The organism is Dermacoccus sp. PE3 (genome assembly GCF_001021715.1).
Taxonomy (GTDB): Bacteria; Actinomycetota; Actinomycetes; order Actinomycetales; family Dermatophilaceae; genus Dermacoccus; species Dermacoccus abyssi.
On the sequence record NZ_LDCM01000004.1, the window covers coordinates 114,496 to 171,161 of the forward strand.

Below are 56,666 nucleotides of genomic sequence, written 5' to 3' on the forward strand. Positions count from 1 at the left end.
CCGCGGCCTCGACGCGCGCTGGAGCCGCACCGCCGAGGTGCTCGGCGCCTCCCGCTGGTTCACGCTGCGCCACGTCCTCGTGCCGATGACGCTGCCCGGCCTCCTCGCCGGGCTGACGCTCGCGTGGGCGCGCGCGTTCGGCGAGTTCGGGGCCACGATCACGTTTGCGGGCAGTTACCCCGGGCGTACTCAGACGGGGCCGCTCGCCGTCTACCAAGCCCTCGACATCAGCCAGGACGCCGCGACGGCGCTCGCGGCGCTCATGCTCGCCCTCTGCGTTGTCCTGCTCGCCCTGCTGCGGGGTCACTGGGTGGGCGCGGGAGGTGAGCGCCGATGACCGGCCTCTCGCTTGCCGGCACCACCCGTCTCGGCAACTTCGTCCTCCACGCTGCGCTCGACGCCGCACCCGGTGAGGTCATCGGTGTTCTCGGGCCGAACGGCAGCGGCAAGACGACGCTGCTCGAGGTGCTCGCCGGACTCACGCCCCTCGCCGAGGGCGCCCTCCACGTCGGCGGCGAGCGTTGGGACGACGGCGCACGGCACCTTCCGCCACGCGCCCGCCGCGTCGGGATGATGACGGCTCGCGGTGACCTGTTCCCCCACCTCAGCGCCCTCGACAACGTCGCGTTCGGGCTGCGGGCCCGCGGGGCCTCGAAAGAGGCTGCGCGAGCGAGAGCGCGTGAAGAACTCAGCCGCGTCGGCCTTGCCGCTGACCTCGCCGGGCGACGTCCGGACGCACTCTCCTCCGGCCAAGCCCAGCGAGTCGCGCTCGCGCGTGCTCTGGCGCTCGACCCGAGCGTCCTCCTGCTCGACGAACCGCTGTCCGCCATCGACGCACGGGGCCGCGACGACCTACGGGCGCTCCTCGGCGAGCGTCTGCGCGACCAACAGGATGTCGTGACCCTTCTCGTCACGCACGACGCCGTCGAAGCGCTCACCCTCGCCGATCGCCTCGTCTTCCTCGACGGCGGTCACCTCAGCGACGGCGGCACGCCGAGCGAGGTCGTGCGCCGTCCGCGCAGCCCGTTCGCTGCGCGCCTCGTGGGGCTCAACCTGTGGCGTGGGCGCGTCGTCGACGGCGCGACGCTCGTCACCGCTGACGGTGCACGCATCACGGCCGCCGGGGGCGAGCACCCCCCGGCAGGCGATCTTGAGCACCTCGCCGCATTCGCACCGAGCTCCGTGTCTCTGTGGCCGAGCCGTCCCGAGGGTTCCCCGCGCAACACGTGGGCGGTGCGCGTCGCGCAGATCGAGCACACCGGCACCTCGGCGCGCGTGCACCTCACGGGGGACGCGGACCTCGTCGCGGACGTGACGCTCGACGCCGTCGCCGACCTCTCACTCGCACCCGGAGTACCCGTACACGCCACGGTGAAGGCCACCGAGGTGACCCTCTACCACTGAGGTTCGGGCGGGCGTGACGCAGCCCACAAAGCCGCTTCGCCAGTCGATAGGGTTCGAGGCATGAACATCACGCAGAACACCGTCGCCCTCGTCACCGGTGGCGGCTCGGGCCTCGGGGAGGCCACCGCCCGCCGCCTGCACGACGCCGGAGCGGGCGTCGTCATCGTCGACCTGCCCTCGTCGAAGGGCGAAGCACTCGCCGCAGAATTGGGCGAGCGCGCCCGCTTCGTCGCCGCCGACGTACGCGACGAGGCCCAGGTACAGGCCGCCGTCACCGCAGCCACGGAGCTCGGGGAACTCCGCATCACCGTGTCCTGCGCCGGCGTGGCCACGCCGGGCCGCATCCTCGGCCGCAAGGGCGTGCACGCACTCGAGCAGTACAAGACGGTCATCGACATCAACCTCGTCGGCACGTTCAACGTGCTTCGCCTCTCCGCCGAGGCGATGGCGACGAACGAGCCGGTCGACGGCGACCGCGGCGTCGTCGTCATGACGGCCAGCGCGGCCGCCTACGACGGGCAGATCGGCCAGGCCGCCTACGCCTCGAGCAAGGGCGGCGTCGTCGGCCTCACGCTGCCTGCAGCGCGCGACCTCGCCGATCTCGGCGTGCGCGTCATGACGATCGCTCCCGGCACGATGGAGACGCCGATGCTCGCCGGACTCCCAGAGGCTGCACGTGAGGTGCTCGGTCAGGCCGTGCCGCACCCGTCGCGTCTGGGCCGCCCGGACGAGTACGCCTCGCTCGTGGCCCACATCGTCGACAACGGGCTGCTCAACGGCGAGGTCATCCGCCTCGACGGGGCTCTGCGGATGCCGCCGAAGTAGCGACGCCGCCGGCGTCAGCTGTGACTGCTGGCGCAACGACACCAACCCGACTGTCGGCGTCGTCGCGCCAGACCCGCTCCTCGGCGCCCTTGACCACACGGACGATGACGAGGGCGATGAGGAACAGCGCGACGCCGCCGACGATGTCGAGCACGAAGTGGTTGCCCGTGGCCATGACGTTCCAGTAGGTCATGGCGGGGAACAGCCACGCGAGGCGCGCCCACGTCGGACGGGTGTGACGCCACGTCTCCCACAGCGCGTAGGCCACCCAGGTCGACCACGCGCAGTGCAGGCTGGGCATGGCCGCGTACAGGTTGGCCGAGCGTGACGGGTCGCGCGCGAGCGCGCCCCCGAGGATGTTGTAGACGGCGTTGATGTCGACGACGCCGGGCACCGCGAAGCGTGGCGGCGCCATGGGCAGGAGCCAGAAGACGAGCAGGCTGGGCAGCGTCGTCGCGATGAGAAGTCTGCGTAGCCGTCGGAAGCCCTGGGGGTTGAACCACCAGACGAGCGCCAGGGTGATGGGCACGGTGGCGAGCACCATGCCGTAGTAGTAGCCCGCGGCGATGGCGAGCGGCGGCACTGCGGCGAGGCCGGCGTTGAGCCAGAGTTCGACGTCGATGTGGAGCGTCTTCTCCAGATCGAACAGTTCGTGCGCGTGGCGCACGGACTCGATCGGGCCTCCGCGGATGTGCTCCTGCGCGTAGCTGAAGTACTGGAAGAACATCCAGAAGATGAACAGCTCGAGCAGCAGCGCAGGACGCCCACCGACGGGCTTCGCGAGGTTGCGCACCCAGCGTGGCGGTGCGGCGGCGTCCTCGCCGAGCAGTTCGTCGTCCGAGGCCCCGATGCGCTCGCAGGGGGAGGCGGATGCCTCCGACGAGGGGCGCTCGGCACTCACGTGGGCACCTCCTCGTGCCGGAGAACGGATCGCCCGAGTCTATCGGGCAGGGTCACGACGAGCCGCCAGCATCGCGTCAACAGACGCTGCGGGCGGCGCGTGCGCACGGGTATCAGCTGCGGTCGACGAGGGCGTACGACGCGGCGGCGGAGGCCGCCGCAACACCGAGGACGGACGGCCAGGCGCCAACCTTCTTGGCGAGGGGGTGCGAGGCACCGAAACCGCCGAGGTACACGGCGCCGAGGGCGGCGGCCTTGGCGGCACCGGCCTTGGCGACCCAGGTGCGTCCGGCGTAAGCACCGGCGAGGGCGAGGACCACGCCGCCGAGCGGGCGGATCTGCGTCTCGCGGGCGGTGACGTAGCCCCCGAGGAGGCCGAGCGCTGCGAGGGGTGCGGTCTGGACGTCTGCTGCGGGCTTGAGGTTCATGACGACATCGTAGGAAACGAGTCTGAACCGTGCCTTGACGCCCCCAGCTCACCAGAAGGCACGCGTCACCCGGAGGTTCTCGCGGACATCGGCACACTGCGAGCGGAATTCACAGAGCTGGAGATGGGACTCGAACCCACAACCACCTGTTTCCCTGCGGGGCTCCTCGGCTGGGTACTGCTGGGACTCGGAATCCCCGTGTTTCCAACGGTATTCGCGTGGATGCGCGGGCCGTCTCGGGCTGGATCGGCCCTTCTCGGGACCAAATAGGAGGCGTGAGTGGAGGGGCTGGCCGGATTTAGCCGCCGACCCTGTAGCGGAGCAGAGGAGCCTGCCGGAGTGGCCGGGTCAAGGTGGACGGAGTCCATCACGCAGTGACGCGGAGCGCCCTTGATGCGGTCCGGAGGTGGGCGGAGGGTCGGAGGCGTGAAGGTGACGTGCGCTCAGAGCGAGTCGTAGAAGTCCTCGTCCAGCCGGAGCAGGGTGGCGACGTAGTCCGTCTGCACGCCGACCCGGTGTTTGAGCATGAGTTCGGCGAGTTCGATGCCGTTGATGGGGATGATGCGCACCCCCACGCGGTCGGCATAGTCGAGGGCCTCACGGGTGAAGGCGCACGTGGCGATGAAGACGCCTCGGTCGGCCTGCTGGCCCTGGAGTGCTCCGACGAAAGCTTGCATGGCGGGTCGGCCCACGGTGCGGTCTCTTGCGTAGCGCTTCGCTTGGGCGTAGATGCGGTCGAGGCCGAGCGGGTCTTGGCTGATGACGCCGTCGATCCCAGCGTCCGCGCTGTCGCCGGTGGACTCGATGTGACCCGCTGTGCCGTATTGCATCGCGCCAAGGACCTTCAGAACGAGGGATTCGAAGTCCTTCGGCGAGAGCTGCGTGACGCGTTCGAGGATCTCGGAGACGAGGGCGCCGTGGACCGTGGCGACGGTGGCGTCGATGATCTCCTTGGGGGTATCCGCGTCTGCTATCACTTCGTCGGTCGTGGTGACGGCGTCGGTCTCGCCCTGGGCGCGGTTGGGCTTGCGACTGCGACGTCGGAACTCTTGGAACTCGTCGAACTGCGCGAGGTTGGCGTTGGAGATTGGCCCGGCCGTTTGGCTCAGGAGTTGGCGACCACGGGGGTGATCTCGGCGTATCCGCGTCGAGGTCGCGAGACGACTCCGGCCTGCACCATGTAGGTGATGGCCCAGCCGACTCGATTGGTCACCACCAGCTGGCCGCTGCCGATCTTTTGGGCGCGGTCGGCCTCGCTCATGTGCATGACATCGGCAACCTGGTCGGGCATGGTCCGGAACTGGGTCTCGCCATTCGCTGCGAGGATCTCCAGGACGGGACGCATCATGTCCTCGTAGGTGGGGACCGACACGGTTGGCTCCGTCCGACAGGTGGCTGTGAGGCGGCATTCTAGCAACCGTGGCGCTTAGTGAAGGACGAAAGGACAGGGCTCCTCACGCGGCTCCGCCCTCGTCTGTGCCGAGCGGGCTCGGCACGGCGGCGGGCCGAAGGCCCGCCAGCTCGCGCCGGAGGCGCGCTTGAGTCAGTGAAGAAACTCCTCACACTCGCCGGATGGAGTCGGCTAGGCGAGCGCCGCTCACCGTTTGGTCATGCTCGCGCGACCTCCGTCGAAGTCTCGAAACGGGATGGAGCACTAAGGGACACACTCGGAACCTTCGCCGCCGAGAGGGCCGAAAATCCGCGCCATTCCGGGCAGAGCTGGAGATGGGACTCGAACCCACAACCACCTGTTTACAAGACAGGTGCGCTACCAATTGCGCCACTCCAGCACGCCGCCCGTGCCGGGCGACCACGCGATCCTACCGAACCTACACGGGGCCTGCCCGCCAGGCCACGACCAGGCGCGCTCTCCAGTGCAATTCGGTGGTCCCGGTGACGAAACATCGCGGCCAGATCGACAGATCTGCATCAGGAAACGCCGACAGGCCCCGCCGCTCGAAAGCGGCGGGGCCCGTCAGCCCTGGATCAACCGATCAGTGGTTGTTCAGGTAAGCCTGCAGAGCGCGAACCGTGCGGGCGTTGAGGTAGCTGGCGCCGTCGCGCGAGATGCCGACCTTCGTCTGGAGCGCAGCAACGGTGCGCGGGCCGACGATGCCGTCGGCGTACACGCCGACCTTGCGCTGCAGGGCCTTCTTCGTCTGGACGCCGACGACACCGTCGCGGAACGTGCCGACCCAGGCCTGGAGCTCACGGGCCGTGCGCGGGCCGAGAACACCGTCGACGGCGAGCTTGCCGCCCTGCGACGCGGCCGGGGCCGAGTACTTCACGGCCGGACGGGCGGCGGCGCGCGAAACCGGGGCAGCGGCAGCAGCGCCACCGTTGGCGCGGGTCAGACCGGCGCGAACCGAGCAGTGCGGCCATGCGCCCGGGCCCTGCACGCGCAGAACCTTCTGAGCGATCGCGATCTGCTGCTCGCGGGTGGCGAGGTGAGCGGACGAGGCGTACTGACCGCCGCCGAAGCCACGCCACGTCTGCTGCGTGAACTGGAGGCCGCCGTAGAAGCCGTTACCTGTGTTGATGTGCCAGTTGCCCGTCGACTCACAGTGAGCGACGCGGTCCCAGACCGAGGCGGCGGAGGCCGAGGAGGCCTGGGTGAGACCGGCACCGACGGTGGCGGCACCGGCGAGAGCCACGCCGGCGACCTTGCGGCCGGTGGTGCTTTCGGAAGCAGCGACGTGCTTGGGGGTGTAACCCATGGAGAGTGTCCTTTCCTGACGTACGCCTGTGAGGTGAGCTGTCGGGTTCGGGCAGTCAGGTGCCCGGCCGGCGAGGACCGGCTTCACCCCGAGACGCTCACCGTGCGGCGAGCGTCGGAAGTGGGTCCCCCACCCTCGTCTTCAGCCCGCGATCTGCGGGTGAAACGGCGGTGCCAGACGAGGTTTGGCGTGTGCACCGCCCACTGAATAAGTGGTTGTGTTGAGTTCTCATGTCGCCGTGACGACACGAGAAATACATCGTGCACAGCGAAGGGAACGTTACGGGACGAGAGACCTACGTAACAATCAGGTCGCGGTAACTTCGTGACAGATCAGGCCTTTCGGGCCTGAAATGTGATGCAGATCACACAAAATCCGCGTGATGTCAGCGCCGGCGGGCTCGTCGACGGCGTACCAGCGGCTTGTCGAGCGGGGCCGAGAGCACGTCGCCGAGCACCAGTCCGGTGCTGATCGCGAGGGCCACTCCGACGGCGCCGAGCATCGTCGTCACACCCACGCCGGACTGGGCCACCTTGGTGGCGCCGATGACCGACCCGGAGACCGACTCGTACATGCCCCGGAAGATCCGCAGGCCCGGCAGCAGCGGCGAGACCGCCGGCATGACGATGACGAGGGCGGGCGCACCGAGGCGCAGCGCCACGAGCCGCGCGGAGAACCCGACGCTGACGGCAGCGACCGCCGTGGCCGTCGTCGCCCCGATCCCGACATAACGCGTCAGCAGCGCAACCCCGACGACGCCGAGGGCTCCCGCCGCAGCTGTCGGCAGGAGCATCCGCACGCGGGAGCGCATCGTGACGGCGGCACACGCCGCACCGATGGCACCGCACGCCACCTGCAGGAGCAGGACCGTGGGCGGCATGTCGAAGCGCAGGGAGCCGGGCGATTGGAGGCTGAGGTCGAGCGCCCGGTCGAGGTTCAGCGTCAGCGCCAGACCGGCACCGACGCCGACGGTGATTCCCGCGCAGTCGAGGATGACAGTGAGAACACGACCCGACGCCGTGACGGGGTAGCCGGTGACGGCGTCCTCGACCGCGGAGGCCATCTGACGACCGGGCAGGAGCGCGACGATGCCGCCCGAGATGGCATAGGCGAAGTCGGCCGTCGACATCGTGCCGGGCAGGTTGTGGGCGACGAACTCCCCCACGACGCGGCTCTGGTGCGACATGTAGGCGAACCACGCGAGGGCCGTCGAGATGAGACCGCCGGCGGCGGCGCCGTAGAAGGCGGGGACACCGGCGTTGCTCAGGCGTCGGCCCACTCGGTCGACGAGCACGGCGGAGACGAACGCGACGGCGACGGCCATCCAGCCGCCGCCGAGGATCGTTGCGACGGATGCCGCGAGACCACCGAAGGCAACCGAGACGAGCCACCGCGGGTAGAGGCGCGGCATCCTCTGGATGCGCTTCAGTTCCTTCGTCGCCTCGTCGAGATCCAGGCCACCGGACACGAGCGACTCGACGAACTGGTGCACGGCCATGAGCCGAGAGAAGTCGCGCGTCGAGGAGCGCACGACACGCAACATCGTGAGGGGCTGACGGCCGTTCGTCGACGGGCTCTGCAACAACAAGGACTGGTTCGTGATGTCGACCTCGAGGCGGCGCAGGCCCGCGGATGCCGCGACGGCGACGACGCTCGCCTCGACGTCACGCGTGCTCGCGCCACAGCGGAGGAGCAACTCGCCCACACGGGCGGCGATGTCGAGCGCCTTCTGCTGCTCGGTGTCGTCGTCCGGCCCGCCCATGACGTTCGGGTCGCGATAGGGCGTGCGCTTGAGCGCGTCGGCGATGGGCAGCGGCTCGGTGACCGGCTCGCTGCGCAGGAAGCGCATCCGTGGCGGCAACCCCGGGGTCGGCGTGCTGGACGAGTCCCTCGAGGGGTTGGGCCCCGTGCTCGACTGATCCCGTCCGTACTGCGCCATGCCTCGAAGAATAGTTCGTGGGCCTCGACCGACCGTGGGCCCGCGCTGTGGGTGGGCTGTGGAACGGGGCCCGAAGCGTCAACGGATCAGTTGCCGAGGCCGGACGCCGGCAGGTACTCCGCGAGCGGATCGGTGATGCCGCCGGTGAGCGGAACCCAGGAGATGTCGCCGCCTTGCATGAACGAGCCGACGAGCATGAACAGGCCGAGACCGGCGAGCGCGGGCGCCACGATCCTGCCAGCCGACTCCGGGACGAGCGCCCGCACGACCGAACGTGAACCCCGGCGATAGCCGACGGACCCGGCGCCGCGCCACATCGTCCACTGACCCGCCACGGCCCCCGCGACGATGGGCAGTGCCCACCACGCCCGTGCGACGCCGTCACCGCGCACCATGGCCCAGCCGATGGCCACGAGCGAACCGACGCACGCGAAGACGAGTGCGGGGAGCACGAGGGCCGCGAGCGTCGAGACGAGAGCGCGCAGCAGATGCCAGGGCGAACTGGCCACGGCGACGGCGCCGTCGCTCTTTCGTCGCCCGGCCTCGTAGCGGCGAAGGACGGTCTGCGTGATCGTCGAGTCGCTGAAACGCGCCGCGACGTTCCACACGATGAGCAGGACGAGTCCGACGACGGGCACGAGCGCCGTGAGGCCGACCCAGAGCAAGAACATCGCCTGCAGCGTGCCCGAGCGGTGTGGCAGGTTGATCCGCGGATCGTGCTCGCCGGGGCGGCTCTGCGCCTTGACCGCCGAACCCGGGCGGTAGGGGCGCGCACCGTTCTGCGGCGCGCCGCCGTACGGGCCCTGCTGCGGCGGCACGGCCGGCGCCGGTTGCGGCTGCCCGTTCGCGCCACGCGACTGACCGAACTGGCCGTAGGCAGGCGCCGCCTGGGGCGCCCCGCCCGAACGCTGCGTCGGGCCGTCGTACGCCAACTGCTGCGGTCGCGATGCGACGGGGCGCTCGCTCACGGGAGCGACACGGGTAGCGTCGACGACCGGCATGACGGAGGTGGCGGCCGGGCCTGGGGCGGCGGGCGCCGGGGCTGCGGGCTCGCGCACAGGAACCACGGTCGTCGGTTCGCCGCGGGCGTAGCGCTCCATCTGGTCGACGACCTGGCCGGCCGAGGGTCGCTCCCCCGGCACGGGGCTGAGCGCGGCCGCGAGCAGCGGCCGGAGACGCGCGTCGACGCCGGTGAGGTTGGCCTGCCCCCGCGTCACGCGGTCGAGGACGGCCGGCATCGGCCCGCGCCCGAAGGGCGGCTCCCCCTGGGCGGCGAAGGCGAGCGTTGCCGCCCACCCCCACCAGTCCGTGGACGTGGAGACCGGGGCGCCCTCGACGAGCTCCGGCGAGAGGTAGCCGGGGGTACCCATGACGAGGCCGGTCGAGGTGAGGCGCGCGTCGTCGGCGATGTGCGCGATGCCGAAGTCGATGAGCACGGGGCGTCGACCCACCATGAGCACGTTGCTCGGCTTGAGGTCGCGGTGGACGACACCTGCGGCGTGGATGGCGCGAATGGCGTCGGCGAGGCTGCGCCCGAGGTCGGCCATCTCCTCCGCGCCCAGGGGACCGCGCTCGTCGACCACCTTGTCGAGGGGGTCACCGGGTACGTACTCGGTGGCGATGTAGGGACGCTCGCCGTGCGGATCGGCGGTGATGACGGCAGCGACGTTGGGGTGGTGGACGCGCTCGAGCGTGTCGACCTCGCGCGCGAGACGCGTGCGCGCATCGGGGTCGTAGGCGATGTGCGGGCGAAGAACCTTGACGGCGACCTCACGACGACGCGGGTCGGCGGTGTCGATCGCTCGGTACACGACGCCCATGCCGCCCTCACCGATCTTCTCCGCGAGCTCGAAGCGCCCCACCATCCGGTCGTTCCCCTCCGGGCGGCGTGAACTGACGCGGGTGGCCTCGTCGTCACGATCGCGCGGCGGCGCCGCCCGCGTGGCGTCGCCATCCGCTGCTGCTCCCCACGTGGTGCGCTGGGTCGACTCGTCGGCTTCGGCGCGGCGCGGACGGGGCAGACGGTGCCCGCCGCGTCGGGCGTCACCAGCGTTGTCGAGAGGCGTCATGACCCCACCGTAGGGCGCCTCCTTGAACTTCCGCTGTATCGGCGTGCCCGTGTCACGCGGTGGCAACCCGTTCGTCACCGAGGCGCGATAACCTCGAATCACCGGTGATCGAGCGGGAGTTCGTCGCCGGGCGAGCACCAGCGAACACGGGGAGCCAGCAATCCGATGAGCCACACGTACGACTTCGTCGTCGCCGCCAACCGCCTACCCGTCGACCGCGTCACCGGCGAGGACGGAAACGAGGAGTGGCGCCGTTCGCCGGGCGGTCTCGTCACCGCCATGGACGCCGTGATGCGCGGGCGTGAAGGCGCCTGGGTCGGCTGGGCGGGTGACCCAGGCGAGGCTCCGGAGCCCTTCGACGACGCCGGCATGCACCTCCACCCCGTGCCGCTGTCGGAGCAGGAGGTCGCCGAGTACTACGAAGGGCACAGCAACGACACGCTGTGGCCCGTCTACCACGACGTCATCGTCTCGCCGACGTTCAAGCGGAGCTGGCGTTCGGCCTACCGCACGGTGAACAAGCGTTTCGCCCAGGCGTGCGCCGACGTGGCCGCCGAAGGCGCCACCGTGTGGGTGCACGACTACCAGCTCCAGCTCGTGCCGCAGATGCTGCGTGAGCTGCGCCCCGACCTGCGCATCGGGTGGTTCAACCACATCCCCTTCCCCGCCGTCGAACTGTTCGCGCAGCTGCCGGGGCGCGAGGAGATCCTCGAGGGCCTGCTCGGTGCCGACTTCCTCGGGTTCCAGCGCACCGAGGACGCGGGCAACTTCCTGCGCGCCGTGCGTCAGTACCTCGAGCTCGAGGTCACCGGTGGCGTCGTCGACCTTGGTGACCGTGCGGTGCGCGCCACGGCGGTGCCGATCTCCATCGACACCGCGGGCCTGCGCGAGGTGCTCGAGAGCGACGAGGTGCAGGCACGCGCCCGCGAGATCCGCGAACAGCTCGGCAACCCGGACAAGATCCTGCTCGGCGTCGACCGCCTCGACTACACGAAGGGCATCCGTCATCGCCTCAAGGCCTTCGGCGAGCTGCTCGCCGACGGTCAGCTCGACCCGAAGCGTCACAAGCTCATCCAGGTCGCGACGCCTAGCCGTGAGCGGGTCAAGGCGTACATGGATCTGCGCGATCAGGTCGAACTCACCGTCGGGCGCATCAACGGTGACTTCTCGAGCATCGGCGCCACGGCGCTCACCTACATGCACCAGTCGTTCGACCGCGCCGAGATGGCCGCGATGTTCGCCGCTGCCGACGTCATGCTCGTCACGCCGCTGCGCGACGGCATGAACCTCGTCGCGAAGGAGTACGTCACGTGCTGCCCCGCCGACGGCGCACTCGTGCTCTCGGAGTTCACCGGCGCGGCAACCGAACTGAGCGAGGCCTACACGTGCAACCCGCACGATCTGGCCGGCCTCAAGCAGGTCATCATGCGGGCCATCACGGCGACGGAGGAGGACCGCGAGCGCCGTATGGACGCGTTGCGTTCGACCGTGTCCACCGCCACGGTGCAGGAGTGGGCCAAGCACTACCTCGCGGCTCTCGAGGCCGCACCAGCGCGGCCCGAGGACGAGAGCGACAACTCGTGAGCGAGTCGACGCCCCCGATGAAGGATCAGCGGTCTGACGCCGGGCTGCCCGTCGACCTGCGCGCGGCGATCGAGCACTTCGCGCGAGAGCCTCGAGTGCTCGTGGCCTCGGACTTCGACGGCGTGCTCGCCCCCCTCGTCCTCGACCCGATGAGTTCGCGCCCGCAGCCGGGCACCGTCGAAGCATTACGCGCGCTGGCGGAGCTGCCCGAGGTTGACGTGGCCGTCGTCTCGGGGCGCGACCTCGCAACGCTGGGCGAGCTGACGGGGCTCGCGGCGTCTGACGGGATCGTGCTCGTCGGAAGCCACGGTGGGGAGTCGAGCGAGCCGCTCACCGACGGCTCGTCGATGCCGTCCTCCGGCCTGGGCGAGGCCGAGCAAGCGGCACTCGAGGGTGCCACCCACGCGTTGGAGGCCGTCGTCGAGCGGTTTGGCGACGCGCGCGTCGAGCACAAGCCCGCCGGCGTCGTGCTGCACACGCGCGGCATGGACGACGCCGAAGCTGCTCGCGCCACCGCCGCTGCGCTGGCCGTGCCCGAGGACGTGCCCGGCGTGCGGGCCATGCGCGGCAAGTCGGTCGTAGAACTGTCGGTGCTCGACGTGACGAAGGGCAGCGCACTGGCCGCACTGGCCCAGAAGGTGGGCGCGGACGCCGTCGCATACTTCGGTGACGACGTCACGGACGAAACGGTCTTCGAGGCACTCGACGCAGCCGAGGGCCACGTCACGGTCAAGGTGGGTGAGGGCGATACGGCCGCCGCCCACCGCGTCGAGACGTGCGAGGTCATGCCGACGCTGTTGGACACACTGCTTGCAGCCCTCAGAGCCCGCTGAGGCGCCTTGCGTCCGCGTGGCGCACTCCGGTTCGCGTGATGCGATCTGAGCTGACTCGAAGTGCGTCAGGCGCCCCCCCCTGCGTCAGGTGCTCGAGTGAACCCTCACGGCGCCCGTGTGCGGACCTGTCGAGGCGCGCACGACGAGTTCGGGAGCGAACACCACCTCGTCGTGTTCGCTCGCCTGCCCCTTGATCTGCTGCACGAGGATGTCGACGGCGCCCGCTGCCAGTGCGGCGACGTTCTGGCGCACCGTCGTCAGCGGCGGTGCGGTGTGTTCGCACATCATCGAACCGTCGTAGCCGACGACCGACAGGTCACCGGGGACGTCGAGACCCTCGAGGCGTGCCGCTCGGATGGCACCCAGCGCCATGAGGTCCGAACCGCAGATGATCGCGCTGACCCCGCGCGCGACGAGCCGACGAGTCGCCAGTTCACCGCCTTCCAGCGTGAACCACGTGTGCTCGACGAGCACCTCGAAAGTCTGGGCGGCCGCGATCTCACGGAAGGCCTGCGTCTTGCGGATCGAGGGAATGTAGCGAGCCGGCCCGACGGCCAACCCGATGCGGTCGTGGCCGAGGCGACGCAGGTGTTCGACGGCGAGATGGATCGCCGCGCCGTCGTCGGTCGAGAGCGACGGCGCCGGCAGATCCTCGCGGTGTCCGTTGATGAGCACGAGCGGCAGACCGGCCTCGAGCATCTCGCGCTGGCGCGCCACGGACGCCGTGGTGTCGGCGTGGCGCCCGCTCACCTGGACGATGCCCGCGACGCCTCGCTCGAGCAGCATCGAGAGGTACTCGTCCTCCTGCACGCCGCCCGCGCTCGTCGGGCATAGAACCGCCGTGTACCCCTCCGCGGCGAGTCGGGTCGTCACGGCCTGAGCGAGGGCCGGAAAGATCAGGTTGTCGAGCTCGGGCACGACGAGGCCGATCGCCCCAGTGCCCGCACGCTGCAGGTTCGAGGGGCGCGAGTACCCGAGCACGTCGACCGCGGTGAGGACGCTCTGTCGGGTGGCCTCGGCGACGCCCGACTTGTTGTTGAGCACTCGGCTCACGGTCGCCTGCGACACCCCAGCCGCCTCCGCGATCTCCAACAGTCGCAGCGGCGAGCCCCCCTCGCCATGCACGTTCGCCATGTCTCCCCCAGAACTCGACGCGTACGTCGACCGTACAGTTCGCGCCTCCCTCCGAAATGATGTGTCTCGACCTTCGACGGGAGACGCCACTGCCGCCGAGGCCGTGAGGCGCCCGGCGGCAGTGGCGGGTGGCGGGACACTCACTTGACGGAGCCCGAGGTGAGTCCTCCGATGAGCTGCTTCTGGAACGCGAGGTAGAGGCCCATGATGGGCAGCGAGCACAGGAGCGCGCCCGCAGCGAACTGCCCGAACAGGGCGTTGCGCTGCTGACCGAAGGTCATGCCGTACAGACCCACGCCGAGCGTCTGCTTCGACACGTCGGTGAGGAAGATGCTCGCGAGCAGGAACTCACCGAACAGGCCCACGAACGTCACCATGAAGACCGTCACGAGGATCGGTCGCACGAGCGGCAGCGTCAGGGAGAAGAAGACGCGGGCGTGTGAGGCACCGTCCACGTGCGCGGCCTCGTCGAGTTCCTTCGGCACGGTGTCGAAGTAGCCCTTGAGCAGCCACACGTTGGAACCCATCGCACCGCCCATGTAGACGAGGATGAGGCCCCACAGCGTGTTGAGGCCGAACAGCGGCAGCACCTCGCCGATCTTCGTGAAGGTGATGTAGAGGCCGACGAAGGCGAGCAGTGCCGGGAACATCTGCAGCAGCAGGAGGGCCAGCAGCATCGCACGCCGGCCCTTGAACCGCAGGCGCGAGACCGCGAAGGCCGCACAGGCGCCGATGAAGACGCACAGGGTCGACCCGACGAACGCGATGATGAGCGCGTTCTTGTACCACGTGACGAACGGGTGCGACTCGTCGGTGAACAGCGCCGTGAAGTTGTCGAGCGAGAAGCCGCTCGGCAGCAGGCCCGTCGAGCTCAGCGTGCCGGCCGGGTTGAATGCGGCCGACATGAGGAACACGATCGGGAACAGCGCGAAGGCGAGCGCCAGCAGCGCGAGGGCGTGGCGCCACCACACGTCCCGGAAGCTTCCGCGAACCACCGCCTTCTTCGCGCTCGGCATTCGACCCGAGGATCTCGCGCCGGCCGACGAAGGGCTCAAGGTCGACGTCGTCATGGTCGAGGAGCTCGGCGCCGACGCATACGTCTACGGCAAGACGCAGGCAGACGGCGAGGAGTACCAGGTCATGGCTCGCGTCGACGGCCGCCGTCCCCCGAAGAAGGGCGACACGATCTTCTTCGCGCCGAAGACCGACCACATCCACCTCTTCGACGTCGAGACGGGCGAGCGCGTCAACGACTGACCCGCACTGCACGAGGTGAGGGGCGCCGCAGCCTGCGGCGCCCCTCACGCGCGTTCGGAGCTCGGCTGGTGGACACGCGGAGCGCGCGGAACCGGCACACCTATGCCAGATGGGAGAATGACGCGGTGGCACTCGACATCAAGGCCTCACGGCCCTACCCGGCGCTGTTCAGTCTGCCGTGGAGCACCCCGCTCGAGGAGTGGCCCGCCGACCGTCTGGCTGCCCTCCCCCGCGGCATCTCGCGTCACATCGTGCGTTTCGCCCGCGTCGACGGCCGCGTGTTGGCCGTCAAGGAGATCAAGAGCGACATCGCGTTGCGCGAGTACAACATGCTCAAGCAGCTGCGCCGCCTGCATCTGCCGTGTGTGGAAGCCATCGCCGTCGTCACCGGCCGAACCGCCCCCGACGGCTCTCCCCTCGACGCCTGCCTGCTCACCCGTCACCTGCAGTTCTCCATGCCCTACCGGGCGATGATCAGCCAGACGCTGCGCCCCGACGCCGCCACACGGCTCATCGACGCCCTCGCCGTGCTGCTCGTCAAGGTGCACCTCGTCGGTTTCTGGTGGGGCGACGTCTCCTTGTCGAACGCCCTCTTCCGCCGCGACGCCGGTGAGTTCGCCGCGTACCTCGTCGACGCCGAGACCGGCGAACTGCGCGATCAGCTCTCCGACGGTCAGCGTGAGCACGACCTCGACATCGCCCGCGTCAACATCGCCGGCGAACTCATGGATCTCCAAGCCGGCGGCATGCTTCCGGAGGACATGGACCCCATCGAGGTGAGCAACACCATCGTCGAGCGCTATCACGAGCTCTGGCGGGCGATCACCGACACCGAACGCTTCGACGCCAGCGAGGCTTGGCGTGTCGAGGAACGCATCCGGGCTCTCAACGAGCTCGGCTTCGACGTCGGTGAACTCGACATCACCACCGACATCGACGGCACGACGATGCAGATCAAACCGCAGATCGTGGAAGCCGGCTACCACTCACGCCGTCTGCGCCACCTCACGGGCCTCGAGGTCGGCGAGAACCAGGCGCGTCGCCTGCTCAACGACCTCGTGAGCTTCACCGCGAGCAAGAACCGTCAGAACGACGACGAGGAGGCCGTCGCCCGCGACTGGCTGGCCACGATCTACGAGCCCGTCACGCGCTCCGTACCGCCCGAGATGCGCGGCAAACTCGAACCCGCCGAGATCTTCCACGAGGTGCTCGAGCACCGCTGGTACATGTCGGAGCGACAGCGCCACGACGTGACGATCGAACAGGCCGTCGTCGACTACGTGAAGCACATCCTTCCCACGAAGCCGGACGAGAAGAACGTCATCGCGCCCGACATGACACCGATGCAGATGGATCTCAACCCCTGATCCGTGCGTCCTAGTGCGGTACGCCTTCGGCCAAGGCCAGCCCGAACGGGCTAGCGTGTGCGCCAGGACATAACGAACCACAAGGGTGGAGGAACAGTGAGCACCAACGATCCGCACGGTCCGGGCGGCCTCGGAGACCAGTTCAACGCCAATGCGCACGGCCAGAACAACGGCGGTCAGTACGGGCAGCAGCCTTACGGCCAGCAGCCGGGACACGACGCGTACGGTCAGCAGGGCAACCAGCACTACGGGCAGCAGCCATACGGCCAGCAAGGGCACGACGCGTACGGCCAGGGCGGCCAGCAGTACGGCCAGCCCGCGTACGGCGCGCAGCCTGGCTACGGCCAGCAGCAGTTCGGTGCCATGGCCCAGGCCCCGATGCCCTACGCGCACTGGGGCAAGCGCGTCCTCGCGTACCTCCTCGACACCCTGATCATGATGCCGTTCATCATCATCGCCGCCATTGCGATGGGCACGTCGATGAGCGACCTCGAGACCTCCAACGACGTGTACGGCAACACGACCACCACGGGCAGCCCGAGCACGGGCGCCTTGGCTCTCGGGATGCTGTGCTATCTCGTGGTTTTCGCGTTCTCCATCTGGAACCTTGTGTTCCGTCAGGGCACGACGGGCCAGAGCCTCGGCAAGAAGTGGACCGGTATCACGCTCCTCTCGGAGCAGACCGGTCACCCCCTCGGCGCCGGCATGACGTTCGTGCGTGGGCTCGCACACTTCCTCGACTCGCTTCCGTGCAACATCGGCTACCTGTGGCCGCTGTGGGACACCAAGCGTCAGACCTTCGCCGACAAGATCATGAACTCGGTCGTCGTGGAGAAGCCGAACAGCTGATCGCCTCACGCACGAACGAGGAGCGCCCCGACCGGATCGGTCGGGGCGCTCCTCGTGTTTCGCGTGATGCAGCCGCGCTGTTCGGCGCAGTGTCAGCGCGTCGAGCCCAGCCCGCGGTTCACGGCCACCTGGTACAGCGTGACGCTCGTGGCGATGCCTGCGTTGAGCGACTCGACGGAGGAACTCATCGGCACCGACACGATCTGGTCGCAGGTCTCCGCGACGAGACGCGAGAGGCCCTTGCCCTCGGAACCGACGACGACGACGAGCGGGCGGTCCGCCAGCTCGAGGCCGGGCAGGTCGACGTCACCGTCCATGTCGAGGCCGATGACGAAGAAGCCCGCCTTCTTGAAGTCCTTGAGCGCCGCCGTGAGGTTGCTCGCCTGAGCCACCGGGATGCGCGCAGCTGCGCCGGCCGAGGTCTTCCAGGCCGACGCGGTCATGCCGGCGCTGCGTCGCTGCGGGACGACGACGCCGTGGCCACCGAAGGCCGCCGTCGAGCGGACGATGGCGCCGAGGTTGCGGGGGTCGGTGATGCCGTCGAGCGCGACGACGAGCGGCGTGCCGGGCAGCTCCGGGTCGATGAGGTCGCCCGGGTGGGCGTAGTCGTACGGCGGTACCTGCAGCGCCAGGCCCTGGTGCACGGCGCCGTCGGTGAGGCGGTCGAGTTCGCCGCGCGGCGTCTCGAGCATCGGCACGCCCTGCTCCGTGGCGATCTTGAGCGTCTCGCGCACACGGTCGTCGGAGTCGATGCGGCTCGCGACGTAGAGCGTCGTCGCGGGCACGCCCACGCGTAGCGCCTCGAGCACCGAGTTGCGCCCGGCGATGACCTCGCTCGAGGTGCGCTCACGGCGGGCCCCGCTCGAACGTCGTCCGTTCGGGGCGCCCTGGGCCGCGCCCGATCGGGCCGCGGACTTGTACGCCTTGTGGTTCGGGCGTTCCTCCGCCTTCGGCGTCGGGCCCTTGCCCTCGAGGCCGCGGCGGCGCTGGCCACCGCTGCCGACCGTCATGCCCTTCTTCGAACTGCCCTTGCGAATCGCGCCTCGGCGCGAGGAGTTGCCTGCCATCAGTTGTCCTTTCCGCCCTGCCGCGCGAGACTCCAGCGCGCGCCGTCAGGGGTGTCCTCGACCACGACGCCGGCGTCGGCCAGCTGGTCGCGGATGGTGTCGGCCGCCTCGAAGTTCTTCGCTGCGCGGGCGGCCTTGCGCTGTTCGACGAGCGCTTCGACGAGGGCGCCCAGGGCGTCCATCGCCTCGTCCTGGCCGCCGGCCGAACGACCCGACCACTGCGGGTCGAGCGGGTTGACGCCGAGCACGTCCGTCATGGCGGCGACCTGCATGGCGAGTTTCTCGACGCGCTCCACGTCGGCCTCGTCGATGGCGGTGTTGCCCTCGCGGATGGCGTCGAAGCAGGCCGCGAGCGCACCGGAGACGTTGATGTCGTCATCCATGGCCTCGACGAAGGCGCGCGGCAGTTCCACACCGGCGACGTCGTCGCTCGTGAGCACGGCGTCGGCGCCGAGCGCACGACGCAGGAAGCCCTCGATGCGCTCGACCGCAGCCGCAGCCTCGGCGAGCGAGTCCGGCGTGTACTCGATCGTCGAGCGGTAGTGGACGGCGCTGAGGTAGTAGCGCACGACGATGGGCCGCACCGTCTTCGTCAGTTCGTTGACGGCGAGGGTGTTGCCGAGCGACTTGCTCATCTTCTCGCCGGAGAGGGTGACCCAGCCGTTGTGCATCCAGTAGCGCGCGAAGCCGAGGCCCGCGGCGTGCGACTGGGCCTGCTCGTTCTCGTGGTGCGGGAAGCGCAGGTCGATACCGCCGCCGTGGATGTCGAACGTGTCACCGAGCCAGCGTCGCGCCATGGCGGAGCACTCGAGGTGCCAGCCCGGGCGGCCTTCACCCCAGGGCGTGGGCCAGTTCGCGGAGGCGGGTTCGTCGTCCTTGCGCCCCTTCCACAGGGCGAAGTCGCGCGGATCATTCTTGCCACGCGGATCTGCGTCGCCCGCAGCCTCCATGTCGTCGAGGTTCTGACGCGTGAGGGAGCCGTACTCGGGGAAGCTCTTGACGTCGAAGTAGACGTCACCGGAGCCGTCGGACGCCGGGTAGGCGTGGCCTCGCTCGATGAGCATCTCCATGAGCTCGACCATGTCGGTGACGTGCCCGGTGGCACGCGGCTCGTACGTGGGTCGCTTGACGCCGAGGGTGTCGAGCGCGTCGCTCGTCTCGCGTTCGTGCAGGTAGCTCCATGCGAACCACGGCTCGCCCGCCTCGGCGGACTTGCGCAGGATCTTGTCGTCGATGTCGGTGACGTTGCGCACCAGCGTGACGTCGTAGCCGTGCCCGCGCGTCAGCCAGTTGCGCAGCACGTCGAACGCGACGGCGAAGCGCAGGTGGCCGATGTGCGGTGAGCCCTGCGTGGTGAGGCCGCAGATGTAGATGCCGACCTTGCCGGGGTTCACGGGTTCGAAGTCGCGAAGCTCGCGAGTGGCGGTGTCGAAGATCTGCAGAGTCACAGGCCCGATTCTATCGGCCTCCGCAGGCGTGCTCGCCCGGCCACGTTCGCGCCCCGGATCGACTGCAGGTGGATCCGGGGCGAGAACCCGCAGGAGTGGGTCACTCGTCCTCGAGGCCGACCTCTTCGGCGGCGAGCGTCGTCGAGTCGCCGTGGCCCGTGAGCACGACGGTGTCGCCGGGCAGGGTGAACAGCTTCTCGCGGATCGACGCCACGAGCGTCGGCTTGTCGGAGTAGGAGCGACCGGTCGCCCCCGGCCCGCCCTGGAACAGGGTGTCTCCGGTGAGCACCGCGCCGAGCGCGGGGACGAAGAAGCACACCGCACCCGGAGCGTGTCCCGGCGTGTGAATGACGCGGACGCTCGTGCCGGCCACCGTGAGCTCATCGCCGTCGGCGAGCGCCTCGTCGGGCTGCCATTCGTGCGTCATGTCCCACAGGACGCGATCCTCGGGGTGGAGGAACACGGGTGCCCCCGTGGCTTCGCGGACGTCACCGGCCGCAGTGATGTGGTCGTTGTGGGCGTGCGTGCACCAGATGCCGACGACCGTGCGGCCCGCAACGGCGTCGAGGATCGGGGCTGCGTCGTGGGCCGGGTCGACGACGGCGACCTCCCGGTCATCGCCGATGAGCCAGACGTTGTTGTCGACGTCCCAGCTGCCACCGTCGAGTTCGAAGGTGCCGGACGTGACGACACGCTGGATGCGCAGGCCGTCCTCGTGTGCGAGAACAGCGGCGCCCTGGTCGGTGAATTCGGCCATCAGAGGGTCACCACCGAACGCAGCACCTTGCCGCCCTTCATCGTGTCGAAGGCCTTCTCGACCTCGTTGAGACCGATCTTCTCGGTGACGAACTCCTCGAGCGGGAAGCGGCCCTGCTTGTAAAGGTCGACGAGCATCGGGAAGTCGCGCTCCGGCAGGCAGTCGCCGTACCAGCTCGACTTGAGCGCACCACCGCGGCCGAAGATCTCGAGCAGCGGCAGCGTGAGCTCCATGTCGGGCGTCGGCACGCCGACGAGGACGACGCGGCCGGCCAGGTCGCGGGCGTAGAACGCCTGCTCGTACGTCTCGGGACGACCGACAGCCTCCACGACGACGTCGGCCCCGAAGCCGCCCGTGAGTTCACGGATCTTCTCGACGGCGTCGTCCTTCTCCGAGTTGATCGTGTGCGTGGCGCCGAACGCCTTGGCGTTGCCGAGCTTCTCGTCGTCGATGTCGACGGCGATGATGGTCGTGGCGCCGGCGGTCTTCGCACCCGCGATGGCCGCGCACCCCACGCCACCGCAGCCGATGACGGCGACGGACTCACCGCGCGTCACCTGGCCGGTGTTGACGGCCGCACCGAAACCGGCCATGACGCCGCAGCCGAGCAGGCCGACCGCCGCGGCGTCGCTCTCCTCGACCTTCGTGCACTGACCGGCCGCGACGAGCGTTTTCTCGATGAACGCACCGATACCGAGCGCCGGCGTCAGTGCGGTGCCGTCCTCGGCGAGCGTCATCTGCTGCGTCGCGTTGGCCGTGTCGAAGCAATACCAGGGCTGGCCCTTCTTGCAGGCGCGGCACTGGCCGCACACCGCACGCCAGTTGAGGACGACGAAGTCGCCCACCTCGACGTTCGTCACACCCTCGCCGACGGCCTCGACGCGACCGGCCGCCTCGTGCCCGAGGAGGAAGGGGAATTCGTCGTTGATGCCGCCCTCGCGGTAGTGCAGGTCGGTGTGGCAGACACCGCACGCCTCGATCGCGACGACGGCCTCACCCGGGCCGGGGTCGGGAACGACGATGTCGACGACTTCCACTTCGGCGTTCTTGCTACGGGCGATGACGCCCTTGACGGTCTGGGACATACCGGCTCCTCAAGTGTTGTCGGGTCTGATCCCAACCTAGCGAGAACCGGTGACAACCTCGACCCGCGTCATGTCAGGGACGGTCAGTCGCGCGGGTAGACGAGCGCCGTGGCGACGGCGGCGATGCCCTCGCCGCGGCCGGTGAGGCCGAGGCCGTCACTCGTCGTGCCGCTCACCGACACCGGGGCGCCGCCGATCGCGGCCGACAGAGCGACCTGCGCCTCGTCACGGCGCTTGCCGATCTTCGGACGGTTGCCGATGACCTGAACGGCCGCGTTGCCGATCTCGAAACCGGCCTCCCGCACGAGCCGAGCAGCCTCCTCGAGCAGCGTGACGCCCTTGGCGCCCGCCAGCTCGGAGCGGTCGACGCCGAAGTGCTGCCCGAGATCGCCGATGCCGGCTGCGCTGAAGAGCGCGTCGCACAGGGCGTGAGCGGCTACGTCACCGTCCGAATGACCCTCGATGCCACGCTCACCCGGCCAGCTGAGACCCGCGAGCGAGAGCTCCCGCTCGTCGTCGGCCAACGGGTGGACGTCGACACCGATTCCAGTGCGCGGCAGGACGACGTGGGGCTGGCTGGTCATACGGGTTCGGCCTCCGAGCGGTCGGCGAGCAGGTGTTCGGCGACGACGATGTCGAGCGGTGTCGTCACTTTGAGGGCGAAGAGATCACCGTCGACGACGAGCACCTCTCCCCCGGCGCGTTCGATGAGGGCGGCGTCGTCGGTGGCGTCGAGCCCCGATTCATGCGCGGCCACGAGCACCGAACGACGAAACCCCTGCGGGGTCTGGACGGCACGCAGATCGGCGCGCACCGGCGTCGAGACGACGCGTTCGAGCGCAGGCGCGTCCGCTGCTCCGCCTTCTGCGCTCCTGCCGTCGTCCTCACCGTCGTCCCCGGCGGTCTGCGTGGCCTCGACGACCTTGATCGTGTCGACGACCGGCACCACCGGAATGACGGCGTCAGCCCCGGCCGCCAGGGCCGCGAGCACGCGCTCGGTGAGCTCCACAGGGGCAAGGCAGCGCGCGGCGTCGTGGACGAGGACGATGTCGCACTCGCGATCGAGCGCCCGCAGGCCACAACGGACGGAGTCACTGCGTTCCGCGCCGCCGGCCACGATCTCAACGGGAACGTCGCCGTCGGCGAAATCGCTGAGGACGTCGGCGAATTCGTCTTCGTGCGAGGCCGGAACGACGACCACGACATGCGACACGCCGCCCGTCGCCACGAGGCGACGAACGGCGTGCGTCACGAGGGGCGTACCCCCCAAGGTCACGAGCGCCTTGGGCTTTCCGGCTCCCAGACGGGTGCCGAGGCCCGCAGCGACGACAACTGCTCCGGCGTTCAGGACGCGAGCACCTCGTCGAGGGTGGCTTCCGCCTTGTCCTCGTTCGTGTGCTCGGCGAGGGCCAGCTCGGAGACGAGGATCTGACGGGCCTTGGCGAGCATGCGCTTCTCGCCGGCCGAAAGACCACGATCCTGGTCGCGGCGCCACAGGTCACGCACGACCTCGGCCACCTTGATGACATCGCCGGAAGCGAGCTTCTCGAGGTTGGCCTTGTACCGACGCGACCAGTTGGTGGGCTCTTCGGTGTGCTCTGCGCGCAGCACCTCGAACACCTTCTCGAGCCCCTCCTTGTCGACGACGTCCCGGACGCCGACGAGGTCGCAGTTCTCGGCGGGGACCTCGATGGTCAGGTCTCCCTGGGCTACGTTCAGCACGAGGTACTGCTTGTCCTCGCCCTTGATCTTGCGCACCTTGATCTCTTCGATCGTTGCTGCGCCATGGTGCGGGTAAACGACGGTCGCGCCGACTTTGAATTCCATGTGGTATTAGCCCCTTTCGCGACCTCCAGGATACCACGCAGCCGCGCCATTCCGGGGCGTGCGAGGCGGCCGAACCGCACATAGCACACCGAAGCAAGCCCCCCGATCGACCGCCCGAACGGGCGAGGCGCGCGACACGCCGAACATTCGGAAAAGTTTCGTTTTGATCACCGGCACGAGGCCCGGCTCACCACGTCGCTCACGAGGCGATAGTCTTGCGTGCGTGACGCGACGAATTGTGACCTCCAAGCGCCGTAGCGCCGGCGTGATGCTCGCGGCCGTGACGGCCGGTGCCACGCTCACCGGCTGCGGTCAGCTCATCAACCCGTACACCACCGAGCTGCAGTACGACGCCGCCGACGGCGTCTCGGCACGCGTCGGCGACCTTCAGGCAGCTGACCTGCTCATCGTCAACGACGGCGAGGGTTCCGAGGGCAAGCTCTCCGGTCTCGTGTACAACGCGGGTTCGTCCGACAGCCAGCTCACCATCACGGTGAACGGCGCCGACACCCAGGTCACCATCCCGGCGAACTCCAGCGTCCGTCTCGACGGCAAGGCCGACGGCAACGACGACAAGAAGGTCTCGCCCGTCACCATCTCCTCCCTCGGCGACGCGAAGGTGGGTGACCAGATCTCGGCCACCCTCAAGACGTCCCCGGGCGGCTCGACGCAGGTCTCCATCCCGGTGCTGCTCGACCAGTACCCGTACGGCGACGCCGACGTGGACCACGCCGAGTCCGAGACCTCCGGCGACGAGTCGCACGGCTCCGGCCACTGACCCCCGCGTCACACCACGTTCAACGGCTTCGGCCCCATCCCTCCTGTCGAGGGGTGAGGCCGAAGCCGTTCGTCGTGTGGGAGCGGCCGCTCACGCCTCCAGCTTGTAGCCGAGACCTCGGACGGTGAGGATGTGGCGCGGCGCACCGGGATCGGGCTCGATCTTCGCGCGCAGACGCTTGATGTGGACGTCGAGCGTCTTCGTGTCGCCGACGTAGTCGCTACCCCACACGCGGTCGATCAGCTGCATGCGCGTGAGCACGCGGCCCTCGTTGCGCAGGAGCAGTTCGAGCAGTTCGAACTCCTTGAGCGGCATCGAGATCTGCTCACCACCCACCGTCACGACATGGCGCTCGACGTCCATGACGACGGGACCGGCCTCCAGGCGGTCGGGCTCGAACTCCTCGGGCTCGCTCTGACGGCGCAGCACAGCCTTGATGCGGGCGAGCAGTTCACGCCCCGAGTACGGCTTCGTCACGTAGTCGTCCGCGCCCAGTTCGAGGCCGAGGACCTTGTCGATTTCACTGTCCTTGGCCGTCAACATGATGATCGGCACGCTCGAGCGAGTACGCAGCTGCCGACACACGTCGACGCCGGACATGCCGGGCAGCATGACGTCGAGCAGCACGAGGTCGGCGCCGGAGCGTTCGAACTCCTCGAGCCCGTCCGTTCCCGTCGCCGCGACGACGGCGTCGTAGCCTTCCTTCTTCAGCATGTAGGCGAGGGGCTCGGAGTAGGACTCCTCGTCCTCGACGACCAGGATTCGGGTCACAGCTTGTCCTTCGTCTCGGCAGTGCGGCCGGCGGCCGCGCTCACGGGTTCACGGGGCGTGTCGGCGAGTTCGGACGTCTCACGCCCGGCCCTCTCGCCGTTGCACGCGGGGATCTGCATCTCGAACGTCGAGCCGACGCCGGGTTCGCTCCACACGCGGATCTGCCCGCCGTGGTTCGCGCACACGTGCTTGACGATGGCCAGGCCGAGGCCGGTTCCGCCGGTCTGGCGCGACCGGGCCGGGTCGACGCGGTAGAAGCGCTCGAAGATTCGCTCGATCTCGGCGGCCGACAGCCCGACGCCCTGGTCGGTGACCTCAACGGCCACCGCGTCGTCCTCGCTCGACACGGCGACGACGATGCGGGTCTCGTCGCCGGAGTAGTTGACGGCGTTGTTGACGAGGTTGCGGCAGGCCGTCGTCAGGAGGCTTTCGTCGCCGAGCACCAGGTGCGGGCCTTCGTCGGTGCGTACCGACAGGCTGATGCCCCGCCCCTCGGCGAGCAGACGCGTCTCCTCGACAGCGCGATGCGCGCACTCGGCGAGGTCGACGGGCTTGGCCGTGGCGATGGTGTCGGCGCCCTGCAGGCGCGACAGGTCGACGATCTCCTGCACGAGATTCGACAGCCGTACGGTCTCGGTCTTCATGCGGGCCGCGAACCGGGCCACTGCCTCGGAATCGTCGGCGGCGTCCTCGACGGCTTCCGCCAGCAGACGCAGGCCGCCCACCGGAGTCTTGAGCTCGTGGGAGACGTTGACGACGAAGTCGCGGCGAGTCTCCTCGATGCGACGCGCCTGCGTGCGGTCCTCGACGAGCACGACGACGATGTCGGCGTTGAGTGGCGCCACCCGAACCCGCAGGTCGAGTTCGGCACCCTCGATGGGGCCCCGCGCCAGATTGAGGTCGGTCTCGATGACGCGATTCTCGCGCCGGGAGCGTCGCACGACGTCACGCACCGCGTCGTGGCGCAGATCGACGTCACGCACGAGACCGAGCGCGTCGACGTCGTCGCTGTGCGCGGCAACGCGATCCGAGCGGTCCACGAGCATCCAGCCCGAACGCAGGGTGCGCAACAACGCCTCGGCTTCTCCCGACACGGCAGCCGGCTGCGCGGTGGACGTCGGCGTGGCCGCCGGCGTCGCAGACGGCATGCGTTCGCGCACGGAGGAACTCGACGAGCGTCGACCGAACGCGTATCCACCGACGGCCAGGGGGACGCCGACGGCCGCACCGGTGATGAGGTCGAGAATGGCTGGCACCCCGTTAGATTACGCACAGGGGCACCGGGGAGCAGAACCCTCGGCGCCTCCCTCCGGGCACGTCGCCCAGTGTTCACCTCGGGGCTTGTCTTCGTTCACCGAATCGTGCGACTCTCGCCCGGAAACACCCCCATGCTGGGCATTGCCATGCCCTGAATCCGCCCCGCCCGGGCCCAGTCCAAGGAGGACGAGTGCGCGACGCATTCCACGAGGACCTCGACAAGATCTCCGATCAGCTCGTCGACATGACGAAGCTGGTCGGCACCGCCCTCGAGCGCGCCACCGCCGCTCTTCTCGAAGGTGACCGCACGATCGCCGAGAGCGTCATCGCGGCCGACGACGACATCGACGCCCTGCGTCGTGAGGTCGACGACCTCGCCGTCGACCTGCTGGCACGCCAGCAGCCGGTGGCCACCGACCTGCGCATGGTCGTCACGGCCATGCACATGAGCTCCGACATCGAGCGCATGGGCGACCTCGCCCGTCACATCGCGAAGGTCGCGCGCATGTCGGCGCCCAACGTCACCGTGCCCGAGAACCTGCGCCCGATCATCGCCGAGATGGCTCGCGTGGGCGAGAAGCTCGTCCAGGCGACGGGTGACGCGATCGGTTCGAAGGACGTCTACGCCGCGGTCGAGATCGGCCGCATCGACGACGAGATGGACGAGCTGCACAAGAAGGTCTTCACGACGCTGCTCGGCGACTGGGAGCACGGCATGGAGGCCGGCGTGAACGCCACCCTCCTGTCGCGCTACTACGAGCGTTACGGCGACCACGCCGTGGCCGTGGCCGACCGCATCGTCTACCTCGTGACCGGCCGCTACGGCAACCCGGACGAGGGCCTCACCCGCTGACGCCTCGCCGCACCGCTGACGGCCCGCTTCCCCGGAGGGAGGCGGGCCGTCAGCGCGTCAGGCGGCTGTTCGCATCTGGTGCATTTCTGGCCATCTGGCGGCGATATGTCGCGGCCGGATCAACAGAAGCGCACCAGCTACGACCAGCGGGGTGTGACGACGGCGCCCGCCCCTTCACGCGAAGGGGCGGGCGCCGTCAGGTGATGAAGCGCTCGGGCGATCAGGCCTTGCCCTGATTCGCCACGGCGGCTGCGGCGGCCTCGGCGGCTGCCGGGTCGAGGTAACGACCACCTTTGGTGACGGGCGTGAGGTTCTCGTCGAGCTCGTAGTACAGCGGCATGCCTGTGGGGATGTTGACGCCCACGATGTCGTCGTCACTGATGCCGTCGAGGTGCTTGACCATGGCGCGCAGCGAGTTGCCGTGTGCGGCCACGAGCACCGTCTTGCCGTCCTTGAGGTCGGGCACGATGGCGCTCTCCCAGTAGGGCAGGAAGCGCTCGATGACGTCCTTGAGGCACTCGGTCAGCGGCGCGGCGTCACCGAGGTCGGCGTAGCGCGGGTCGGCGTCCTGGCTCCACTCGCTGCCCTTCTCGATGGGCGGCGGCGGGGTGTCGAACGAACGACGCCACGTCATGAACTGCTCTTCGCCGTAGGCCTCGAGGGTTTCCTTCTTGTTCTTGCCCTGCAGGGCGCCGTAGTGACGCTCGTTGAGGCGCCAGTCTCGCTTGACCGGGATCCAGTGGCGGTCGGCGGCGTCGAGCGAGAGGTTCGCCGTCATGATGGCGCGGCGCAGCAGCGAGGTGTGCACGACGTCGGGCAGGAGGTCGGCTTCCTTGAGCAGTTCGCCGCCGCGCACGGCCTCGGCGCGGCCCTTGTCGGTGAGCGGCACGTCCACCCAGCCGGTGAAGAGGTTCTTCGCGTTCCAGTCGGACTCGCCGTGGCGGAGCAGAATCAGCTTGTACGTCATGGCGTCAGCCTAACGTCCGAGCCGTCGGCGTCCGGGGTTCAGTCGTTCTCCAGAAGGTGGCGGAAGGCCTCGAGGTTGCGCGTCGACTCGCCGTGCGTCGTGCGCCAGTGCCATTCCTTCTTCATCGACGCGAGGAAGCCGCGCGAGAGCACCTCGTTGAAGATGCCGTCGCTCGCTTCGAGCATGACGCCGAGCAGCCGGTCGAGCGCCTCACCGTCGAGGCCCGCGAGCGGCAGGCGGCCGGTGAGGTAGACGTCGCCCGCACCGTCGATGCCGTAGGCGACCCCCGGGATTCGCAGGTTGCGCTGCAGCAGGAGGCGGTAGACCTCCTCGTGGTTCTCGTCGGGGTTGCGCACGACGAACGCCATCGCCTTGAGCGTGCGATCCCCCACGACGAGCGACGTCACCGTCTTGAGCTTCTTCTCCCCCGGCAGCGTGACGACGAACTCGCCGTTCGACGCTCCGAGTTCCCATTCCAGCTCGGAGGCCTCCAGCCACTCCCGAACCGTCACTTCCGCTGCCTGAACGAGGTCGTCGGTGCTCATAACTCCAACCTACGCGGGCGGGCGGGGTCAGGGAACGATGGCGCTGGGGACGCCCGCGAGCGCGCGCGAGGCGTCGATGTCCGTACTCGCGTCGTCGTGGCAGGCGTTCGCGTAGATGTCGAGCAGACGATCGACGCTGACGTCCCAGCCGTACTGACGAGCGTGGGCGACGGCGCGCTCGCCGAGTTCCGCGCGGCGGGCGTCGTCGTCGAGCAACGACCCGAGGGCCCTCGCCCAGTCGAGCGGATCGTGGCCCTCGACGAGCACTCCCCCGTCACCGACGGCTGTGGGCAACCCGCCCACAGCGGCGGCGACGACGGGCGTGCCCGAAGCCGACGCCTCGATCGCGACGAGCCCGAAGGACTCGCTGTGCGACGGCACCGCAACGACGTCGGCCGCGTGGAACCACCGAACGAGCGCGCTGCGGTCGACGGGCGGCACGAAGTCGACGACGTCCTTGACGCCGAGGTCGCGGGCCAAGGTCTGCAGCGCGAGCGGCTTGTCGAGGCCGGAACCTGACGGGCCACCGACGACGACGAGTCGGAGCCGCGAGCGCCGCTCCGGCTGCTCGGCCACGAGTTCGGCCACCGCACGCACGAGCACGTCAGGGGCCTTGAGCGGCTGGATGCGCCCGACGAACAGCACGACCTGCGCGTCCGGCTCGACGCCGAGATGTACGCGTGCCTCGCGGCGACCGGCGCCGTCGGTCGGTGAGAAGGCGTCGAGGTCGACGCCGGGCGTGACGACCTCGACCTTCGACGAGTCGGCGCCGTAGAGCTCGATGAGTTCGCGCGCTTCACCCGGCGTGTTGGCGACGAGCTTCGTCGCCGCGGTGACGACCTGCTCCTCGCCGATCTCGCGCCCGGCGGGCTCGGGGGTGTCGCCGTCGGCGAGCTGGGCGTTCTTGACGCGCGCCATCGTGTGCATCGTGTGGATGAGCGGCACCCGCCAGCGGTCGGCGGCGAGCCAACCCACCTGGCCCGAGAGCCAGTAGTGCGAGTGCACGAGGTCGTAGTGCCCCTCCGGCTTCGACGCCCCGACGCGCATCATGCCTGCGGCGAACGCACAGAGCTGGCCCGGCAGGTCCTCCTTGCCGAGGCCCTCGTATGGCCCGGCCGCGATGTGGTGGACGGTGACGCCCGGCACGAGTTGCACCTGCTCGCCGAGGGCTGCGCTCGTGCGGCGCGTGAAGATGTCGACCTCGACGCCGCGCTCGGCCAACCGCTTCGCCGTCTCGACGACGTAGACGTTGAGACCGCCGGCGTCGCCCGTTCCGGGCTGCGACAACGGGGATGTGTGGACGCTCACCATGGCCACGTGCCGCACGGGACCGCTGCAGTCGCGGGCCGCGGAAGCGCTACCCAAGGGCTTGGTGAGAGATTCGTCCACGAACGGTCGAACGATACGTTGGGGCCGTGCATTCCCGACCTGTTGGCGCCGTGACGCGGGGGACGACGAACCCCAACCGTCTGCGCCGCCAGGACCGCTGGTTGACCGGCCCGCAGGCCTGGCGACTGCGCCGGAGTGACGATCCGCCGATCGTCGTCGACCTCGGATACGGCGCCTCCCCCGTGACGGCCGTCGAACTGCACGACCGACTGCGGCGGGTACGTCCCGACGTGCGGACGGTCGGCATCGAGATCGAGGCCTCACGCGTCGCGCAGGGGCGTGAGCTGCTCGCGCACAACCCCGGTCTCGCAGGCCTGTCGTTCCGTCGCGGCGGTTTCGAGATACCCCTCGACGCCGGCCGCAGCGCGACGATCGTGCGCGCCGCGAACGTCCTGCGTCAGTACGACGAGTCCGAGGTGGCCGGCGCGTGGGAGCGGATCTGCTCGCGCCTGGCCCCGCACGGCCTCCTCCTCGACGGCACCTGCGACGAGCTCGGGCGGCTCTCCACGTGGGTGGCCGTCACCCCCGACGGCCCGGTGAGTTTCACGATTTCGCTGCGTTTGGCAGGCCTCGGCGACCCCATGGACGTCGCACCGCGGCTCGTGAAGTCGCTCATCCACCGCAACGTGCCGGGCGAACCGGTGCATGCCTACCTCGCAGCGCTCTCTCGCGCGTGGGCGATCAATGCACCGCTCGCTCCTCACGGCGCGCGCCAGCGCTTCGTGGCGAGCGCCCGGACTCTCAAGGACGACGGCTGGCCACTGCTCGACGGCCCGACGCGATGGCGTCTGGGTGAGATCACGGTCGACTGGTCGGCTGTCGCGCCCCGCGCCTGACGGGGACGTGCGTCAGATGTCGACGCTCGCGACGAACAGCCGCGAGCCGGGTACGCCGGTGACGACGGCGTCCGGGTCCGAGGCCGACGACCACACACATTCGAGACGCTCCAGACGGATGGCTTCGTCACCGCAGCGCACCGTGACCGGTGCGTCGAGCGCGAGCATGACGGCGGGAGCGCCGCCGATCGGCAGCGCCGTCGGTGTTTCGTTCGGCCGTACCTCGAACAGCTCGAAGTGGGGCGCTGCTGTGGGGTGATGCAGCGTCGACCCATCTCCGTCTCCCAGGCGCCGCGGCTCCTGGGCTTCGACCGGCGTCCTGACATCGACGATCGTGAGCAGTTCCTCGACGTTCGTCTCCTTGGGCGTGAGCCCACCGCGCACGACGTTGTCGGAGTTGGCCAGCACCTCGATCGTCGTACCGTGCACGAACGAGTGGAGAACCCCCGCTCCGATGAAGTAACTGCGCCCGGGCGTCATGACGAGGTGGCGCATCGTGAGCAGAACAACGACGCCCACGTCACCTGGGAACTGCTCGTGCACGTCGAGCACGGTGCTCAGTGCCCGCGCGGTCGCTTCGTCGGCCGAACCTGCGTCGACGAGCGCCCGGACGGCGGCCACGACAGCAGCCACGAACTCGGCCCGGTCATCGGCAGGAACGTGGAGCAGGGCCTCCAACAACGCGTGCGCCGGATCAGCCGCGCCCCTCGCCTGATCCACGAGATCGGTGAGCGCGGGCACGTCGAGGCCGACAAGGAGCGCGCTCGCTTCGTCGAACGGCAACGACCCGGCGAAGGCTTCGCACTCGGTGAGCGGTACCCACGCCTCCGGTTTGGCCCAGGAGTCACCGTAGACACCCTCGGGGGCCGACGCCGCCCGCGCTGCGTCGGGATGTGCCTGGATGGAAAGCGCCCTGTCGGCGGCGAGGATCTTGAGCAGGAACGGCAGACGTCGACCGAAGGCGTCGAGCGACCCTGTGCCGAGGTGGCGTTCGTCGTCTCCGGCGATGTGTTCGTCGAGACCGCAGAAGTGCCCGTCGCCGAGGTCGACACGGGCCGGGCCGGCTTCGTGGGCGCCGACCCAGAGCTCAGCCTCGGGCGTGGCACTCGGCTGTTCGCGCCCGGCAAGCTGCGCCAGGGCGACGTGCGAGCCCCAGGCGTAGTCCTTGATCACGGGTTGGATGCGGTGCAACGCTCTTCCTCGACCTTCTTCCCGGCCACCCGGTCGGGCAACTCGGAACCGAGTCTAGTTCTGATGGTCCTCAGAAAGGAATGCGCCGACGACCTGGCGCACGCGACTGCGGTGGCCCCACAGCAGCCCGTTCTCGTCGAACACCTCGAGCCGGGCGTTCGGCAGATACTCCACGAGGCGCTCCGCCGACGAGACGGGATGCACGGTGTCGCCCTCCTGCGCGAGCACGAGTACGGGGAGCGTGAGATCGCGCAAGCGCTCGACATCGGGTACCGGCACGGCGTGGGGCAGGTCGCGCAGCGCCTCAGCCATCCCGGGGCCGAGGAAGACCTCAGTCTGCTGCTCGACCCATGCCCGCGCCGCGTCGTCGCCGCGCACGGCCTCGGGTAGCTCGGCTTCGAGTTGAGCGCGAATCGGGCCGGCGTCACCGCGCGCCGACGCCTCGGCCATGGCGCTGTACCGTTCGAGCCCCTCGCTGTTGCGAGGTGAGTCGATGACGGCCGGAATGACGAGGACGACGCGCTCGAACCGGCTCGGGTCACGTTGCAGGATGCGCAGGATCGACCCGGCACCCATCGAGACGCCCAGCGCGCGCGTGGCTCCGTAGGCGTCGGCGACGGCGAGCAGCTCGTCAGCCGTGTGGTCGTAGTCCCAGCCGTCGAACGCGGGCGCCGAGCGACCGTGCGAGCGAAAGTGGAAGAAGACGCGCGTGCCGTCGACGCCCGACGCGTAGGGACGCGTCGAGGGAATCGAGGCTCCCATACCGTGCGCGAACACGGTGACGGGTTCGCCTCGCCCTGCCCTGACGACCTCGAGAGGCCCCGACGGGCCGTCGATGAACTCAGCTGCCACAGCTGGTCACCACGGCCCGTAGGGGCCGCTCGAGTTGCCCTTGCCGGGCCGCACGAGCGGGCGGACGTCGGCCAGGAAAACGCCCGCGGCGACGACGCCGATGATGCCGAGCAGACTGACCGGACGCCCGAGTGAGATGAAGCCGAGCAGCGCGGCGACACCGGTGATGGCGACCCACGCGGGCTTCGTCAGCTTGCCGTGCGCCTGGAAGAGGTCGGCTCGCCCGCGCAACGCCTCGACGAAGGCCCAGACCTCGACGCCCAACAGGATGACGCTGAGGATGAGCATCGCGCCCATCTGGAGCTCGAACAGGAAATCCATGCCCTCACTGTAGAGGCGCTCTCCGACAACCCGCTGAGGGCGCCCACCGCGAGGTCAGCGGCGCTCTGCCTGGTGCGGGTTGACGAAGAACAGGACGGCCACGACACCGACCGCGACGACGGCCGCGGGAAGGTAGAGCGACTCGCCCATCGCACGGGAGAAGGACTCCGCTGCCACGGCGGGGACGCGAGCGCTGGCCCCCGCTTCACCCGCGGGCATCGAGTAGCCCCCGAGGTGGGACGCCAGTCGCGATTCCATGAGGGCTGCAATGGCGGCCGAACCGAGCACCGCACCGAGCTGGCGCGTCGCGTTGAAGACTCCGGAGCCCGCACCCGCTCGCGCGGGCGGGAGGGTCCGCGTGGCCGTCACGGAGATCGGCGCCCACATGAAGGCGTTGGCCAGACCGAGCACGAGGGCGGGGGCGACAAGCTGCCACCACGGGGTGTCGGAGTGGAGAGCGAGGCCGTACCAGACGATGCCCACCGCGAAGCACGTGAGCCCGAAGCCCGCGATGAGGCGCGGGTGCATTTGGTTGACGAGGCGACCAGCAACAGGCGCCAGCCCGAGCGTCAGCACCGCCGTCGGAGCCATGAGGAGGGCCGCCTGAGTCGGCGTCCAGCCGCGTACGCTCTGGGCCCACACCATGATCGGGAAGTTCATCGCCGTGATGGCGAGGCCCACGCCGAAGATCGCGACGTTGGCGAGCGAGAAGTTGCGGAACGTGAAGAGCACGAGCGGAATGAGCGGCTCCGCACGTGTGAGGCGCTGCCACACGACGAAGGCGACGAGGACGGCGATACCCGCCACGATGAGCAGCGGCACCGAGATGACACCCGTGATCGTGCCCCAGTCGTAGCGGTTGCCCTCCTGCAGGCCGAAAACGAGCAGGAACATGCCGATGCCGGAAAGCAGCACGCCGATCCAGTCGAACGTGTGCGTGTGGACCGGCAATCTCGGCACGAGCTTGAGTGCCATCACGAAGGCGATGATGCCGACCGGAATGTTGATGAAGAAGATCCACTCCCAGCCGACGTGGTCGATGAGCACACCGCCGAGGATGGGGCCGACGAGCGTCGCGACACCGGCCACCGAGCCCCACAGACCCATCGCCGTACCGCGGGTCTCACCGGGGAAGATGCGCGTGATGACGGCCATCGTCTGAGGGGACATGGCCGCAGCGCCGAGGCCCTGCAGAACGCGGGCCGCGATGAGCCCCTCGATGGACCCGGTGAGGCCACACCACAACGAGGCGAGCGTGAACACCGCGAGGCCCACGAGATAGACGTTCTTCGGCCCGTACCGGTCACCGAGACGCCCCGAGACGAGCAGTGGCACCGCGTAGGCGAGCAGGTACGCGCTCGTCACCCAGACCACCGCACCGAGATCGGCGTGCAGACCGTTCATGATGGCCGGCGTACCCACGGCGACGATCGTCGTGTCGAGCAGGATCATGAAGAACCCCAGGCACAGGGCCCACAGGGCCGGCCAGGGGTTGTCGAGGGTCGTGTTCTCGCGTCGCGGGGCCGCGGGCGTCGTCTCAGACGTCGATGATGACCGTGAAAGGTCCGTCATTGGTCAGTGCCACCTTCATATCGGCGCCGAAACGCCCGGTTTCCACCGCGATTCCCGAAGCGACGAGAGCGTCGGCGAGAGCATCAACGAGTGGTTCGGCGACGTCACCCGGGGCCGCCTGGCCCCACGACGGTCGTCGCCCTTTGCGCACGTCACCGTACAGCGTGAACTGGCTGACGACGAGCACGCCGGTGCTCGCGCCGCGCTCTGTGAGGTCGCTCACGGAGGCCTCGCCCGGCATGATGCGCAGCCCGGCGATCTTGCGCGCCATGGCCTCGACCTGAGCGTCACCGTCGTCGTGGGTGACTCCGACGAGGGCCACGAGACCGGGCCCGGGCAGTGCTCCGACGACCTCACCGCCGACCGTCACCGACGCCTCGAGGGCGCGCTGAACCACGGCCCTCATTCGGCGCCCGCTCCGGGCACCAAGAGGCGACCGGTCGTCGGCTCGCCCAAGGCTTCGGTGACGCCGCCGACGCGCTTGCCGTGACCGAGGATGTCGGCCTTGGCCAACTCGTCGAGCGCAGGCGAATCGATGCCCATGCGACGAAGAACCGCCGCCGCCACGACGGGCCGGGCGCGCTGAGCGCCGTCGGCGATCTTCACTGCGACCCCACGACCGTTGGGCAGGCCGATGGCATAGCAGGCCTCCGCGCCGTCCTTGGCGATGAGCCCGGGCACGCCGGCGACGAGGGTGGACACGTCACGTCGCGAGCCGCCGAGGAAGGCCGGAGCGTTGCGGATGGCTCGAGCAACCCGCCACTCGTGCGTGCCCTCGGGAGCTGCTGCGAGACGACCGAAGGCCCGCGCCAGGCCCGCCATCGACAGCGACATCACCGGGGCGCCGCACCCGTCGACACCCATGGCTGCCACCTCGTCATCGGCGATCTCGGCGAGGGTCTCGGCCATGAGCTGCTGAACCGGGTGGTTGGGATCGCGGTACGTCGTCGTGTCCCAGCCGTTGATCGTGCACGTCGCGAGCATGCCCGCGTGCTTGCCCGAACAGTTCTGGGCGATCGGGACGGGCTCCTGCCCCTCTCGGGTCCACCGCTTGCGGTCGACGTCGTCGTAGGGCAGGTCAGGGGTGTTCTGCAGGTCGGCCTCGCTCAGGCCGTGACGCTCCAGGATCGCGCGCACACCGTCGATGTGGAACTGCTCACCGGAGTGGCTCGAACACACGAGGGCGAGAAATTCGTCGGGTAGGTCGAGCCCGGCGCGCACCATCGCGAGCGCCTGCAACGGCTTGTTCGAGGAGCGCGGAAAAATCACCGCGTCGCTCGGTCCCCACGCCGCTTCGACGCCCCCGTCAGAACCCGTGACGGTGACGAGGCCGTGGTGCACGGATTCGACGAAGCCCGACCGGTCGACCCGTGCGAGCACGGGCGCCGAGGCGAGGGCGGCGGAGACGGTCTGCGCATCAAGAGGGTTCACACCTCCAGCCTAGGGGCGGACACCGACAACCGGCAGCCCGGCGGAGACGACGCAGGCCCCGCACCGCCGAAGCGGTACGGGGCCTGCGGCCTCACGGCATCAATGCTGCGTCACGATGCCGCCCGAGACGTTCGTGAACGTCAGTGCTTGTTCTTGAAGTCACGAGCCTTGTCGTCGATCGTGTGGCCGTCACCGTCACGGTCAGCGGTGCGACCGCGCGCGTCGTCGACGTCACGGTCGCCCGTGCGACCACGCGTGCCGTCGGTGTCGACCTCGACCTCCTCGTGGGCAACCTCGGTCTGCACACGCTCGGTGTCACGAACCTCGTCGACATCGAGGCCGACGCGCTCGACTGCGACGGTCTCCTTGTCGACGACCGGGCGCTCCTCGTGGAGCGTGACCGTCTCGGTCTGCTCGCCAAGGGTGACGTTCGACGCACGCTCGTTCATCGGCTCGCGCGTGACGTTGACCTCTTCGCGGCTGACCGGCACGTCGACCTGCTGCTGGTCGGTGACGACGTACTTGCGCAGGCGGGCCTTGCCGCTCTCGCGACGCTCGGTGCCGACGTTGACACGCTCCTCGTGGCGCACGACGCCTTCGCCGTCACGGTTGTCCGCGATGTCGCGCGCCTTGTCGTCGACCGTGTGGCCGTCGCGGTCACGGTCCGCGGTGACGTCACGGCGGTCGCCGTCGAAGTCACGGTCGCGGCCGGCAGCGCCTGCCACGCCTGCAGCACCAGCGGTACCCGCAGCGCCACCGACGGCGGCGTCGCGGTCACGGTCACCGTCGAAGTCACGACGGTCGCGGTCGCCGTCGAAGTCGCGGCGGTCACCGGCGCCGTTGCCGAGGCCGTAGTAGTGGTAAAGCGCCTCTTCCTGCTCGACGTCGAGGTGCTTGTCGGCGTCCTGACGCGGAGCGTCCTTGATCTTGGCCTTCGAGTACGGCAGGTGGAGGTCATCGCCCTCAACCCGGGCGCCCTCGAGCGGAACGAAGGATTCGGAGGTGCCGAACAGGCCGGTGTTGACCGTCACCCAGGCCGGCTGACCGGTCTGGTCGTCGAGGTAAACCTCGCCCACGGAGCCGACCTTGTCGCCGTCGCTGTCGTAGGCCTTGCCGGAACGGGCTGCCAGAACATCGTCAACGGAAAGCATGTGCAATCTCCTATCGATGAAGGTGTGCACGCGCCGGATCGTCCTAGAACGAACCGGAGTTCACCGGCCGTGCGTCTTGCTCACCACGCAACCACTTTTGGTGGCCCCTGTCACCAGGCTCCGTCGCTAGGGGTGCGAGAACGCATGCAACCTCAGCTTGAGCGGGGCGTCGAAGACCACCCACCGATTCACCCTCGGGAACGGACGCGGCCAGGTTTAGGGGTGGTGCAACTCATCCCCAAAGGTGGTCAGGCCATCCGACGGAGTCCAAGGGGGCCGCACCGCGACAACAGATGTGATTTATGTCACATAATGCGTCGCGGGCGGACAGCCCGGGCGTGTCACGGCTGGACGATCGGCGTCTGAGCCGCAGCCACCCCTCCGACGTACAGTTCCGCATCGACCGGCGTCGATCGCTTGAGCACGACGAGACCGATGGGGCCGTCGACGTGGTGACGAGCCACCGACGTCAGGCGCCCGACGGGCCGTTCCGTTCCGGCCACCGTGACGTCGGCCCCCACGTCGGGCAGAGTGTGCCCACTTCCGTCGAGGTGGACGAAGGCCAGTCGACGCGGCGGACGGCCGAGGTTGTGGACGCGCGCGATGGTCTCCTGACCTCGGTAGCACCCCTTGTGCAGATGAACCGCCGTGCGCAGGAGATCGAGTTCGTGCGGGATGGTGCGGTGGTCGACCTCCGCCAAGCCGTCCGGGTGCCACGCATTGACGCGCAGCGCCTCGAGCGCCCACAGGCCCACCGGGGCGCGGTCGCCGAACTCCTCGACAAAGCGTTCCCGCGGGACGACGAGCTCCCGCCAGGCCCAGTCGGCGCCCGGGTGCTCGACACCGCCCGAGTAGTCGGCAGAGTCCTCCCCCATCCGCGGCCACGGGTCGACCCAGGCGATGACACCGCGCTCACGCAACTCCTCGGGGGTGGACGGCGCTGCGGTCGGTTCACCGATGACGGCGTAGGAATCCGTGAGGTCCTCGACCTCGACCCGCAACATGAACCGCATCCGCTCGAGGAACTCGGCGAGACCCGCGGCCTTGCCGGGGTCGGTCGTGAGCCAAGTGCGTTCTCCGTCGTCGACGACGTGCAGGTCGTACTCGACGTGCCCCTTGGGCCCGAGCACGAGAGCCTGCGTCGAGGTGAACGGCGCGAGGTTCGCCAGGTGCTGCGTCGTCATGGAGTGCAACCAGTTGAGGCGGTCTGGTCCGCTCACCCGAACGACACCCCGCGACGAGAGGTCGACGGCACCGACACCGTCCTCGAGCATCTTCTGCTCGCGCAGTGGGTCGCCGTAGTGGGCTGCCACGTTCGACCAGACGCCGTCCGCCGCGACCGCTCCCGGCCAGGTGAGAGCGGGCGACGCCGGCCCTGAGGTCGACTCGTTCGGGGTCTCGTTGCGTACGTCCTCGTTCACACCCGCCACGGTACGCCAGCACACGAAATCCCCCGGGCGCCCCGCCTATGCTTGAACCATGTCCGAGCAGCCGCCACATACGCCCCGTCACGCCATGGACGACGAGCCCGCCGAGGAGCGAAGCACTCGCTCCTCGGATGCTGCCTCCTCCGACCACACCGAAAGGCGCGCGGGCGCGCAGGCTGCCGGTCGCAAGAAGCGCGGCAAGCTACGTACGCTGCTCTACATCCTGCTCGCCATGCTCCTCGTCGTCATCCTTGCCGTGGGCGGCTTCCTGCTGTACCTCAAGTACATCCTCGACAAGGACATCTCACGCGAGGACCTACTCCCCTCGAGCACCGTGAAGCGCGACGACGCGGCAGGCGACTCACAGAACATCCTCCTGCTCGGCTCGGACAGCCGCGACACGAACCTTCGCGACGGCAGCCGAAGCGACGTCATCCAGCTCGTGCACATCAGCAACGACCGCAAGAAGATCGAGGTCGTGCACTTCCCGCGTGACATGTACGTCGACATCCCGGGGCACGGCAAGAACAAGATCAACGCCGCCTACGCCTACGGTGGCCCGACGCTGCTCGTGCAGACGATAGAGAAGGCCACGAACGTGCGCATCGACCACGTCGCACAGATCGGGTTCTCCGGCTTCGAGAAGCTCACGGACCACATGGGCGGCGTCGACATGTACGTCCAACAGCCGGTCGACCTCGGCAAGGACGGCAAGTGGGAGCAGGGCATGAACCACTTCACGGGCCTCCAGGCGCGCCGCTACGTCCAGGAGCGCAAGCAGCTCGCGCAGGGCGACATCGACCGCGGCAAGAACCAGCAGGCGTGGATCTTCGCGATTTTCCAGAAGGCGAAGTCACGCGGCGTCCTGTCCAACCCGATGACGATCACGAACATCACCAAGGACATCTCGAACAACCTCGCGGTCGACAAGGACTTCACGACGAACTACATGACGTCGTTGGCCTACAGCCTGCGGGGCCTCAAGCAGGAGAACATCACCTTCTACACCGCGCCCATCACCGGCTTCGGCAACGAGCCGGGCGCCGGCTCCGTCGACTACGTCGACGAACCCGCTCTGAAGAAGCTGAGCGACGGTCTGCGCAAGGACGACATGACGGGCGTCCCGAACGGCCGCAAGGGCGGCTGACGCTCCCCGAGCACCTTCGAGAAAGGGCACGCGACCGGCTAGCCTGGTCGCGTGCCCTTCGAACTTGATGTGAACATGCCCAAGGACCTCGCACCCCTCGCCTGGCTCATCGGCCGCTGGGAAGGTGCCGGAGTCATCGGTTACCCCGGCCTGGAGTCGGCCAACTTCGGCCAGGAGGTCGTCGTCAGCCACGACGACCGCCCCTTCCTCGAGTGGCACTCGAAGATGTGGAAGCTCGACGACGAGGGCAACAAGGTCGAACCGATCGACACCGAGTTCGGCTACTGGCGGCCGCTGGCGAACAACGAGGTGGAGTTCATGGTGACCCATCCCTCCGGCATCGTCGAGATGTACTACGGCACCACGTCGCCCGCGAAGATCGAACTGCGCACCGACGGCGTCATCCGCTCGCCGCAGGCGCCGGAGTACAGCGCCGGCGCTCGTCTGCTCGGCTACGTCAACAGCAACCTCATGTGGGCCTACGACATCGCCCAGGGGGGCAACCCGCTGCAGAGCTACGCCTCGGCGGAGCTCAAGCGCGTCGAGTGAGCGTCTGATCCCAAGCTGTGCGCGGCAGATTTCGCCGCGCTGCGGTTCTGGCGCGAGCCGTCAGACGAGTTGGGCGAGAGCCACCGGCAGGAATCCGCACACGAGCACGCAGGCACTGCCTGCGGCCAGCTGTGCGCGCCGATGCGCCGACGTCGCGATCGTGACGGTCGTGCGAAGGCAGGCCCACGACAGAAGACCCGTGAGGGCACCCGCCGCGATCGCGACCACCGGGTCGAGGCCCGCAACGGCACCCACGGCACCCACGAGGCCACCGAGAATCGTCTGGCCCATCCCCATCTCCAGGCGTCGGGACGTCGCCCCGGCAATGCCGTCGATGAGGCAACCGAGCGCCGCCGCGACGCCGACGCTCACGAGCAGGCGGTGCGAGGTCACGTCGTCAGCGGCCGGCACGAGGTAGGAACCGGCGCCGAGTACACCGAGCCCGAGGGCGGTGCCGGCGAGTGACATCACGAGGCGCGGACGCCCGTCCTGGCGCATGAGCTGGTGCAGGAAACTCGCGATGAGTCCGAGCGAGACGACCGCGCCGGCCCAGCGGGTTCGATCACCTGCGTCGCCGGCCACCATCGTCGCCGTGAGGGCCACGGCCGTGAGGGCGAGGACGGTACTCGTACCGCGAGGGCTCGGCAGATTGACCAACCGGGGCCAGCCCCAAGCGAGCACGAGACCGAGCGCGAGGCTGACGAAGGCGACCCCTCCGACGGGCAGGGCGCTCGAGACCGCAACCGCGCCGCCGGCGAGGACACCGGCCAGGGCGCCCGAGGCGCGCAGCGACGGCGTGGGGGCTGTCAGTACGCTCACGCGCCCATCCTTCCACCCTCGCTCATCCCCCGGCGAACGGCGGGAGAAGTTCCACCGTGACGCCCTCGGCCACCACGGCGTCGTCGTCGAGACGCCGACCGTCGGCCAGGGCGCTGCAGCGCGCCAGGACGTCACCCATCGTCGGGTGCGCTGCGAGCGCCGCGCGGCGCACGTGTCCCACGGTGACAGGGTTCGCACCCGAGACGTCGAGGTCTTCGGTCTGCACACCGGCGGCCGCTTCGGCGCCGGCCCAGTAGCGAACTCGGACGCTCGTCGTGTCCACGCTTCGGCCCTTCCTTTCGGTGGCTTACCTGCACCAACCGTAGTCTTGACGCGTGGCGCACCTCCTCCTGCTGACGATCGCACGCGGTGCGAGCGTCGAGGTTCTGCCCGCGTTGGGGGCGCTCGCCCACCGGGTTCGCGTCATCGCCCCGGAGGCTTCGGCGGTTGCCACCCGCACCGACACCGACCTCGTCCTGCTCGACGCGCGCTCCGATCTGGTCGCCATGCGGGGCGTCTCCACGTCGCTCGAGAAGCTGCTGCCCGATCTGCCCGTCATCGGCGTGTTCACCGAGGGCGGCCTCGTGGCGCTGACCACGCAGTGGGCCGTCAGCGACGTTCTCGTCGACACCGCCGGGCCGGCCGAGGTGGACGCTCGCATCCGGCTCGCCCTCGCGCGCTCGGGCGCCGACGAGGAGCGCACGGCGCGCATCACCGCGGGTGAACTCGTCATCGACGAGGACGCCTACTGGGCACGCATCCGCGGCACTACGCTCGATCTCACGTACAAGGAGTTCGAGTTGCTCAAACACCTCGCCGGCCACCCCGGCCGTGTGTTCACGCGCGATCAGCTCCTGCAGGAGGTGTGGGGCTACGACTACTTCGGTGGCACCCGCACCGTCGATGTCCACGTGCGGCGCCTGCGCGCGAAGCTCGGCCCCGAACACGACGCCCTCATCGGCACCGTGCGTAACGTCGGCTACCGCTTCGTCGAGCAACCGAGGCGCCCCGATGCCGCTCGTTAGGGTGGTTGCATGACCTTTCGCGTACGCCCCGCCGATCTTCCAGACGACTCCGCCGCGATCCTCGCCCTGGCCGCGAGCGCCGAGGCGGTCGACGGTGTCGGCGCGCTCAACGAGGAGTCGCGCCTGGCGATCCAGCGTGGCGCCGGCGACAGCGCGGTGCGCGTTGCCGAGGGCGACAGCGACGAAACGATCGTGGGCGTCCTCGTCGACGCCGAGGGCGACGGCGCCGCGTGCGATCTCGTGACGCACCCCGAGCATCGCCGCCGGGGCGTCGCCACGGCGCTGCTCGCTGCCGAAGGGGAGAACGTCGAGCGTTACGGCGTGTGGGCCCACGGCGACTTCGAGAGTGCGCGCGCCCTGGCCGAGGCGCTCGGTCTGGAACGCGTGCGCGACCTGTGGCAGATGACCCGCGAGGTCAGCCCCGAGGAGACGTTCGACGTCGAGCTCCCCGGGGGGTTCGTCGCCCGTCCCTTCGACGGCAGTGACGACCAGGCCCGGGCCTGGCTCGACGTGAACGCGGCGGCCTTCGTCCACCACCCCGAGCAGGGCCGTATGACGATGGACGACCTGCGCGCGCGTATGGCCGAGGAGTGGTTCGAGCGCGAAGGGCTCATTCTCGTGTGGCACGAGCCGAGCGGCGAACTGGCCGCGTCGCACTGGACGAAGCGTGAGCCCGGCAGCGACACGGGCGAGGTGTACGTCGTCGCCGTCGCACCGGCCTACCAGGGCCGCGGGCTCGCCGGACCGCTGACGAACCTCGGGCTGGCCCACCTCGCCGGGCTCGGCGTCCACGAGGTCGAGCTCTACGTCGAGGGCGACAACGAGCCCGCCAAGGCCACCTACACACGTCGCGGATTCCACAAATCGGCTCAGGACGTCCTCTACGTTCACACCGGCGCCGAGAGCCTGTAACGATAGGGGCATGACTGCCTCGACCTCCGGTTCGAAGAACACCCCGAAGGCCTCCGCGAGCAAGCGCACGCCGGCCAAGAGCGGCTCCGGCAAGCAGACGCCGGCAAGTGCACGTACCGCCACTCCGGCCGGCGCCGACGCCACGCTGGATGCAGCAACGGGCACCGGCGAGGTGGCGCCACCCGCGCCGAACACCACGTCGTCGGCTGCCGTCGCCCGGTTCAAGCCCCGCGCCGCCGCACGCCCGCGGGCCGCCGAGAACGCTCCCCGCCCTGACGCCGAACGCGACAAGGCTCCGAACGACCTGCCGGGCGATCGCTTCCTCGACCGTGAGATGTCGTGGCTGCAGTTCAACGAGCGCGTCCTGCAGCTCTCCACCGACCCGAACGTGCCGCTGCTCGAGCGCGCCCGCTTCCTGTCGATCTTCTCGAGCAACCTCGACGAGTTCTTCATGGTGCGAGTCGCCGGCCTCAAGCGCCGCATCGCTGCTGGTCTCGCCGTGCGTTCGGCCTCCGGCCTCGAACCGCGCGAGCTCCTCGACGACCTCACCCGCGCCTCGCACGACCTCATGGATCTCCACGCGGGCGTCTTTCAGCGCCAGGTGCGCCCGGCGCTCGAGGACGAGGGCATCCAGCTGCTCAAGCCGACACAGCTGACGGAAGCCGACCGCGAGTACCTGCGCCGCTACTTCGAGTCGCAGGTCTTCCCCGTCCTCACGCCGCTCGCCGTCGACCCGGCGCACCCGTTCCCCTACATCTCGGGCCTGTCGGTCAACCTGGCCGTCCTGCTCATCGATCCGAAGACGGAGCGCGAGCACTTCGCCCGCGTCAAGGTGCCGCCGCTGCTGCCCCGCATGGTGAAGCTGCCTGGAGGGCCGGACGAGGACGCGCTCTACCACGCCCGCTTCGTCACGCTCGAGGACGTCATCGCCGAGCACCTCGACGTGCTCTTCCCCGGCATGGAGGTGCGAGAGCACTTCACCTTCCGCGTCACCCGCAACGAGGACCTCGAGGTGGAGGAGGACGACGCGGAGAACCTCCTCACGGCTCTCGAGAAGGAACTGACGCGTCGTCGTTTCGGTGCGGCTGTGCGCCTCGAGGTGGCCGACGACATGGACGCCCACGTCCTCGAACTGCTCACCCGCGAACTCGGCGTGAGCGACGACGAGGTCTTCCGCCTGCCCGAACCGCTCGACCTGCGTGGCCTCGGCGACATCGCTGATCTCGACCGCAGCGAGCTGCAGTGGCCGCGCTTCCTGCCGAAGACGCACCCGCTGCTCGCACCCGTCGAGCGCTCCGAAGCCCCCGACATCCTCGGCGCGATGCGCAGCAGCGACATCCTGCTGCACCACCCGTACGACTCGTTCTCGACGTCGGTGCAGGCGTTCGTCGAGCAGGCCGCCGCCGACCCGGACGTCCTCGCGATCAAGCAGACGCTCTACCGCACGAGCGGAAACTCCCCCATCATCACGGCGCTCATCGACGCCGCGCAGGCCGGCAAGCAGGTGCTCGCCGTCGTCGAGATCAAGGCCCGCTTCGACGAGGAGAACAACATCTCCTGGGCCCGCAAGCTCGAGCGCGCGGGCGTCCACGTCGTCTACGGCATGGTGGGGCTCAAGACGCACGCCAAGCTGTGCCTCGTCGTGCGTCACGAGGGCGACGGCATCCGCCGCTACTGCCACGTCGGCACCGGCAACTACAACCCGAAGACGGCGCGCCTGTACGAAGACCTGGGCCTGCTCACCACCGACCCGGACGTGGGCGAGGACATCGGACGCCTGTTCAACCAGCTCTCGGGCATGGCCCCGCGTGCCAAGTTCAAGCGCCTGCTCGTCGCCCCGCGCTCGGTTCGCAGCGGGCTGCTCGAACGCCTCGACGCTTGCATCGAGGCCGCCAAGTCCGGCAAGAAGGCCACCGTCTCGATCAAGGTGAACTCGATCGTGGACGAGCAGATCATCGACGCCTGTTACCGCGCCTCGCAGGCCGGCGTGAAGGTGAACGTGCTCGTACGCGGCATCTGCGCCCTGCGCCCCGGTGTGCCGGGTCTCAGCGAGAACATCGAGGTCCGCTCGATTCTCGGTCGCTTCCTCGAGCACAGCCGCGTCTTCATCTTCGAGATCGAGGGCAAGGAGCCGACGGTCTACATCGGCAGCGCCGACATGATGCACCGCAACCTCGACCGGCGCGTGGAGGCTCTCGTCGGGCTCACGGACGAGCGCCAGGTCTCAACGCTCGTGGACCTCGTCGCCGCCGGCATGAGCGACGAGACGTCGTCGTGGCGTCTCGACGCCGAGGGCCGCTGGCACCGTGAGAATCTCCTCGCCGACGGCGAGCCGAAGCACGACTACCAAGCCGACCTCATCGAGGCCTACTCCAAGCGCCGTCGCAAGGCCCGTCGCCGGTGAGCAACGGTCGCCGCAGCAGCAACACTTCGGTCGTGGCCGCCGCTGGCGCGCTCGTGTGGCGCCGCCGTCAGGGACGCCTCGAGGTGGCGCTCGTCCACCGCGCCCGCTACGACGACTGGTCCTGGCCAAAGGGCAAACTCGACCCCGGCGAGACGTTCGCCGAGGCGGCTGTGCGCGAGGTGCTCGAGGAGACGGGTCTGGCCGTCCGTCTCGGCATTCCGCTGCCCGAACTCGTCTACGGCCTCGCCAACGGCAGCACCAAGGTGGTGCGCTACTGGGCGGCCGAGGTCGTCGGCGGCAGTGGCGCGCTCGACCACGAGGTCGACGAGGTCCGCTGGCTCACCGTTGAGAATGCCCGGCGCAAGCTGAGCTACTCGCGGGATCACCTGCCACTCGACGCGCTCGTCGAAGCGGAGCTCACCGGGCGCCTCGAGACGTGGCCGTTGCTGCTCGTCCGTCATTCTCACGCTCAAGCCCGCTCTGCCTACCGCGGTTCCGACGACGCTCGACGTCCCCTGAGCGACCGCGGCAAGCAGCGCGCGAAGGCCCTCGTGCCGGTGCTCGGTGCGTGGACGCCCGAGCGCGTCGTCTCGTCGTCGTCGGCCCGCTGCGTCCAGACGGTCAAGCCGTTCACGAACGCCACGGGCACGCCGCTTCGCACGAAGGCCGCGTTGTCCGAGGAGACCTTCGAGGTCTCCCCCGCCAAGGCCGGGCGACAGCTCGTCAAGGCGTTCGAACGCGGTCTACCGGTCGCGTTGTGCACCCACCGCCCACTCCTGCCGGCGCTCGTCGCAAGGCTGTCCGAGCACGCTCCGAAGGGATCTCCGGCCCGTCGCCTGCTCGGTCGCATCAAGGCCAACGGCATGGACAAGGGCGAGGTTCTCGTGTGTCAGATGCTGGGCTCGGGAGCGAACGCTCAGGTGATCTCGGTCGAGCGGTTGCGCACGCCTGTGCTCGAACGCTGACGCGCCCTCACCGACGCGGCCAACCGCCGGTCGGAAACGGATGTGATGCACATCTCATTCGGGCGGCGTCACGTTCACGCTCCGTTCACCGAAGCAGGGCCATCCGGTCACTCTCGACGCCTATGTTCCATCACGTCCAGGCGCATGCCCGGAATCCAGTTTTCGAGAGGTACACCCACCGTGAAGATCACGAGCATTGCCCGCATCTCCAGTGTCGCGCTCGCGAGCGCCCTCGCCCTGAGCGCCTGTGGCAGCGAGACGTCCGGTTCCGACAACTCGTCCTCCAAGTCCGGCGGCGGCTCCTCGAGCGAGTGCGGAACGAAGGCCCTCAAGGCCGAGGGTTCAACCGCCCAGGACAACGCCATTCAGGAAGCCATCAACTCCTACGGTGAGAACTGCTCCGACGCCACCGTCACGTACAACGGCACCGGTTCCGGTAACGGCATCAAGCAGTTCATCGCCAAGCAGGTCGACTTCGCCGGCTCCGACTCCGCGCTCAAGACGAAGCCGAAGGACGGCAAGATCGAGGTCGACGAGGCCAAGAAGGCTTGCGCTTCCGATGCCTGGAACATCCCGATGGTGACGGGCCCGATCGCGGTGTCCTACAACCTCAAGGACGTCAAGGACCCGATCACCCTGACGCCCGCCGTCCTCGCCGACATCTTCAACGGCAAGATCACGAAGTGGAACGACCCGGCGATCGCCAAGATCAACTCCGGCGTCACGCTGCCGGCCAAGGACATCAAGGTCTTCTTCCGCTCGGACGAGTCGGGCACGACGGAGAACTTCACGAAGTACCTGAACGGCGCCGCGAAGGACAAGTGGACGGCCGAGCCGGCCAAGAAGTGGACCGGCAAGGGTGAGGGCAAGGCCAAGACGGCCGGCGTCGCCTCCGCCGTGAAGTCCACCGACGGTGGCATCACCTACGCCGAGTGGTCGGCTGCGCAGGACAACGGCCTCCAGGTCGCCAAGATCGACAACGGCGCCGGCGCCGTCGAGCTCACGGGTGAGTCGGCCGGCAAGGCCGTCGAGGCAGCCAAGATCGACGGCAAGGGCAACGACCTGCGCCTCAAGCTCGACTACACGACGAAGGAGAAGGGCGCTTACCCGATCGTCCTCGTCACGTACGAAGTCGTCTGCTCGAAGTACTCGGACGCCGAGAAGGGCAAGTCGGTCAAGGCGTTCCTCAACCACTTCGCGAGCGAGGACGTGCAGAAGGGCCTCGAGGAGCAGGGTTACGCCCCGCTGCCGACCTCCGTCCAGGAGAAGGTCAAGACGGCCGTCAACGCCATCAAGTGATGCTCGACGCCTGACGGGGTGCTCGGGGCGAACTCGCCCCGAGCACCTTGCGGCACGTCCGGGGAAACGGATCGACTGCCGATGTGGGTGTCCTCTTCGATCCATCGACCAGAACGAGCAAAGGGGCAGGAAAGCTCATGAGTTCAATCACCGGCGTCTCGGCGGCCGACACGCCCGGCCCTGACGACGACCTGCAAGAGGGCGGGCCCGAAGACCGCACGCCCGCCGGCGACGGCGCCTCGACGGGGCGCCTCGGCGACAAGATCTTCTCCGCCCTCGCCTCCGGCGCGGGAATCCTCGTCGTCGCCCTCGTCACCCTCGTCGGCGCCTTCCTCGTCATCCAGGCGATTCCGGCGCTGGCGGACAACGACTCGAACTTCCTGCTCTCGCAGGACTGGGACGTCGACTCCTCGCCGCTGCACTTCGGTATCGCACGTCTGCTGTGGGTCACCGTCGCGACCTCGCTGGTGGCCATGGCCATCGCCGTGCCGTTCGCGGTGTGCATCGCGCTGTTCCTCACGCAGTACGCCCCCTCCTGGCTCGCCAAGCCCGGCGCGGCCTTGATCGACCTGCTCGCCGCCGTCCCCTCGATCGTGTACGGCCTCTGGGGTCTGTTCACGGTCGGCCCGCTCTTCCAGCCGGTCCAGGACGTGATCACCTCCGTTCTCGGCTGGTTCCCGCTCTTCAGCGAGACGCAGACCAGCGCGGGCAGCACGATCTTCTTCGTCAGCGTGATCCTCGCCATCATGATCCTGCCGATCATCACGGCCCTCTCGCGCGAGGTCTTCGCGCAGACGCCGCAGGCGCACAAGGACGCCGCGACGGCTCTGGGCGCCACGAAGTGGGAGGTCATCCGCACCGCGGTGCTCCCCTTCGGCAAGCCCGGCATCATCTCCGCGTCGATGCTCGGTCTCGGCCGCGCGCTCGGCGAGACCGTGGCCGTCATGATGATCGTGTCGGCTCTGGCTCCGAATGCGGACTGGAACTGGTCGCTGTTCACCGGCGGTGAGACCTTCGCCTCGAAGATCGCCAACAACGCCGGCGAGTTCGACAACCCGACGAAGACCGGCGCCTACATCGCCGCCGGTCTCGTGCTGTTCATCCTGACGTTCGTCGTCAACTCGCTCGCCCGCATCGTCATCGAACGCAGGAAGGCCTTCTCCGAATGAGCACGGCAGTTGTGGACCAGGCCTCCGGGAGCCTGGGCAAGAAGGGTCAGTCCGGTGGCCGCGCAACGAAGAACGCCATCGCCAGGGTCGTGATGTGGGCGGCGTTCCTCATCGCGCTCGTCCCGCTCGTGTGGATCATGTGGACCGTCATCTCCAAGGGCGGCCGCCTGCTGCTCGACGCGGGCTGGTGGACCGAGAGCCAGCGCGGCGTCGGCCGACGCGAACAGGCCGGCGGAGCGGCTCACGCCATCCAGGGCACGCTCATCCAGGCCTTCGTCACGGCCCTCATCGCCGTTCCGATCGGTGTTCTCACGGCCGTCTACCTCGTCGAGTACGGCCGCGGCCGCCTCGCGAAGGCCGTCAGTTTCATGGTGGACATCCTCACCGGTATCCCCTCGATCGTGGCCGCGCTGTTCATCTACGCGCTGTGGGTGACGACGTTCGGGTTCACCCGCATTCCGTTCGCGGTGTGTCTCGCGCTCGTCCTGCTCATGGTCCCCGTGGTCGTGCGCTCGACGGAGGAGATGCTCAAGCTCGTGCCGAACGAGCTGCGCGAGGCGTCGTACGCGCTCGGTGTGCCGAAGTGGAAGACGATCATGAAGGTCGTTCTTCCGACGGCTTTCTCCGGCATCGTCACCGGTGTCCTGCTGGGCCTTGCCCGCGTCATGGGTGAGACCGCGCCACTCCTCGTCCTCGGCCCCTACTTCCGCGGTCTGTCGCCGAATCTCTTCGACGGTCTCATGGCAACGCTGCCGACGATGATCAACGAGGGTCGCGACAACATGTCCGTTCCGGCAACCAACGAGCGCGTCTGGGCTGCCGCGTGCACCCTCATCCTCCTCGTTCTCATCCTCAACCTGCTGGGCCGCCTCGTGGGCCGCCTGAGCAAGGTCAAGAACTGACATCCGCATCGACGGATACGACTTCGAAGGAAACTGAGTCACATGAGCAAGCGGATCGACGTTCAGAATCTCAACGTCTTCTATGGCGACTTCCTCGCCGTCAAGGACGCGTCCATGACCATCGAGCCCCGTTCGGTCACGGCCTTCATCGGCCCGTCCGGCTGCGGCAAGTCGACCTTCCTGCGCACCCTCAACCGCATGCACGAGGTCATCCCGGGCGGGCGCGTGGAGGGCAAGGTGCTCCTCGACAACGAGGACCTCTACGGCCCCGGTGTCGACCCGGTGGCCGTGCGCCGTACCGTCGGCATGGTCTTCCAGCGCCCCAACCCGTTCCCGACGATGTCCATCGGTGACAACGTCGTCGCGGGGCTGCGCCTCAACGGCGTGAAGGACAAGAAGGTGCTCGCCGAGAAGATGGAGGAGTCGCTGCGCGGCGCCAACCTCTGGAACGAGGTGAAGGACCGTCTCGACAAGCCGGGCGCAGGTCTTTCGGGTGGTCAGCAGCAGCGCCTGTGCATCGCCCGCGCGATCGCCGTCTCCCCCGACGTTCTCCTCATGGACGAGCCGTGCTCGGCGCTCGACCCCATCTCGACCCTCGCCATCGAGGATCTGATGAACGAGCTCAAGAGCGAGTACACCATCGTCATCGTCACGCACAACATGCAGCAGGCCGCTCGTGTGGCCGACCGCACCGCGTTCTTCAACCTCGAGGCGACCGGCAAGCCGGGCATGCTCGTCGAGATGAACGACACGCAGAAGATGTTCTCGAACCCGGACCAGCGGGCGACGGAGGACTACATCTCGGGCCGCTTTGGCTGAGCGAATGCGGCGTGAGGATCGGAGCGCAGCGTAGCGAGCACCGGACCGGAGCGCCGCACCGAGCTCAGCCAAGAAGGAATCGGCTGAGCGAAGGTCGTGTCGACGAAGAACGGAGCCCGGGGTACCACCGCAGCGAAGCGAGGATGGTGCCCCGGGCTCCGGGCGTACGGAGACGCGCATCGAAGCGGCGTGAGGATCGGAGCGCAGCGTAGCGAGCACCGGACCGGAGCGCCGCACCGAGCTCAGCCAAGAAAGAATCGCTGAGCGAGGTTCACTACCTCTGGTTTCGGCAAGGCCCTCCGACACTGCGCGTGTCGGAGGGCCTTCGTTCTTCTCGAACAGCGTCCGCCTGCAGCCGTACCCGCGTCTGACCCCAACCGGTGAAGCAACCTAGTTGAACAAACGTCCACAAGCGTGATGATCATTACACGGATATCCGGGGCCTCTTCGCCTGCCGTTCACCACGACGTCATGCACACTTGGGGGCGTGGCGAATGAAGCAATCGCGCTCGGGGGAACGTCGCGCAAGAAGATCCTCAAGCGACGCAAGAAGCAGGTCATCGAGCGAGGGGCCGAGCCGACCCCCGACGAGATCGTGTTCTCCGACACCCCCGGCATCATCGACGACGGCAACTTCAGCTTCGGCGTGTGTCACGTCTGCGAGTGGCGCGGCAAGGGACGACGGGCCCGCGAGAAAGCGCGTCGGGACGCCGCCGAGCACTACCTGCTCGAGCACTGAGGCCCATGGTTCCGTCCCCATGAAAACGCTCACCCCGCAGCAGCGAGGTGAGCGTTCCGACGTGAAGCGCGCTGGGCCGGGAGCGCCTCTCGGCACGTGGCCGCTCGTGGCGGCTGAATTTGGGACCCGGGGCTACCGCGGCCCAGCGCACGTTCAAGCCTAACGACTGAGTGCGGCGATTTCATTCCCCGAACGGGTGGCATGTGCCACGACCTTGGGACCGCCCCTACCGCCGGCGTCATCGCTGGGCAGGGTTTCCTGCAGTCGGGCCGAGGGAGACACTGCCCGAGCGCAGGAAAGTCTGCCCAACGTCGTCGAGCAGGCGCTCCACATCAGTCGAGCGATCCGATGCGCCAAGCGGCGGCGCACTTCGTCAGGTCACGAGCCGTGTCACCGAGGAGCGCAGCGCTACGCGCCTCACCGTCGGCTCGAGCATCGTCGTGTCCGTCGTGACGCTCCGCGCGCTCGGCCCGTCCGCTCGCGACGACGCGGCAGAACGCGGAAGCCCGCTCGAGCGCGACGGCGAAGTCACCCGAGAACGCGCCCTCGAGAATGCGGTCGACGAGGTGCTCGATCTCCTTCGGGCCGTACGGGTCGGCCGAACCGGCGACCGCGTGCGAAACCTGCGCGTGCCGGATTCCGGCCGTGTAGTCCGCCGACGCCTCGACCGACGCCCGCCGCACCCACTCGCGCAGCGTGTAGAGGCGCCACATCGCGCCCGGGAGGGACACTGCGGGACGCCCCGACCACAGCTGCGCGAGCGTCGACAGGCCGATCTCGTCGGTGAGCGCGATGAGTCGACGCGTCACCTCGGGGTCGGAGTTGGTGCGCCCCGCGCCCACGAGCACGGCCGCGCTCTCGTGCGCCACCGCCGTCACGTCCGCCGGGTCGGGTGCGCCGGCGAACGACTGGAAGTCACGATCGGTGAAGAACAGCGGCTTGTGGTGGGCGCGAGCCAAGAGCGGGTTTCCCTTCGTCAGGTCGGCGTCTCAGCGCAGGAGCACGACCGAGTCCGTCGGGATGACGACGCTCGAGCCGCTACCGTCGCGGCCTTCACGCACGTCGACCGTGTGCCAGGCCGCGACGACCTCGCCCGCTTCGGTGACGGGCTCGTCGCTGAGGTTGACGACCACACGAAGGTCGCCTCGGTGGACAACGACGACGCTGCTCGAACCCTTCCCGCGGCGCTCCACCCGCGTCGTGCCGAGATCGTCGGCGGCGAGCGCCTGCTCGTCACGGCGCAGGCGGATGAGGGTGCGGTACCAGTCGAGCAGGAGCGCAGACTCCCCCTCGGTGTCGTCGAGTTCGCTCCAGTCGAGGGTCGAGTTGGTGAACGTCGACTCCTCCTGCGGGTCGGGCACCTCGTCGCCCCATCCGTGCGCGGCGAACTCCTCGGCGCGACCGCGCGACGTCGCCGCGGCGATCTCGGGGTCGTCGTGGTCGGTGAAGAACTGCCACGGCGTGCGAGCGCCGTACTCCTCCCCCATGAACAGCATGGGGGTGTAGGGCGAAGACAGCAGAAGCGCTGCACCACAAGCCAACCGACCGACGGAGAGCAGGTGCGACAAACGATCGCCGGAGGCGCGGTTACCGACCTGATCGTGCGTCTGCAGCGATGCGACGTAGCGCCAGCCGGGCGTCTGCGCGGGGTCCACGGGGCGCCCGTGACGGCGCCCGCGGAAGCTGGAGTACGTGCCGTCGTGGAAGAACGGCGTCGTGAAGACCTTTGCGAGCGCCTCCGGATCGGCGAAGTCCTCGTAGTAGCCCTGGGTCTCGCCCGTGAGCAGCACGTGCAGGGCGTGGTGGATGTCGTCGGCCCACTGGCCCGTGAGGCCCAGGCCGGAGGAGCCACCGTCGGCCACGGCGATTTCGCCGGTCACCGGCTCGCGCCGGCGCGGCGTCACAGTGGCGGGGTCGTTGCGGTCGGACTCGGCCACGACGACGACGCGGCGTCCGAGGCGCTCGGCTGCGGCTTCGAGGTTGGCGATGATCTCCTCGAGGATGTGCACGGCCGACTCGTCGACGAGCGCGTGCACGGCGTCGAGGCGGAAGGCGTCGACGTGGAAGCGCTCGAACCACATGAGCGCGTTCTCGATGATGAAGCGACGCACCTCGTCGCTGTTCGGGCCGTCGAGGTTGATGGCCGTGCCCCACGGGGACTGGCGGGCCTCGTTGTAGATCGGCATGAAGACCGGCAGGTAGTTGCCGTTCGGCCCGAGGTGGTTGTAGACGACGTCGAGGCACACGGCGAGGCCCTTGGCGTGGCACGCGTCGACGAACGCCTGGAACGCCTGCGGGCCGCCGTAGGCGCTGCTCGTGGCGTACCAGTTGACGCCGTCGTAACCCCAGTTCCAGCGGCCCGGAACGGCATTCACCGGCAGGATCTCGACGTGCGTCACGCCGAGGTCGACGAGGTGGTCGAGGCGAGCAGCCGCCGCCTCGAACGTGCCCTCCTCGGTGAACGTGCCGATGTGCAGTTCGTAGAAGACAGCGCCCTCGAGACCGTTGCCGCCGGCGCGCGTGTGGTGGCCCTGCCACTCGGCGTCGCTCCACTCGTACTCACCGAGGTCGACGACCTGGCTCGGGCCGTGCACGCCCTCGGGCTGCAGCAGGCTGCGCGGATCGGGACGCAGGTCGCCGCCGTCCACGCTGAACGCGTACTCGCTGCCGACGGCGAGCGGCTCGCGCGAGTGCCACCAGCCGTCGTCACCGGAGCGCATGAGGGAACGTACGCCGTCGGCCACGAGGTGGACGCTGCGCTCGGCGTTGGGCGCCCAGACCGAGATGGTCTGCGCCGACCCGGTGAAGTCGGGCGATGCGTAGGTGGTCATCGTCATCACTTCTCCTGCACGAGCACGTGCACGTGCCCGAACTCGTGGGGTTCGAGGTCGCCCAGACGCAGCGCTTGGCCGTCCGTGACGACGACGCGCTGACCGCTGAAGGCGTGACGCCACGTGCCCGCCGAGAGGGGCACGTCCGCGTCGGCGAGCGTGTTGTCGCGCAAGGCGCGCGAGGCCGCGCGCACCCCGACCACCGCAACGGCGAACGGGGCGCCGTGCTCGGCATGTTCGAAGGCGTGGTCCGTCGCGTCCGCCTTGGCTCCCTTGTCGCGGTTCACCAGACGCTGGACGCTGCGTCCGGCGTCGGACACGCGTCGACCCGCGTCCGCGAGGTGACGGCGCGCGACCGAGCCGGCCGGCAACGCACGCTCGAAGGCAACGACGAACTCGTTGTGGGATTCGAGCGGCCTGTAGGTCGAGCCGGGGTTCGCAGGGTCGTGCACATCGGCCGCGAGGCACTGCGCCACGAGGCGCGGACGCGAACCCGGCACGTCGAGGCGGCGCTCGAGCTCGGCGTAGTCGACGCTGCGACGGTTGTCGGGGTCGACGAGGCTGAGCGTCGGGCGTTCGCTGCCCTGATAGGTGTCGGGCACGCCCGGCAGGAACAGTTCGAGCACCTTCTGCGAGTCACCGGTGAGGCGGATGGCCTCGGCGTTGTCGCGACGCGCGGCGAGGATGCGCTCGCGCAGATCGGCGGCGAGGGTCGACTTCGCATCCGCTGACGCCGCAGCTTCGCCCTGCTTGTCGTTCGCCGGCGCGTCGAGCACGAGGCGGGCGAGGCCGAGCACCTGCTCCTCGTACGTCTCGTCACCGTCGATCCAGGCGGTGAACACCTTGGCCTCGCGCAGCGCCTTCGTCAGGTAGTCGTCGAGGCGCTGGGCGTCGATGCCGAGGTCGTGCGAGCCGTCGTCGTCGACACCGAAGGCCGTGGAGAACCCGGCGATCGTCTGCCACACGAGGTGAACCGCCCCCCTGTCGACGCCCGCGGCGTCGGCGAGCGCGAAGGCGGCCTCGGAGCACTCGCGCCACGCGTCGGTGTCGCCGGCGAGGGCGAGCAGTGCGGCTCGGACGTCCTCGCTGCGCTTCGTGTCGTGCGTCGAGAGCGTCGTCATCGTGCGCGGCCACTGCTTGGCGTTGTGCTGCGCCCACGCGTGGAGGCGGTGCGGGCCCGCGTCGGTGAGCACCGCAGGGTCGCCACCCACCTCGTTGAGCGCGGTGAGCGTGTGCCAGCGGTAGAAGAGCGTGTCCTCGATCGACTTCGCCATGACCGGGCCCCACGTCTGCTGGAGACGGACGGCGAAGTCGGCCGACGAGCTCTCGGTGTCGACGAACTCGTCGGCTCCGGCCGTCGGGCGCACGAGCGCGATGGGTTTGAGGGCGTCGATCTCCGTCACGAGATCGGGACGGCTCTCGCGCGCTGCCGCGAGGGCGTCGTCGAGGTGGGCCTTCGCCCGTGCGTCCATACGCTCACCCGGCACGAGGTAGGCGCGGTACACCGGCGCGGCGACGAGCAGTTCGACGATGGCGGCGCGCAGACGAGCGCGCTCGAGGTCGGGGCGCACCTCGCTCGCGCGGCGGGTGAGCCGCTCGACCTCCGCCACCAGGCCGTTCTCGACGACGAAGCGCTTCGCGTCGGCCGCGGCCTCGTGGACGTCGTGGGCGTCGCCCTCGGCGAGGGCTCGCTGCCACACCTCGTCGAGAACGGGCGCCGCCGCGTCGTCCACGAGCGCTGCCGTGATCGCCGCCATCGCGTCGTAACCGGTCGTGCCCGCGCACGCCCAGTCCTTCGGCAGGTCCTCCCCCGGCTCGAGGATCTTCTCGACCCAGATCGGGGTGTCCTTGCGGCACTCCTTCGCGAGGCGCGCGAGGTAACCGCGCGGGTCGGCGAGGCCGTCGGGGTGGTCGATGCGGAAACCGTCGATGTGGCCGGCGTGGTGGAGCTCGAGCAGCAACGCGTGGGTGGCGTCGAAGACCTCGGCCACCTCGACACGCACGGCGATGAGCTCGTTCACCTCGAAGAAGCGGCGGTAGTTGAGCACCGTGTCGCGCTCGCGCCAGAAGGCCAGGCGGTAGTGCTGGGCGTCGAGGAGGGAGCGCAGTTCGTCGCCCGTCGGTTTTTCTGAGACGCCGTCGAGGGTGCCGGCCGCGACGGGGAAGTCGTGCTCGTAGTACCGGATGACCGGCTCGTCGCCGCTGCGGTCGAGCGTGATGGCGCCGTCGGCGATCTCCTGCTCGAGCGAGTTGCC

The 56,666-nt window shown here is 69.0% G+C and carries 56 protein-coding genes, 1 tRNA gene and 1 riboswitch (2 of these 58 only partly in view); of the genes, 22 read left to right on the forward strand and 35 right to left on the reverse strand.

Annotated features, from left to right (window positions below; translation table 11 throughout):
• The 3 genes in view from modB to AA983_RS10910 are tightly spaced (at most 60 nt apart) and all read left to right on the forward strand, a layout consistent with a single transcriptional unit that may run on beyond the window.
• Positions 1-337 carry the 3' portion of a molybdate ABC transporter permease subunit gene (gene modB, locus AA983_RS10900; protein WP_047312310.1) on the forward strand. 509 nt of this gene lie to the left of the window's left edge, so only the last 337 of its 846 coding nucleotides appear in the window; the start codon falls outside the window, past its left edge; it ends in the stop codon at positions 335-337.
• Positions 334-1,404, forward strand: coding sequence for an ABC transporter ATP-binding protein (locus AA983_RS10905; RefSeq protein ID WP_047312311.1), 1,071 nt, complete (start codon positions 334-336; stop codon positions 1,402-1,404). The genes modB and AA983_RS10905 overlap by 4 nt, the downstream gene beginning before the upstream one ends.
• 60 nt (positions 1,405-1,464) lie before the next feature.
• On the forward strand, positions 1,465-2,229 hold the full coding sequence (locus AA983_RS10910; protein WP_047312312.1) for an SDR family NAD(P)-dependent oxidoreductase: 765 nt from the start codon (positions 1,465-1,467) through the stop codon (positions 2,227-2,229).
• Here AA983_RS10910 and AA983_RS14935 read toward each other — a convergent pair.
• The 8 genes from AA983_RS14935 to AA983_RS10945 all read right to left on the reverse strand — a co-directional run bounded on the left by AA983_RS14935 (position 2,189) and on the right by AA983_RS10945 (position 10,282).
• Entirely contained in the window at positions 2,189-3,130 is a 942-nt protein-coding gene (locus tag AA983_RS14935; protein ID WP_052947077.1) for a phosphatase PAP2 family protein, read from the reverse strand. The genes AA983_RS10910 and AA983_RS14935 overlap by 41 nt on opposite strands.
• 112 nt (positions 3,131-3,242) lie before the next feature.
• Positions 3,243-3,557 carry a hypothetical protein gene (locus AA983_RS10920; RefSeq protein ID WP_047312313.1) on the reverse strand — a complete coding sequence of 105 codons (315 nt, stop codon included), beginning with the start codon at positions 3,555-3,557 and terminating at the stop codon, positions 3,243-3,245.
• 443 nt (positions 3,558-4,000) lie between these two features.
• Positions 4,001-4,534 carry a restriction endonuclease gene (locus AA983_RS10925; protein WP_052947078.1) on the reverse strand — a complete coding sequence of 178 codons (534 nt, stop codon included), beginning with the start codon at positions 4,532-4,534 and terminating at the stop codon, positions 4,001-4,003.
• 128 nt (positions 4,535-4,662) lie between these two features.
• Positions 4,663-4,929: a winged helix-turn-helix domain-containing protein gene (locus AA983_RS14940; RefSeq protein ID WP_052947079.1), complete on the reverse strand. Its 267-nt coding sequence runs from the start codon at positions 4,927-4,929 to the stop codon at positions 4,663-4,665.
• A 345-nt stretch (positions 4,930-5,274) separates the two neighbouring features.
• Positions 5,275-5,347 (reverse strand) — tRNA-Thr (locus tag AA983_RS10930).
• Between the two features lie 204 nt (positions 5,348-5,551).
• Complete coding sequence (locus AA983_RS10935; RefSeq protein ID WP_047312314.1) at positions 5,552-6,274, reverse strand: transglycosylase family protein; 723 nt, start codon at positions 6,272-6,274, stop codon at positions 5,552-5,554.
• An 8-nt stretch (positions 6,275-6,282) separates the two neighbouring features.
• Positions 6,283-6,454, reverse strand: a riboswitch (cyclic di-AMP (ydaO/yuaA leader).
• 205 nt (positions 6,455-6,659) lie between these two features.
• Entirely contained in the window at positions 6,660-8,213 is a 1,554-nt protein-coding gene (locus AA983_RS10940) for a threonine/serine exporter ThrE family protein (RefSeq protein ID WP_047312315.1), read from the reverse strand.
• Between the two features lie 86 nt (positions 8,214-8,299).
• Positions 8,300-10,282, reverse strand: a complete 1,983-nt coding sequence (locus tag AA983_RS10945) for a serine/threonine-protein kinase (RefSeq protein WP_156170362.1) — start codon at positions 10,280-10,282, stop codon at positions 8,300-8,302.
• A 165-nt stretch (positions 10,283-10,447) separates the two neighbouring features.
• On the opposite strand from AA983_RS10945, the gene AA983_RS10950 reads away from it, so the two are divergent.
• Both AA983_RS10950 and otsB read left to right on the forward strand, forming a co-directional pair.
• The gene (locus AA983_RS10950) at positions 10,448-11,866 is read left to right on the forward strand and encodes a trehalose-6-phosphate synthase (protein WP_047312316.1); all 1,419 of its coding nucleotides are present in this window, start codon (positions 10,448-10,450) and stop codon (positions 11,864-11,866) included.
• Positions 11,863-12,699: a trehalose-phosphatase gene (gene otsB, locus AA983_RS10955; protein WP_156170364.1), complete on the forward strand. Its 837-nt coding sequence runs from the start codon at positions 11,863-11,865 to the stop codon at positions 12,697-12,699. Before AA983_RS10950 ends, otsB begins: the two co-directional genes overlap by 4 nt.
• Before the next feature lie 84 nt (positions 12,700-12,783).
• Here the strand turns inward: otsB and AA983_RS10960 are convergent, their stop codons facing one another.
• Both AA983_RS10960 and AA983_RS10965 read right to left on the reverse strand, forming a co-directional pair.
• Positions 12,784-13,833 (reverse strand): LacI family DNA-binding transcriptional regulator, encoded by a 1,050-nt coding sequence (locus AA983_RS10960; RefSeq protein WP_047312317.1) that lies wholly within the window; start codon positions 13,831-13,833, stop codon positions 12,784-12,786.
• 140 nt (positions 13,834-13,973) lie between these two features.
• Positions 13,974-14,738, reverse strand: a complete 765-nt coding sequence (locus AA983_RS10965; RefSeq protein ID WP_369798798.1) for a sugar ABC transporter permease — start codon at positions 14,736-14,738, stop codon at positions 13,974-13,976.
• Here AA983_RS10965 and AA983_RS10970 point away from each other — a divergent pair.
• The 3 genes from AA983_RS10970 (at position 14,737) to AA983_RS10980 (ending at position 17,306) form a co-directional block, all read left to right on the forward strand.
• Positions 14,737-15,090 (forward strand): TOBE domain-containing protein, encoded by a 354-nt coding sequence (locus AA983_RS10970; protein ID WP_231579590.1) that lies wholly within the window; start codon positions 14,737-14,739, stop codon positions 15,088-15,090. The two genes, AA983_RS10965 and AA983_RS10970, sit on opposite strands and share 2 nt — an antisense overlap.
• A 125-nt stretch (positions 15,091-15,215) precedes the next feature.
• A complete protein-coding gene (locus AA983_RS10975) occupies positions 15,216-16,457 on the forward strand; it encodes a DUF4032 domain-containing protein (RefSeq protein WP_047312320.1) in 1,242 nt (413 codons plus the stop codon).
• A gap of 96 nt (positions 16,458-16,553) precedes the next feature.
• A complete protein-coding gene (locus AA983_RS10980; protein ID WP_047312321.1) occupies positions 16,554-17,306 on the forward strand; it encodes an RDD family protein in 753 nt (250 codons plus the stop codon).
• Positions 17,307-17,398: 92 nt separating this feature from the next.
• Here AA983_RS10980 and rlmB read toward each other — a convergent pair whose 3' ends face one another.
• From rlmB to AA983_RS11015, 7 genes are all read right to left on the reverse strand, one after another.
• Positions 17,399-18,373, reverse strand: coding sequence for a 23S rRNA (guanosine(2251)-2'-O)-methyltransferase RlmB (rlmB, locus tag AA983_RS10985; protein WP_047312322.1), 975 nt, complete (start codon positions 18,371-18,373; stop codon positions 17,399-17,401).
• A complete protein-coding gene (gene cysS / locus AA983_RS10990) occupies positions 18,373-19,821 on the reverse strand; it encodes a cysteine--tRNA ligase (protein ID WP_047312323.1) in 1,449 nt (482 codons plus the stop codon). The genes rlmB and cysS overlap by 1 nt, the downstream gene beginning before the upstream one ends.
• A 100-nt stretch (positions 19,822-19,921) precedes the next feature.
• The gene (locus AA983_RS10995; protein ID WP_047312324.1) at positions 19,922-20,578 is read right to left on the reverse strand and encodes an MBL fold metallo-hydrolase; all 657 of its coding nucleotides are present in this window, start codon (positions 20,576-20,578) and stop codon (positions 19,922-19,924) included.
• On the reverse strand, positions 20,578-21,663 hold the full coding sequence (locus tag AA983_RS11000; protein WP_047312325.1) for an S-(hydroxymethyl)mycothiol dehydrogenase: 1,086 nt from the start codon (positions 21,661-21,663) through the stop codon (positions 20,578-20,580). The genes AA983_RS10995 and AA983_RS11000 overlap by 1 nt, the downstream gene beginning before the upstream one ends.
• Before the next feature lie 83 nt (positions 21,664-21,746).
• Positions 21,747-22,247, reverse strand: a complete 501-nt coding sequence (gene ispF / locus AA983_RS11005; RefSeq protein ID WP_047312326.1) for a 2-C-methyl-D-erythritol 2,4-cyclodiphosphate synthase — start codon at positions 22,245-22,247, stop codon at positions 21,747-21,749.
• Positions 22,244-22,966, reverse strand: coding sequence for a 2-C-methyl-D-erythritol 4-phosphate cytidylyltransferase (locus AA983_RS11010; RefSeq protein ID WP_369798812.1), 723 nt, complete (start codon positions 22,964-22,966; stop codon positions 22,244-22,246). Before AA983_RS11010 ends, ispF begins: the two co-directional genes overlap by 4 nt.
• 41 nt (positions 22,967-23,007) lie before the next feature.
• Positions 23,008-23,490, reverse strand: coding sequence for a CarD family transcriptional regulator (locus AA983_RS11015; protein ID WP_047312327.1), 483 nt, complete (start codon positions 23,488-23,490; stop codon positions 23,008-23,010).
• Positions 23,491-23,713: 223 nt separating this feature from the next.
• Between AA983_RS11015 and AA983_RS14945 the strand changes: the two genes are divergently transcribed.
• Positions 23,714-24,268, forward strand: coding sequence for a hypothetical protein (locus AA983_RS14945; RefSeq protein WP_156170366.1), 555 nt, complete (start codon positions 23,714-23,716; stop codon positions 24,266-24,268).
• Positions 24,269-24,358: 90 nt separating this feature from the next.
• On the opposite strand, the gene AA983_RS11025 is transcribed toward AA983_RS14945, so the two are convergent.
• Positions 24,359-25,039 (reverse strand): response regulator transcription factor, encoded by a 681-nt coding sequence (locus AA983_RS11025; protein ID WP_047312328.1) that lies wholly within the window; start codon positions 25,037-25,039, stop codon positions 24,359-24,361.
• Positions 25,036-26,295: a cell wall metabolism sensor histidine kinase WalK gene (locus AA983_RS11030; RefSeq protein WP_047312329.1), complete on the reverse strand. Its 1,260-nt coding sequence runs from the start codon at positions 26,293-26,295 to the stop codon at positions 25,036-25,038. Before AA983_RS11030 ends, AA983_RS11025 begins: the two co-directional genes overlap by 4 nt.
• 191 nt (positions 26,296-26,486) lie before the next feature.
• Here AA983_RS11030 and phoU point away from each other — a divergent pair, with 191 nt between their 5' ends.
• Positions 26,487-27,149 carry a phosphate signaling complex protein PhoU gene (gene phoU, locus AA983_RS11035; RefSeq protein ID WP_047312330.1) on the forward strand — a complete coding sequence of 221 codons (663 nt, stop codon included), beginning with the start codon at positions 26,487-26,489 and terminating at the stop codon, positions 27,147-27,149.
• Between the two features lie 220 nt (positions 27,150-27,369).
• Here phoU and AA983_RS11040 read toward each other — a convergent pair whose 3' ends face one another.
• Genes AA983_RS11040 through mshA form a run of 3 tightly spaced genes read right to left on the reverse strand, consistent with a single transcriptional unit; the run spans position 27,370 to position 29,972 of the window.
• A complete protein-coding gene (locus AA983_RS11040) occupies positions 27,370-28,116 on the reverse strand; it encodes a phosphoglyceromutase (RefSeq protein WP_047312331.1) in 747 nt (248 codons plus the stop codon).
• 38 nt (positions 28,117-28,154) lie between these two features.
• A complete protein-coding gene (locus AA983_RS11045; RefSeq protein WP_047312332.1) occupies positions 28,155-28,661 on the reverse strand; it encodes a YbjN domain-containing protein in 507 nt (168 codons plus the stop codon).
• 27 nt (positions 28,662-28,688) lie between these two features.
• Positions 28,689-29,972 carry a D-inositol-3-phosphate glycosyltransferase gene (gene mshA, locus AA983_RS11050; RefSeq protein ID WP_047312333.1) on the reverse strand — a complete coding sequence of 428 codons (1,284 nt, stop codon included), beginning with the start codon at positions 29,970-29,972 and terminating at the stop codon, positions 28,689-28,691.
• Positions 29,973-30,076: 104 nt separating this feature from the next.
• On the opposite strand from mshA, the gene AA983_RS11055 reads away from it, so the two are divergent.
• Positions 30,077-30,886 carry an SAM-dependent methyltransferase gene (locus AA983_RS11055; protein WP_082128868.1) on the forward strand — a complete coding sequence of 270 codons (810 nt, stop codon included), beginning with the start codon at positions 30,077-30,079 and terminating at the stop codon, positions 30,884-30,886.
• A 12-nt stretch (positions 30,887-30,898) separates the two neighbouring features.
• Here AA983_RS11055 and manA read toward each other — a convergent pair whose 3' ends face one another.
• The 8 genes from manA to AA983_RS11095 form a co-directional block, all read right to left on the reverse strand.
• A complete protein-coding gene (gene manA / locus AA983_RS11060) occupies positions 30,899-32,077 on the reverse strand; it encodes a mannose-6-phosphate isomerase, class I (protein ID WP_047312335.1) in 1,179 nt (392 codons plus the stop codon).
• 54 nt (positions 32,078-32,131) lie between these two features.
• Positions 32,132-32,929: an alpha/beta fold hydrolase gene (locus tag AA983_RS11065; protein WP_047312336.1), complete on the reverse strand. Its 798-nt coding sequence runs from the start codon at positions 32,927-32,929 to the stop codon at positions 32,132-32,134.
• A gap of 6 nt (positions 32,930-32,935) precedes the next feature.
• The gene (locus AA983_RS11070) at positions 32,936-33,250 is read right to left on the reverse strand and encodes a DUF2516 family protein (protein ID WP_047312337.1); all 315 of its coding nucleotides are present in this window, start codon (positions 33,248-33,250) and stop codon (positions 32,936-32,938) included.
• Positions 33,251-33,304: 54 nt separating this feature from the next.
• The gene (locus AA983_RS11075; RefSeq protein ID WP_047312338.1) at positions 33,305-34,822 is read right to left on the reverse strand and encodes a DHA2 family efflux MFS transporter permease subunit; all 1,518 of its coding nucleotides are present in this window, start codon (positions 34,820-34,822) and stop codon (positions 33,305-33,307) included.
• On the reverse strand, positions 34,788-35,228 hold the full coding sequence (gene dtd / locus AA983_RS11080; protein ID WP_047312339.1) for a D-aminoacyl-tRNA deacylase: 441 nt from the start codon (positions 35,226-35,228) through the stop codon (positions 34,788-34,790). Before dtd ends, AA983_RS11075 begins: the two co-directional genes overlap by 35 nt.
• Positions 35,225-36,253, reverse strand: a complete 1,029-nt coding sequence (locus AA983_RS11085; protein WP_047312340.1) for an asparaginase — start codon at positions 36,251-36,253, stop codon at positions 35,225-35,227. Before AA983_RS11085 ends, dtd begins: the two co-directional genes overlap by 4 nt.
• 140 nt (positions 36,254-36,393) lie before the next feature.
• Positions 36,394-37,404 (reverse strand): DUF2382 domain-containing protein, encoded by a 1,011-nt coding sequence (locus tag AA983_RS11090; protein WP_047312341.1) that lies wholly within the window; start codon positions 37,402-37,404, stop codon positions 36,394-36,396.
• Positions 37,405-37,745: 341 nt separating this feature from the next.
• Positions 37,746-38,825: a folate-binding protein YgfZ gene (locus AA983_RS11095; protein WP_047312592.1), complete on the reverse strand. Its 1,080-nt coding sequence runs from the start codon at positions 38,823-38,825 to the stop codon at positions 37,746-37,748.
• Between the two features lie 58 nt (positions 38,826-38,883).
• On the opposite strand from AA983_RS11095, the gene AA983_RS11100 reads away from it, so the two are divergent.
• The gene (locus AA983_RS11100) at positions 38,884-39,978 is read left to right on the forward strand and encodes an LCP family protein (protein ID WP_082128869.1); all 1,095 of its coding nucleotides are present in this window, start codon (positions 38,884-38,886) and stop codon (positions 39,976-39,978) included.
• Between the two features lie 51 nt (positions 39,979-40,029).
• Positions 40,030-40,527, forward strand: a complete 498-nt coding sequence (locus AA983_RS11105; protein ID WP_047312342.1) for an FABP family protein — start codon at positions 40,030-40,032, stop codon at positions 40,525-40,527.
• Positions 40,528-40,587: 60 nt separating this feature from the next.
• On the opposite strand, the gene AA983_RS11110 is transcribed toward AA983_RS11105, so the two are convergent.
• Both AA983_RS11110 and AA983_RS11115 read right to left on the reverse strand, forming a co-directional pair.
• On the reverse strand, positions 40,588-41,346 hold the full coding sequence (locus tag AA983_RS11110) for a hypothetical protein (protein ID WP_047312343.1): 759 nt from the start codon (positions 41,344-41,346) through the stop codon (positions 40,588-40,590).
• Positions 41,347-41,368: 22 nt separating this feature from the next.
• Positions 41,369-41,629 (reverse strand): MoaD/ThiS family protein, encoded by a 261-nt coding sequence (locus AA983_RS11115; RefSeq protein WP_047312344.1) that lies wholly within the window; start codon positions 41,627-41,629, stop codon positions 41,369-41,371.
• A 52-nt stretch (positions 41,630-41,681) separates the two neighbouring features.
• Here AA983_RS11115 and AA983_RS11120 point away from each other — a divergent pair, with 52 nt between their 5' ends.
• The 9 genes from AA983_RS11120 (at position 41,682) to AA983_RS11160 (ending at position 51,580) form a co-directional block, all read left to right on the forward strand.
• Positions 41,682-42,371: a response regulator transcription factor gene (locus AA983_RS11120; RefSeq protein WP_047312345.1), complete on the forward strand. Its 690-nt coding sequence runs from the start codon at positions 41,682-41,684 to the stop codon at positions 42,369-42,371.
• A 9-nt stretch (positions 42,372-42,380) separates the two neighbouring features.
• Positions 42,381-43,283: a mycothiol synthase gene (mshD, locus tag AA983_RS11125; protein WP_047312346.1), complete on the forward strand. Its 903-nt coding sequence runs from the start codon at positions 42,381-42,383 to the stop codon at positions 43,281-43,283.
• Between the two features lie 10 nt (positions 43,284-43,293).
• Positions 43,294-45,687 (forward strand): RNA degradosome polyphosphate kinase, encoded by a 2,394-nt coding sequence (locus AA983_RS11130; RefSeq protein WP_082128870.1) that lies wholly within the window; start codon positions 43,294-43,296, stop codon positions 45,685-45,687.
• 32 nt (positions 45,688-45,719) lie between these two features.
• Positions 45,720-46,652, forward strand: a complete 933-nt coding sequence (locus AA983_RS11135) for an NUDIX hydrolase (protein ID WP_231579591.1) — start codon at positions 45,720-45,722, stop codon at positions 46,650-46,652.
• A gap of 180 nt (positions 46,653-46,832) precedes the next feature.
• Entirely contained in the window at positions 46,833-47,951 is a 1,119-nt protein-coding gene (gene pstS / locus AA983_RS11140; RefSeq protein WP_047312348.1) for a phosphate ABC transporter substrate-binding protein PstS, read from the forward strand.
• Between the two features lie 137 nt (positions 47,952-48,088).
• Complete coding sequence (gene pstC / locus AA983_RS11145; RefSeq protein WP_047312349.1) at positions 48,089-49,120, forward strand: phosphate ABC transporter permease subunit PstC; 1,032 nt, start codon at positions 48,089-48,091, stop codon at positions 49,118-49,120.
• Positions 49,117-50,022, forward strand: coding sequence for a phosphate ABC transporter permease PstA (gene pstA, locus AA983_RS11150; RefSeq protein WP_047312350.1), 906 nt, complete (start codon positions 49,117-49,119; stop codon positions 50,020-50,022). The genes pstC and pstA overlap by 4 nt, the downstream gene beginning before the upstream one ends.
• Positions 50,023-50,064: 42 nt before the next feature.
• The gene (gene pstB, locus AA983_RS11155; RefSeq protein WP_047312351.1) at positions 50,065-50,841 is read left to right on the forward strand and encodes a phosphate ABC transporter ATP-binding protein PstB; all 777 of its coding nucleotides are present in this window, start codon (positions 50,065-50,067) and stop codon (positions 50,839-50,841) included.
• A 487-nt stretch (positions 50,842-51,328) separates the two neighbouring features.
• On the forward strand, positions 51,329-51,580 hold the full coding sequence (locus AA983_RS11160) for a hypothetical protein (RefSeq protein WP_047312352.1): 252 nt from the start codon (positions 51,329-51,331) through the stop codon (positions 51,578-51,580).
• A gap of 332 nt (positions 51,581-51,912) precedes the next feature.
• On the opposite strand, the gene AA983_RS11165 is transcribed toward AA983_RS11160, so the two are convergent.
• The 3 genes in view from AA983_RS11165 to treY are tightly spaced (at most 30 nt apart) and all read right to left on the reverse strand, a layout consistent with a single transcriptional unit that may run on beyond the window.
• Complete coding sequence (locus AA983_RS11165; protein WP_047312353.1) at positions 51,913-52,539, reverse strand: hypothetical protein; 627 nt, start codon at positions 52,537-52,539, stop codon at positions 51,913-51,915.
• 30 nt (positions 52,540-52,569) lie between these two features.
• On the reverse strand, positions 52,570-54,417 hold the full coding sequence (gene treZ / locus AA983_RS11170) for a malto-oligosyltrehalose trehalohydrolase (protein WP_231579592.1): 1,848 nt from the start codon (positions 54,415-54,417) through the stop codon (positions 52,570-52,572).
• Positions 54,417-56,666, reverse strand: the 3' portion of a protein-coding gene (gene treY / locus AA983_RS11175; RefSeq protein ID WP_231579593.1) for a malto-oligosyltrehalose synthase. 414 nt of this gene lie beyond the right edge of the window; only the last 2,250 of its 2,664 coding nucleotides appear in the window; its start codon lies beyond the right edge, outside the window; it ends in the stop codon at positions 54,417-54,419. The genes treZ and treY overlap by 1 nt, the downstream gene beginning before the upstream one ends.

What these genes read in the sequence shown, in the direction of transcription:
- pstB (WP_047312351.1), top strand. Translation starts at nt 50,065, where the DNA reads ATGAGCAAGCGGATCGACGTTCAGAATCTCAACGTCTTCTATGGCGAC.
- treZ (WP_231579592.1), bottom strand. Translation starts at nt 54,417, where the DNA reads ATGACGATGACCACCTACGCATCGCCCGACTTCACCGGGTCGGCGCAG.
- dtd (WP_047312339.1), bottom strand. Translation starts at nt 35,228, where the DNA reads ATGAGGGCCGTGGTTCAGCGCGCCCTCGAGGCGTCGGTGACGGTCGGC.
- pstC (WP_047312349.1), top strand. Translation starts at nt 48,089, where the DNA reads ATGAGTTCAATCACCGGCGTCTCGGCGGCCGACACGCCCGGCCCTGAC.
- AA983_RS11045 (WP_047312332.1), bottom strand. Translation starts at nt 28,661, where the DNA reads ATGAGCACCGACGACCTCGTTCAGGCAGCGGAAGTGACGGTTCGGGAG.
- AA983_RS11040 (WP_047312331.1), bottom strand. Translation starts at nt 28,116, where the DNA reads ATGACGTACAAGCTGATTCTGCTCCGCCACGGCGAGTCCGACTGGAAC.
- AA983_RS10950 (WP_047312316.1), top strand. Translation starts at nt 10,448, where the DNA reads ATGAGCCACACGTACGACTTCGTCGTCGCCGCCAACCGCCTACCCGTC.
- AA983_RS10945 (WP_156170362.1), bottom strand. Translation starts at nt 10,282, where the DNA reads ATGACGCCTCTCGACAACGCTGGTGACGCCCGACGCGGCGGGCACCGT.
- AA983_RS10960 (WP_047312317.1), bottom strand. Translation starts at nt 13,833, where the DNA reads ATGGCGAACGTGCATGGCGAGGGGGGCTCGCCGCTGCGACTGTTGGAG.
- AA983_RS10910 (WP_047312312.1), top strand. Translation starts at nt 1,465, where the DNA reads ATGAACATCACGCAGAACACCGTCGCCCTCGTCACCGGTGGCGGCTCG.
- AA983_RS11015 (WP_047312327.1), bottom strand. Translation starts at nt 23,490, where the DNA reads ATGGAATTCAAAGTCGGCGCGACCGTCGTTTACCCGCACCATGGCGCA.
- rlmB (WP_047312322.1), bottom strand. Translation starts at nt 18,373, where the DNA reads ATGGCAGGCAACTCCTCGCGCCGAGGCGCGATTCGCAAGGGCAGTTCG.
- AA983_RS11090 (WP_047312341.1), bottom strand. Translation starts at nt 37,404, where the DNA reads ATGCTTTCCGTTGACGATGTTCTGGCAGCCCGTTCCGGCAAGGCCTAC.
- ispF (WP_047312326.1), bottom strand. Translation starts at nt 22,247, where the DNA reads ATGACCAGCCAGCCCCACGTCGTCCTGCCGCGCACTGGAATCGGTGTC.
- AA983_RS11070 (WP_047312337.1), bottom strand. Translation starts at nt 33,250, where the DNA reads ATGGATTTCCTGTTCGAGCTCCAGATGGGCGCGATGCTCATCCTCAGC.
- mshD (WP_047312346.1), top strand. Translation starts at nt 42,381, where the DNA reads ATGACCTTTCGCGTACGCCCCGCCGATCTTCCAGACGACTCCGCCGCG.
- AA983_RS10940 (WP_047312315.1), bottom strand. Translation starts at nt 8,213, where the DNA reads ATGGCGCAGTACGGACGGGATCAGTCGAGCACGGGGCCCAACCCCTCG.
- AA983_RS11075 (WP_047312338.1), bottom strand. Translation starts at nt 34,822, where the DNA reads ATGACGGACCTTTCACGGTCATCATCGACGTCTGAGACGACGCCCGCG.
- AA983_RS11130 (WP_082128870.1), top strand. Translation starts at nt 43,294, where the DNA reads ATGACTGCCTCGACCTCCGGTTCGAAGAACACCCCGAAGGCCTCCGCG.
- AA983_RS10965 (WP_369798798.1), bottom strand. Translation starts at nt 14,738, where the DNA reads ATGTCGGCCGCATTCAACCCGGCCGGCACGCTGAGCTCGACGGGCCTG.
- AA983_RS11000 (WP_047312325.1), bottom strand. Translation starts at nt 21,663, where the DNA reads ATGTCCCAGACCGTCAAGGGCGTCATCGCCCGTAGCAAGAACGCCGAA.
- AA983_RS11100 (WP_082128869.1), top strand. Translation starts at nt 38,884, where the DNA reads ATGTCCGAGCAGCCGCCACATACGCCCCGTCACGCCATGGACGACGAG.
- AA983_RS10905 (WP_047312311.1), top strand. Translation starts at nt 334, where the DNA reads ATGACCGGCCTCTCGCTTGCCGGCACCACCCGTCTCGGCAACTTCGTC.
- AA983_RS10920 (WP_047312313.1), bottom strand. Translation starts at nt 3,557, where the DNA reads ATGAACCTCAAGCCCGCAGCAGACGTCCAGACCGCACCCCTCGCAGCG.
- pstA (WP_047312350.1), top strand. Translation starts at nt 49,117, where the DNA reads ATGAGCACGGCAGTTGTGGACCAGGCCTCCGGGAGCCTGGGCAAGAAG.
- AA983_RS10935 (WP_047312314.1), bottom strand. Translation starts at nt 6,274, where the DNA reads ATGGGTTACACCCCCAAGCACGTCGCTGCTTCCGAAAGCACCACCGGC.
- AA983_RS10970 (WP_231579590.1), top strand. Translation starts at nt 14,737, where the DNA reads ATGAGGAACACGATCGGGAACAGCGCGAAGGCGAGCGCCAGCAGCGCG.
- mshA (WP_047312333.1), bottom strand. Translation starts at nt 29,972, where the DNA reads ATGGTGAGCGTCCACACATCCCCGTTGTCGCAGCCCGGAACGGGCGAC.
- AA983_RS10995 (WP_047312324.1), bottom strand. Translation starts at nt 20,578, where the DNA reads ATGGCCGAATTCACCGACCAGGGCGCCGCTGTTCTCGCACACGAGGAC.